We start from the raw sequence: 57168 nt of genomic DNA, 5'->3' as shown, positions 1-57168 counted from the left end.
GCAGTATCATCGGATCATCGCGGCCGAACTCGGGCTGCCGGCGAACGAGATGGTCGTGTGCGGCATGGCGCTGGGCTGGGCCGATCCGGCGCGGATCGAGAACACCCTGGAGACCGAGCGCGAACCCAGCCACGTGTTCGCCCGCTTCATGGAGTAAAGTAATAACCAACAATATCTCATTGATATCAAACGAAAGTTTGAATGCAGGGGAGGTGTTGGTTTTCGCGGATTATTTCCGCACGGAATGTTCTTTTCTCTTGCGATCGAGCGTCGTTCCGCTACACTTTCATCTGTATCTCATCGGTTTGGTCCAGGGGCGTTTCGATGTTTAAACTTGCTTTGGCTGCAGTTGCCGCCGCGTTGTTCGCTATTGCACCAATGCAGGCATCCGGTGCCGGGGCGGGCGCAGGGGCGGGCGCGACCGAACAAGCGCAGAAGTCCAAGCCTGCCAAGGCTGCCAAGAAAAAGCCCAAGCGCAAAGCGAAGGCGAAAAAGACCACCAGGAAGCGCAAGGAAGTCGCCAGCGCCGGCGACAACGGCCAGCGCATGGTGCGCCGGGTCCGCACCGTCAACGGCAAGCGCGTCGTCACCTACCACCCGGCCCGCGCCGCGGCGGGCGCCGTCGCCGTGGCGGCGGTGGCGACGGCCGGCGACAGGGCCGGCCTGAACAAGACCGACGATCCGCTGTCCCTGCGTTCCAGCGTCGCCTACGTGGTCGACCAGAACAGCGCCGAAGTGCTGTTCGAAAAGAACGCCAACGTCGCCCTGCCGATCGCCTCGATCACCAAGCTGATGACCGGCATGGTCGTCATGGAAGCCAAGCAAGACCTCGACGAAGTCCTGCGCGTCACCGACGCCGACGTCGACCGCCTGAAGTACAGCAGCTCGCGGCTGCCGGTCGGCGCGCGCATGACGCGGCGCGAACTGCTGCACATCACCCTCATGAGTTCCGAGAACCGCGCCGCCTCGGCGCTGGGCCGCAACTACCCGGGCGGCATCGAGGCCTTCGTCGCCGCGATGAACGCCAAGGCGCGCCAGCTCGGCATGATGGACACCCATTACGTCGATTCCAGCGGCCTGTCGAGCCGCAACGTCTCGAGCGCGCGCGACCTCGTCAAGCTGGTGATGGCGGCCCACGAAGACCCGCTGCTGCGCGAATTCTCCACCACGCCGAAATCGACCGTGAAGGCCAGCGGCCGCACCATGCATTACGCGAACACCAACTACCTGGTGTCGCTGCCCGACTGGAACATCGGCCTGCAAAAGACCGGCTTCATCAACGAAGCGGGACGCTGCCTGGTGATGCAGGCCATGATCCATGGCCGCAATGTGGTGATGGTGTTCCTGGATTCGAAAGGCAAGATGTCGCGCACGGCCGACGCCGGCCGCATCCGCCGCTGGATCGAGTCGCTGCCGGACCGCATGGACGTCGATGCGGTGCGCACGCCGACCATCACGGCCAGCGCGCCGGCATTGCATTAATCCTCGATCACACCGGCGCGATCGGCCGGTAACCCAGCGTCGACGAAATCCGCGACGCCGTCTGCACCAGGTCTTCGAGCCAGTCTTCCTGCAAGCGGTCGGCCGGCGCCGAGATCGACAATCCCGCCACCAGCTTGCCGCTGTCGTCATGGATGCCGGCCGCCATGCAGCGCACGCCCAGTTCCAGTTCCTCGTTGTCGCGCGCATAGCCGCGCGCCCGCACCAGGCTCAGTTCGCGTTCCAGCCGCGCCAGTTCGGTGATCGAATTGCGCGTGTGGCCGGCCAGCCCCGTGCGGGTGGCATAGGCGCGGATCGCCTTGACGTCGTCCACGGATAAAAACAGCTTGCCGGTCGAGGTCAGGTGCAGCGGGCCGCGCCCGCCGATGGCGCGCACCACCTGCATGCCGGAGCGCTCCGAGAAGGCGCGGTCGATGTAGACGATCTCGTCGCCCTGGCGCACCGACAGGTTGACCGTCTGCTGGGTCTTGCGGTGCAGGGCGCGCATGGCGTCGAGCGCCGCTTCGCGCACCGACAGCCGGCTCTTGACCACATTGCCCAGTTCCAGCAGGCGCATGCCGAGACGGTAGGTGCCCGGCTCGACCCGGTCGACGAAGCGCGTGACGACCATGTCGTTGAGGATGCGGTGCGCGGTCGAGGGATGCAATCCAGACACCCGCGCCAATTCCTTGAGGCTGACCGGATCGGTATAGCTCGCCAACGCATCGAGCAGCGCCATCATGCGTTCGATGACCTGGATCGACGTCTTGGCTGGAGTAGGGGTTTCCATTTTCATGATGTGGTTGGTGCAGTGCAGTATCGTTCTCTTTATACCATGATGTGAAAAGACCATGCAAACCGGCGGCTTGCGTCGCGGGCCAACTTGCCACATGCTTGTGCGCGGACGGGGCATAATGTCGTTCCTGCATGTTGGAATGCCAAGAACGATGGAAAACCCGATCAGCGAATTCAAGACCTTGCGCGGCCTGGAGCGCATCGGCGCCGCCTGCCGCAACACCTGGGACGGCCTGCGCTGGGCCTGGCGCAGCGAAGCGGCGTTCCGGCAAGAGGTCGTGGTGATCGTCATCGCCAGCGTGGTGGCGCTGCTGTTGCCGGTGTCCGGCTTCCAGAAGCTGGCCCTGGTCGGCGTGCTGGTCGTGGTGCTGGTGGTCGAGCTGATCAATTCGGCGATCGAAGCGGTGGTCGACCGCATCTCGCTGGAGCGTCATCCGCTGTCCAAGGCGGCCAAGGACCTGGGCAGCGCCGCGGTGGCGCTGACCCTGCTGCTGGCGGGCGCCACCTGGGCCGTCGTGCTGTACAACCGCTTTATGTAGGCTTTGCGTTGCGTCGTCCGCGGACGGCGCTGTATGAATCAACCATGGAGAAGACTATGACCTTACGCCTCGGCGACACCGCTCCCGATTTCGAGCAGGATTCCAGCATCGGCAAGATCCGCTTCCACGAGTGGGCGGGCGATTCCTGGGTGGTGCTGTTCTCGCACCCGGCCGACTTCACGCCGGTGTGCACGACCGAACTGGGCCTGACCGCCAAGCTCAAGCCGGAGTTCGACAAGCGCAACGTCAAGGCGATCGCGCTGTCGGTCGACCCGGCCGACAAGCACGTCGACTGGATCAAGGACATCGAGGAAACCCAGCAAACCGTGGTCGGTTTCCCGATCGTGGCCGACGCCGACAAGACCGTGTCCGGGCTGTACGACATGATCCACCCGAACGCCTCGGCCACCGCCACCGTGCGCTCGCTGTTCGTGATCGACCCGGCCAAGAAAGTGCGCCTGATCATCACCTACCCGATGAGCACCGGCCGCAACTTCGACGAAGTGCTGCGCGTGATCGACGCCCTGCAGCTGACCGACGGCTACACCGTCGCCACGCCGGGCAACTGGAAGGATGGCGACCCGGTCATTATCCCGCTGACCGTCACCGATCCCGACGTCATCAAGCAGAAGTACCCGAAAGGCTTCGAGGCGCCGCGTCCTTACCTGCGCCTGACGCCGCAGCCGAACAAGTAATCGGCAGCGCAGGGGCGAGGCTTGCCCCATGCCATGTCTACCGCAAGACGGCGAACCTGGGTTCGCCGTTTTTTTTCGTGGTATCCAGGCAACAAACTCGCGATGATCATCGTCGTGGGACGAATATCTCTGCATAAGCAAATGAGAAAGCTGTCGTTTGGAAAACGGCAGCCCGAGCCTTACCCTGTGCTCCACAGGAGAGCTCGGCATGTCGATGACGTATGTGATGGCAGGATTCGCGGTAGGTTTGTTGGTCGGCATGACCGGCGTCGGTGGCGGCTCGCTGATGACGCCCTTGCTGACCCTGCTGTTCGGCGTCTCGCCATCGGTCGCGGTCGGCACTGACCTCGCCTTCGCCGCGATCACCAAGAGCGCCGGCACCATCACCCACCGCTTCACCCGCACCGTGCAATGGCAGATCGTCGGCCGCCTGTGCCTGGGGGCGCTGCCGGCGGCCGTGCTGGCGGCGATCGCGCTCAACCATTTCGGCGCGCTCAGCGAACAGCTGGGGCAGGTGATCCGCTACACGATCGCCGTCTCGGTGATGCTGACCGTGGTGGCGCTGCTGCTGCGCAGCCGCCTGCTGGCCTGGATCCATGCCCACCCGGAACGCCAGCTGCAGGGCCGCGGCCTGGCGGCGGCCACCATCATCTCGGGCGCCGTGCTGGGCGTGCTGGTGACGGTGTCCTCGATCGGCGCCGGCGCCATCGGCGCGACCTTGCTGGTGTTCCTGTATCCAAAGCTGAGCCCGGCCGAAGTGGCCGGCACCGACATCGCCTACGCGGTCCCGCTGACCGCCATCGCCGCGCTCGGCCATTGGTGGCTCGGCTCGATCGACTGGATGCTGCTGCTGACCCTGCTCGTCGGTTCGCTGCCCGGCATTACCCTCGGCGCCATGGCGGCGCGCGCCGTGCCGGAGCGCTTCCTGCGCGCCTTGCTGGCCACCACCCTGACGGCGGTGGCGGCGAAGCTCGTCTTGTAAATTGCGCCCTACCAAATAGCAATTACTGTCTATGCAAATAAGTATTCTTTCGTTTGCTTTATGAACATCGCGTGAGAATATTCGAGTCCGATAGAAGAATTTGTAATAAGGACTCGCATGACTTCGCTTGCATTGCCGGGCAACGCGGCAGCAACCAAGCCCAAGCGGCCAGGCCGGGTCATTCCCGGCTTCGGCATTTCGCTGGGCTTCACGCTGTTCTACCTGGCGCTGATCGTCCTCATCCCGCTGTCGGCGGTATTCCTCAAGACCTCCAGCATGAGCTGGGCCGATTTCTGGGCGACCGTCACGTCCGAGCGCGTGGTGGCGTCCTACCGCCTGAGTTTCGGCGCGTCCCTGATCGCGGCCGCCATCAACGTCGTCTTCGGCGGCATCGTGGCCTGGGTGCTGGTGCGCTACCAGTTCCCCGGCAAGCGCCTGATCGACGCCCTGGTCGACCTGCCGTTCGCGCTGCCGACCGCGGTGGCCGGCATCACGCTCACTGCGCTGTACGCCCATAACGGCTGGATCGGCCAGTACCTGGCGGCGCTGGGCATCAAGGTGGCCTTCTCGCCGTTGGGCGTGGTGGTGGCGCTGACCTTCATCGGCCTGCCGTTCGTCGTGCGCACGGTGCAGCCGGTGCTCGAGGAAGCCGAGCGCGAACTCGAGGAAGCCGCCGCCAGCCTGGGCGCGCCGCCGCTGCAGACCTTCATCCGCGTGGTGCTGCCGACCATCGTGCCGGCGCTCCTGACCGGCTTCGCGCTGGCCTTCGCGCGCGCCACCGGCGAATACGGTTCCGTCATCTTCATCGCCGGCAACCTGCCGATGGTGTCCGAGATCACGCCACTCCTGATCATCTCCAAGCTGGAACAGTACGACTATACCGGCGCGACCGCGATCGCGGTGGTGATGCTGGTGTTCTCCTTCATCCTGCTGCTGGCGATTAACCTTCTTCAGGCGTGGACGCGCAAACGGGCGGGCAAGGCATGAGCGCGGTCCTCGACAAGGTGGCGCCGCCGGCCAAGCGCGCCGCCAACAACAAGCGCCTCGACACCAGCGTGCTCGAGCCGCGCTGGGTGCGCGTGGCCCTGATCGCCATCGCGCTGATCTTCCTGACGCTGTTCCTGTTCATCCCGCTGGCGGCGGTGTTCACCGAGGCGCTGGAAAAAGGGTGGGAGCTGTACGTCGAATCGATCCTGGACCCGGATGCGGTGTCGGCGATTAAGCTGACCCTGATCGCGGCCGTGATCTCGGTGCCGCTGAACCTGGTGTTCGGCGTGGCGGCGGCGTGGGCCATCGCCAAGTTCGAATTCCGCGGCAAGAGCATCCTCCTGACCCTGATCGACCTGCCGTTCTCGATCTCGCCGGTGATCGCGGGCCTGATGTACGTGCTGCTGTTCGGCGCCTCGGGCTGGTTCGGCCCATGGCTGGCGGAGCACGACATCAAGATCCTGTTCGCGGTGCCGGGCATCGTGCTGGCCACCGTGTTCATCACCTTCCCGTTCGTCGCGCGCGAGCTGATTCCGCTGATGCAGCAGCAGGGCACCGAAGAAGAAGAGGCCGCGCTGGTGCTGGGCGCCTCGGGCTGGTCGACCTTCTGGCGCGTGACGATGCCGAACATCAAATGGGGCCTGCTGTATGGCGTGATCCTGTGTAATGCCCGTGCGATGGGCGAGTTCGGCGCGGTGTCGGTGGTGTCGGGCCACATCCGCGGCGAGACCAACACCATGCCGCTGCACGTCGAGATCCTCTACAACGAATACAACTTCACGGCCGCCTTCGCCGTCGCATCGCTGCTGGCGCTGCTCGCCCTGGTGACCCTGGCCGTCAAGTCCTTTATCGAATGGCGCCTGCACGAAGCCCGTAAGGCTTCGACGGACGCCCCTCACTGAAACAACGCCGGAGCCACGCATGACGATCGAAGTACAACATATCCGCAAGCAGTTCGGCCAGTTCACGGCGCTCGACGACGTTTCGCTGCAGTTCCCCGACGGCGAGCTGACCGCCTTGCTGGGGCCTTCGGGCTGCGGCAAGACCACGCTGCTGCGCATCATCGCCGGCCTCGAATATCCGGACTCCGGTTCCGTGCTGCTCGACGGCCAGGATTCCTCGCACCGCCACGTGCGCGAGCGCCAGGTCGGCTTCGTGTTCCAGCACTATGCGCTGTTCAAGCACATGACCGTGTTCGAGAACGTCGCCTTCGGCCTGCGCGTCAAGCCGCGCAAGGAGCGCCCGAGCGAAGCCCAGATCCGCGAGAAGGTCAAGAAGCTGCTCGAACTGGTGCAGCTCGACTGGATCGCCGACCGCTATCCGCCGCAGCTCTCGGGCGGCCAGCGCCAGCGCATCGCCCTGGCGCGCGCGCTCGCGGTCGAACCGCGTGTGCTGCTGCTGGACGAACCGTTCGGCGCGCTCGACGCCAAGGTGCGCAAGGAGCTGCGGCGCTGGCTGCGCCGCCTGCACGACGACCTGCACGTGACCTCGATCTTCGTCACCCACGACCAGGAAGAGGCGCTCGAAGTGGCCGACCAGGTGGTCCTGATGAACAAGGGCCGCGTGGAGCAGCTGGGCAGCCCGGACCAGGTGTACAACAACCCGGCCTCGCCCTTCGTGTACGGCTTCCTGGGCAACGTCAACCTGTTCCACGGCCGCGTCAACGACGGCGTGCTGGCCAGCGGCGACGTGCGTTTCCAGGCGCCGCAGCACGCCGGCGTGGTGGATGGCGCCGGCATCGGCTACGTGCGTCCGCACGACCTGGACGTCGAGCGCTACACGCCCGGCGCCGCAGGCGTGGTGGCCAAGCTGCGCCGCGCGCATGCGATCGGCCCGCTGGCCCAGCTCGACCTCGAGCGCGCCGACAACCAGCAGCTGATCGAGGCGGTGATGCCGAACGAGCGCTTCGCCAGCCTGGGACTGAAAGAGGGCGAGACGCTGGTCGTGCGTCCGCGCCGCATCGAAGTGTTCGTCGACGAAGGAAACGCGATATGAACTTCCAGCAGCTGCGCTCGGTCCGCGAAGCGGCCCGGCGCGACTTCAACCTGACCGAAGTCGCCAACGCCCTGTTCACCTCGCAGCCGGGCGTGTCGCGCCAGATCCGCGAGCTCGAGGAAGAGCTGGGCGTGGTCATCTTCGAGCGCAACGGCAAGCGCCTGACGGGCCTCACGCCGCCGGGCAAGGGCATCCTGCGCATCGTCGAAAAGCTGCTGGTCGAAGCCGAGAACCTGCAGCAGGCCAGCCGCGAATACGCCGCGCAGGACAGCGGCACGCTCACCGTCGCCGTCACCCACACCCAGGCGCGCTACGCGTTGCCGCAGGTGGTGCAGTCATTCCGCGCCGCCTTCCCCAACGTGCGCATCGCCCTGCAGCAAAGCGCGCCCGAGCACATCGCCGAATGGGTGGCCTCGGGCAAGGCCGACATCGGGATCGCGACCGAGGGCCTGTCGGCCTTCCCCGACCTGGTGTCCTTCCCGTGCTACCGCTGGAGCCACCTGGTGGTGGCGCCCGAGGGGCACCCGATCTTCTCGAGCGGCTCGCCGCTGCGCCTGGAAGATTTGGCCGAGCATCCCCTGATCACCTATGACGTCGGCTTCACCGGCCGCAGCCACATCGACGCCGCTTTCGTCGAAGCCGGGCTGGCGCCGGACATCGTGCTCACCGCGATGGATTCGGACGTCATCAAGCAGTACGTGTCGCTGGGGCTGGGCGTGGGCATCGTGGCCTCGATGGCCTTCGACCACGGCCGCGACAAGGGGCTGCGCGCGATCGAGGCCTCGCACCTGTTCGCGCAGAACGTGACGCGCCTGGCGGTGCGGCGCGGCTCGTATCTGCGGGCGTATGCATTCCACTTCATTGAGCGTTTCGCGCAAGGGTATACGCGGGCGGATATCGAAAAAGCGATCGCGACGGCGGAGTGACGGGCCTAGGTTCCGCTCGCAGCGGGATCGAATATGTCCGTCCGCTTTGCCGCCAGTTCGGCAAGCGCCTCGACCGCGACCCTGACCCGGGGCTGCAGGTGCCACGTTTTTTGCCACAATATGTGGATCGGCATCACCGCCCCGGACAAGGGGCGCAGCACCTGCACCAGAGCGCCGCAGCGCAGCGCCTCGCCGGCCAGCCAGGTCGGCAGCTGCGCCAGTCCGCAGCCTGCGAGACAAGCGTCCAGTAGCGCGTCCCCGTCGGTGAGCTCATGTCGTGCCCGCACCTCGCGGCGCTCGAAGGCCCCGTGTTCGTTCTTCAACAGCCAGCTGGGCCTGGCCCCGCGTCCCCATCCGGTCAGGCAATCGTGATGCGCCAGGTCGGCCGGCGTCGTCGGCTCACCCCTGCGCGCGAGATAGCCTGGTGCGGCGCAGATCACCAATTGCTGGGCGCCGAGGCGGCGCGCCACCAGGTCGGGATGGTCCCCCAACGCGCCGATCCGCACCGCCATGTCGATCCCTTCCGCCACCATGTCAACCGCGCGGTCGCGCAAGCTCACCGACAGGTCCAGCTGCGGATGGCGCACGCCCAGCGCCAGCAGGGCGGGGACGATGTGGCGCCGGCCGAAGGTGGTCGGCAGGTCGATGCGCAGGCGCCCGCGCGGCTCGCGGCTGCCCGTTGCCAGCCAGGATTCGGCCTGGTCCAACTCTTCCATGATGCTGCGGCAGCTGGCCAGGTAGGCTTCCCCGGCGTGGGTGAGGTCGATGCGCCGCGTCGTGCGGTGCAGGAGCTGGACGCCGAGTCGCGCCTCCAGCCTGGAGATGCTCTTGCCGACCGCCGAACCGGTCACGCCGAGTTGCGTCGCTGCGGCGGTGAAGCTTCCCTTGTCGACCGCCAGCACGAATTCGCGGATACCTGCAAAACGGTCTTCCATGGCTGATTGTGGAATCCGGGGATGGAAAGTCCGGAATTTTAGCTACTAACTCAATCAATGGGAAGAAATTAGACTGTTCATCCCGGGTGACCTCAGGCCCGATTCAACGATGGAGAATATGATGAAAGCATGGCTGCTGAAGGATTTCGGCCTGGACAACCTGGTGCTGGACGACGTGCCGCTGCCGGTTCCGCAACGGGGTGAACTGCTGGTGCGGGTTGGCGCCGTGTCGCTCAACTTCCGCGACAAGGCGATCGTGGACGGCATCTATGAGCCGCACAAGGTCCCCAAGCCCCTGATCCCGGTATCCGACGCCGTGGGCGAGGTGGTCGCGCTCGGCGAGGGCGTGACGCGCTTCAAGCTCGGCGACCGCGTGAACTCGCATTTGTATTCGCGCTGGCTCGACGGCGCGCCTGCGCCGGACGAACCGGAATACTGCCTCGGCTCGCCGCTGCCGGGTGGCCTGGCCGAATACATGATCCTGCACGAGGACGGCGCCGTCCTGGCTCCACAAGGCATGAGCGATGAAGAAGCGTCGACCCTGCCGATCGCGGCGCTGACGGCCTGGTATGCGCTGATGGACGTCGGCAACCTGCAGCCGGGGCAGACGGTGCTGGTGCAGGGCACTGGCGGCGTGTCGATCTTCGCGGCCCAGATTGCATTGGCGCACGGCGCGCGGGTGATCGCGACCTCGAGCAGCGACGCGAACCTGGCCAGGGTGAGGGAGTTCGGCGTCGGCGACGGCATCAACTACCGTACCCATCCCGACTGGGAGCAGGAGGTTCTCCGGTTGACAGGCGGAAAGGGCGTGGACGTGACGATCGATGTCGCTGGCGGGGATGGCCTGAACAAGTCGGTGCTGGCGACCAGGACGGCCGGCGTGATCGCGCAGGTCGGTTTCCTGACCGGCCAGACGGCGGCGCTGCAACTGATGCCGCTGATCTTCCGCCAGACGACAATTCGCGGCATCGCCGTGGCGCCGCGCGCATCGTTCGACCGCATGAACCCCTTCCTCGACCGGCATGGCATCAAGCCGGTGATCGATCGCGTGTATGCCTTCGACGAAGCCGTGCAGGCCTACGAGCACCTGGCGCGCGGGCCATTCGGCAAGGTCGTGATCAAGGTCGGGGATTGATCCTTACTGGCCGGGGTTCGTGATTCGCCCGTGGATCTCGTCGATGCGCCGCACCACTTCGTCGCTCAGCGTGATCTGCGCCGCATCGATGTTTTCTTCGAGCTGCGCCAGCGTGGTCGCCCCGACGATGGTCGATCCCACGAACCAGCGTGAATAGCACCAGGCCAGCGCCATCTGCGCCGGCGTCAAGCCGTGCTCGCGCGCCAGCGCCGCATATGCGCGGGTGGCCTCGAACACCGCCGGCCGCAGGTAGCGCGGGCTCCAGGTCGGCGGATAGATCGTCAGGCGGCCGCGCGCCTGCGGGTCGTCGACGTACTTGGCGCTCAGCTGGCCGAAGGCGAGGGGACTGTAGGCCAGCAGGCTGACGTCTTCGCGGTAGCAGACTTCGTCCAGCAAGGTGGTCTCGAACGCGCGCGCGGTCAGGTTGTATAGATTCTGGATGGTGGCGATGCGCGGCAGGCCGCGGAGTTCGGCCTGCTTGACGAATTCGCACACGCCCCACGGGCTTTCGTTCGACACGCCGATGTGGCGGATCTTGCCCTCTTTGACCAGGTCGGCCAGGGTACGCAAGGTATCCTCGATCGCCACGCCGTCGCGTTCCTTGCGCGGATCGAACTGATTGGCGCCGAAGATCGGCACGTTGCGGCTCGGCCAGTGCAGCTGGTAGAGGTCGATGTAGTCGGTCTGCAGGCGCCGCAGGCTGGCGTCGACGGCGGCGCGCAGGTTGGCGGCGTCGAGATTGTGTTTTGAACCGCGGATCCAGGCCTGGTTGCCGTTCGGGCCGGCGATCTTGGTCGCCAGCACCAGCTTGTCGCGCCCGCCGCGCGCCTTGAGCCAGGAGCCGATGAAGCGCTCGGTCGAACCCTGGGTGGCCGCGCTCGGCGGCACCGGATACAGCTCGGCGGTGTCGATGAAGTTGATGCCGCGCCCGATTGCATAGTCCAGCTGGGCGTGCGCTTCCTGCTCGGTATTCTGCTCGCCGAAGGTCATCGTGCCGAGGCAGACGGTGCTCACCTCGAGGTCGGTGCGGCCCAGTGTCTTGCGCCGCATGCTCATTGCTTTTTCTTCTTCGCGCCGTTGTCGCGCAGCGCGTCGGCGCATTCGCGCACCAGGGCCGGGCCGGCGTAGATCAGGCCACTGTACAGCTGCACCAGCTTGGCGCCGGACGCGATCTTGGCCTTCGCGTCCTGGCCGCGCATGATGCCGCCCACGCCGACGATCGGGATGTCGTCGCGCAGCTCCTTCTTGAGCGCGCGGATCACGATGTTCGACTGCTCGAACACCGGGGCGCCGGAGAGGCCGCCGGCCTGCTGTGCGTGCTTCATGCCTTCGACGTCGCGCCGGTTGAGCGTGGTGTTGGTGGCGATCACGCCGTCGATCTTGTGGCGCAGCAGGGCGCCGGCGATGTCGCGGATCTGGTCGCCGTCGACGTCGGGCGCGATCTTGAGCGTGATCGGCACGTAGTGGCCGTGGTGGTCGGCCAGCTTGGTCTGCTCGGCCTTCAGCTGGGACAGCAGGCCGTCCAGTTCGGACGCGCCCTGCAGCTGGCGCAGGTTCTTGGTGTTGGGCGACGAGATGTTGACCGTCACGTAGCTCGCATACGGATAGACCTTGCGCAGGCAGTGCAGGTAATCCTCGGCGGCTTGCTCGATCGGCGTGTCGGCGTTCTTGCCGATGTTCAGGCCCAGCACGCCCTGGCGTTCCTGGTAGAAGCGCGAGGCTTGCACGTTGGCCACGAAGGCGTCGACGCCGCCGTTGTTGAAGCCCATGCGGTTGATGATGCCGCGCGCGCGCGGCAGGCGGAACATGCGCGGCTTGGGGTTGCCGGCCTGGCCGCGCGGGGTCACGGTGCCGATCTCGATCGAGCCGAAGCCGAGCGCGGCCAGGCCGTCGATGTAGGCCCCATCCTTGTCCAGGCCGGCGGCCAGGCCGACCGGGTTGGGGAAGGTGATGCCCATGACGGTGCGCGGGTCGGGCAGCGGTTTCCTGAACGCGCCCGTCAGGCCGAGCGCGGCTGCCCGACACAGCATGGGCAGCGTGAAGTTGTGGGCCGTCTCGGGATCGAGCGAGAACAGTGCGGGGCGGACGAGGGTGTACAGGAATTTGTCGGGCATGGGGAACTCAAAAAGGATCTCCCCATCATTCTAACGTGATGCGCTGCGGCATACGTAGTTGAGTGTCAACGACTTTGTTAGCACTTGTATCACACGGCGACAACCCGGCCTAGCGCTGCAGCACGCCCCATTCGCCGTCGATGCGCGCTTCGAGCGGCCGGAAGTTGATCTTGTAGGCCATCTTGGGACTCTGTTCGATCCAGTACCCGAGATACACGTAGGACAGTCCGAGCTCGTGCGCCTGGTTCACCTGCCACAGGATGTTGTAGGTGCCGTAGGAGGCATTCTCGATGTCGGGATCGAAGAAGGTGTACACCGATGACAGGCCGTCGGACAGCACGTCGATGATCGACACCATGCGCAGGGTGCCGTCCGGCTCGCGGAATTCGACCAGGCGCGTGTTGACGCGGCTTTGCAGCAGGAACTGGGCGTACTGGTCGCGGCTGTCCTGGTCCATGCCGCCGCCCACGTGGCGCGTGGTCTGGTAGCGCAGGTAGAGTGCGTAGTGCTCGTCGGAAAAGGCCAGGTTGGCCACCATCGCGACCAGGTTGCCATGGCGCTTCCAGGCGCGGCGCTGGGTGCGGTTGGGCGTGAAGTCCTCGCACTTGACGCGCACCGGGATGCAGGCCTGGCAGCCGTCGCAGTAGGGGCGGTAGGTGAAGATGCCGCTGCGCCGGAAGCCGTTCTTGACCAGCTCGGAATACACGTCGGCATTGATCAGGTGCGATGGCGTGGCGACCTGTGAACGCGCCTGGCGCGCATCGAGATAGCTGCAGGGATAGGGCGCCGTCGTGTAGAACTGCAGCGTCGCGAAGGGCAGGTCGTGTAGGTGCGTCATGCAAAAAACTCTCGAGACGACGTGTGATGAACCTATTCTAGCGAAAACCCGCCCGCGATACCGTTAGCCATCCAACGGTATCGCGGGCGAATTGCCGGATTTGTCGGCCGCTGCAGCGGACCCTGCGGACGCTGCGGATGCGGCCGGCGCGCCGGCGCCCGGCGCCGCCAGCGGCGCACCGACCGTCCAGTCGCGGATGGGCGGCTCGGCGATGGCGGCGCGCAGGTGCTCCAGGAAGCGGCTGCGCGGGATCGGCGCCGCGCCGAGCGAGGCCAGGTGGCCGGTCTCCTGCTGGCAGTCGATCATCCGCACGCCGTGGCCGCGCAGGAAGGCCACCAGGTAGGCCAGCGCGACCTTGGAAGCGTCGGACACGCGCGCGAACATCGATTCGCCATAGAACATGCGGCCTATGCAGACGCCATAGGCGCCGCCCACCAGTTCGCCGTCGAGCCAGACTTCGGACGAGTGGGCATAGCCCAGCGCATGCAGGCCGCTGTAGCCGTCGATGATCTCGCTGGAGATCCAGGTGCCGGGGCCGTCGCGGCGCGGCGCGGCACAGGCGCGCATGACGTCGCTGAAGGCCGAGTCGAAGCGCACGTCCCAACGGCCTCCCTCGTGGCGGCTGCGCTCGACCTTGCGCAGCGTCTTGGCCAGGCTGTCGCTCACCTTGAAGTCGCTTGTGTACAGCACCATGCGCGGGTCGGTGCTCCACCACAGGATGGGCTGGCCTTCGGAAAACCAGGGAAAGATGCCGTTGCGGTAAGCCTGCAGCAGGCGCGGCGGCGACAGGTCGGCGCCGGCCGCGAGCAGGCCCGGCGCTTCGACCGTCAGTGCCTTGGATACGTCGGGAAACGGCGTATCGGTCTCGAGCCAGGGAATCATCTCAATCCGGTTCGCGTGGGGCGATCATCGGGCGATGGATGTCGCGGCTGTGAAAGCCATAGCTGCCGCCCTCGCGCACTTTGATCCGGTCGGCGAAGAACAGTTCCAGCGTGGTGCGGATGGTGGGGAAGGCCAGGTCGTCCCAGGGGATCTCGTCTTCGGTAAACAGCTGCACGTCGAGGCTTTCGATGCCGGCCGCGAAGTCGAGGTCGAGCAGGCGCGCCCGGTAGAACAGGTGGACCTGGTGCACGTGGGCCACGTTGAGCAGGGTGAACAAGGGCCCGAGCTCGATGTTGGCGCCGGCTTCTTCTTCGGTCTCGCGCACCGCCGCCTGCCCGGTGGTCTCCTCGTTTTCCATGAAGCCGGCCGGCAGGGTCCAGTAGCCGTAGCGCGGCTCGATCGCGCGCTTGCACAGCAAGACCTGGAGCCGGCCGTCGGCCTCCCAGACGGGAATCGAGCCGATGACGAGTTTCGGATTCTGATAGTGGATCGTGTGGCAATGGGTGCAGACGTAGCGCGGCCGGTTGTCGCCTTCGGGGATGGTCAGCAGGACGGGGTGGGCGCACTCGGAGCAGAATTTCATGGTCGTGTGACGAATTGGCATTGCCCTTACTTTACACTGAATGCGGGGGCGATAGGGCAGCGCCCGACGGGTGGGGTCGACCTGTTTTCAGCGCAGACCATGCGTTATATCGTGTTGCAATCGCACATGGCCGCAGTATTGCATTTGCCTAATAAGGGGAATGGGCGTATAATTCATTTCATCAGACGCGGGGTGGAGCAGTCTGGCAGCTCGTCGGGCTCATAACCCGAAGGTCACAGGTTCAAATCCTGTCCCCGCAACCAGATTCGAAGCCGCTGATTCGCAAGAGTCAGCGGCTTTTCCGTTTTTCAAGCCGGCGTTGTTCAAGCAGGCACATCTTTTCTCGGTCTTAACGGCCTCGACGCAGGTCAAACCCGCTCGCCTCTGCTGCAATGCACACGGGCCCGGCCTGTCCAACCCTGCGAACCGCCGCGCGCATGCGCCATGGCGACATTCAGGGGCGATGACCATGATCGATGTAGACGACATCAACGAGGCCTGGGGCTGGGTCGGCATGAGCGCCGTCGAAGTTCTCGGGGCTAATGCCTTCGGCAACCTCATCATCCGCGACGAGGACGACCATTTCTGGTGCCTGCGTCCGCAAGAACTGGTCTGCGAGCCGCTGGCGCGCAGCCGCGCCGCGCTCGACGCGCTGGCCTACAACCAGGATTTCCTCAACGACTGGTACATGCCAGAGGCGGTGCGCCTGGCCGAAGCCGCGCTGGGGCCGCTGACCGAGGGGCGCAAATACTGCCTCAAGATTCCCAGCGCGCTGGGCGGCCACTATGGCTGCGACAACCTGGCCACCGTGCCGCTGGCCGAACTCATCCGGTTCTCGGGGGAGGGCGCGCAGCAGTTCGACGGTTTGCCGCGCTGGAACTGATGCCGCAGTCGGCCGCGCCGAGGCCCTCTCGGCGCCAGCCGCTCATTCCTTGCGCGGGGCGGCCTGGGTGCGCAGGCGACCGGCAACGATCTGCCAGCCCACCGCCGGCACATACAATGGCAGTTTAGGGTCCATGGCCAGGTGCTTCCGCAGCAGCGGGCCGTTGATGGGTTTGCGGTGCGTCAGCCGGTGGACGATGTCCTTGACCATGGTGTGGCGCAGGAAGCGCAGCTTGGCGCGGTTGCGTCCCTGTTGTTCGGCGTTGAGCTTGAACAGGCGCGGCAGTGCGAGTTCCAGCTTGGTTTCGTAGTGCAGGCGGTCCATCGATTTCTCAGTGCCCCAGCCCGAGCCGGCGTAGATATTCACGCCGCGACCATAGGTCACTTCCGGCGTGGTGCCGAAAACATACGCCTTCGTCAGTGTGCTCAGTGTCAGCCAGAACAGGAAGTCCTCGCCGGCATAGACGAATTCTTCGCGAAAACGCAGATTGGCGAACTTGCGGAAGCGGTACACGACGGTTGACGTGCCGATGACATTGGCGCCGAGGATCTGTTCCGTCATGTCGCCTTGGTACTGCGCAACCGGGTAGCCACCCGGCAGCACCGGGTGCGCGTCCTTCTTGAACACTGCGCTCTGTTCGAACACGGTTGTCGAATGGCCAAGGCGGAAAAAATCCGAAAAATAAAAGTCGTTGCCCTGCGCTAGGGCGGCGCTCGCGTGCAGCAGGTGCGTATCGTGCCACTCGTCATCGGAATCCAGGAAAGCCACGTAGTCGCATTGCGGCGACACGCTGTCGAGCCCCTTGTTGCGCGCCCCGGCGGGTCCGCCGTTCGGCTGTTCGATCACGCGTACGTTCAGGTTCGGCCAGCGCGCCCTCACTGCCTGCACCTCGCCCCGTGCCGGCACCGGCGAGCTGTCGTCGACCACGATGACTTCGGCGGGGTACAGCTGCTGGCCGGCAATCGATGCCAGCGCCTTCTGCAGGACGCCTTCCTGGCGCTGGAAATAAGGAATCACGACGGCGATCGGTGCACTCGCCGGCGTCGCTGCAGCATGGTCCGCGCTGCTGGAAGTAGTGAAAATCGGGGTGCTCATGTTGCTGAATATATCACACGCTCGTGGTGTAACGCCCCTTGTCTTTCCAATTGAAAACAGTGCACGGCTTCGCCGTCTGCTATTCGGCGAGACTGGCCCACAGGTAGGCGGCCGCCATCGTGCGGTGCGGCGCATAGCGCGCCAGCAGGCGCTGGGCTTCGGCCAGGGTCGGCCGCTGGGCGCTGCCGGTCAGATTGTGCAGGGCGGTGCGCACGGCGACGTCGCCTTCGAGCGAGCAATCCGTGTAGCCATAGCCACGCAGCAACACATAATTGACGGTCCAGGGGCCGATGCCCTTGATCGCCAGCAGTTCCTGGCTCACCTGGGCGGCGTCGCGCCGGCGCTCGAGCGCCAGGCTGCCGTCGACCGCCATGCGCGCCACGCGCAGCACGGTCTCGGCCTTGGCGGTCGAGAACCTGCGGCTGGTCAGGTCTTCCAGCGTCAGGCGGGCGACGTCGGTCGCTTCCGGATAGCACCACAAGCCACGCGAATGCGGGCGGCCGGCCAGCTGGATCAGCGTGCGGCGCAGGGCGATCGCAAAGGTCAGGTTGATCTGCTGGCCGATGATGGCCCAGGTCAGGGCCTCGAACACGGTGGCCGATTGCACGATGCGCAGGCCCGGCTGGCGCGCGAGCACGGGGCCGAGCACGGGATCGTCGTGCGCGAAGGCGGCGAAGGCGGCCGGGTCGATGCGCAGGCCCAGCACGTTCAGCAGCGCGTCCTCGGCCAGCGCTGCGAGCGCGGGCGTGACGGGCGCGTCGAAGGCAAGGCGGCAGCGGGCCGCATTGCCGTCGAAGCGGATGTCGAGCAGGGTCGGCACGCCGTCCAGCAGCACGCCCTTGCGCAAGCCGTCCGGGCCGACCTGCTCGGCCAGGCCTTCGGCGTCGCGGCCATGAAAGGCGATGACGTCGGCCACGCGGTAGCCTGGCGGCAGGGCAATCTCCTGCGTCGTCTCCATCACTTGCCGCCCGCCGGCGCGGCTGCGCGTCCAAAGCGCGGCCGGAAGCCCGTCACCAGCGCAGTCCCGAGCAGCACGATGGCCGAGCCGGCGATCGTGTGCCAGCCGATGGCTTCGTGCAGGAACAGCGCGCCCCACAGGATGCCGAACAGGGGATTGAGGAAGGTGACGGTGAGCGCCGAGGTGGTGCCGACTTCCTCGATCAGCTTGAAGTAGAGGATGTAGGCGATGCCGCTGCAGACCACGCCCAGCGCCAGCACGGCGGCCATGACGCCCGGCGTCGGCTCGCCCGGCGCCGGGAAGAAGGCGACCAGCGGCAGCACCAGGATGGCGGCCGCCCACATCGAGCCGTGGGCGTTGGCGAACGGCGCCACCGCCGGAGCTGATTTGGCGTACTGGCTGGCGATGCTGTAGCTGAACGCCGCGACCAGGGCCGCGCCGACGGCGATGCCAGCGCCGGGCCGTTCGGCCACGTGGTCGAAGCCGACCAGCAGGGCCACGCCGCAGGTGCCGAGCAGCAGGCCGAGCGCGCTGTTCCTGGACACCTTCTGGCGCGCCCACACGGCGCCGACCAGCGCGCCCCACATCGGCGCGGTGGCGTTCAGCACCGACAGCACCGAGGCCGACAGGGTGCGCGCGGCGAAGGCGAACAGCAGGAAGGGCAGGGCCGAATTGAACAGGCCGAGGATCAGGTAGTGCTTCCAGTGGCGGCGCACGCCGAGCGGGGAGCCCTTGCCGCGCAGGTGGAACACCCAGGCCACCAGCGCCAGGAACAGGGCGGCGAAGCCGACCCGGTACTCGATCAGCACCGCCGGGCCGAGCACGGGCGCGGCGATGCGCATGAAGAGGAAGGAGCCGCCCCAGATGGCGGCCAGCGCCACCAGGCGCAGCATGTTCGCGGTGTTCATTGATAAAAAGATGGCCCGTCTGATAACGGGCCATTGTGGCAGGACCGGCGCTTTCCTGCCAGCCGATCCTTGCTTCTGAATTGACGCTACCGACTCAGGCCGCGCTGGCCAGCGTCAGCGCCGCGGCGTGCGGCACCAGCATCTGCTGCGGCACCGCGTTCTTCACGGCCGTCATCTCGGCCATGATCGAGATCGCGATCTCGGCCGGCGTCTTGCTGCCGATGTAGATGCCGATCGGGCCATGCAGGCGCGCCAGTTCGGCCTCGGTGAGGTCGAACAGCTTGAGGCGCTCGCGCCGCTTGGCGTTGTTGGCGCGCGAGCCGATGGCGCCGACATAGAAAGCGTCGGACTTGAGCGCTTCCATCAGCGCCAGGTCGTCCAGCTTGGGATCGTGGGTCAGGGCCACCACGGCGCTGCGCGCATCGAGCCTGGCCTCGATCACGAGGTCGTCGGGCATGGCGTGCACCAGGCTCACGCCGGGGATGGAAAAGCCGCTGCGGTATTCCTCGCGCGGATCGCACACGGTGACGCGGTAATCCATGCCGGCCGCGATCGTGGCCAGGAAGCGCGACAGCGGGCCGGCGCCGATGATGTACAGGCGCCAGCGCGGGCCGTGCAGGGTGTGCAGCACGCCATCCTCGATGCGCTGGATGGCGCTGGCCTGGGCTTTGCCGAGGCTGACCGCGCCGCTGGCCAGGTGCACGCGGCGCTCGACCAGCTCGCCGCCATCCAGACGCGCCAGCAGTTCGGGAATGCGGCTCTCGATCGACAGCGGCTCGATGGCCAGCTCGATGGTGCCGCCGCAGGGCAGGCCGAAGCGGTGCGCCTCGTCGGCGCTGATGCCGTAGCTGATGATTTCGGGGAGGGTGATCTCGATGCCGTTGTCGCGCACGCGGGCGATCAGGTCGTCCTCGATGCAGCCGCCGGAGACCGAGCCGACCACCTGGCCGTCCTCGCAGATGGCGAGCGTGGCGCCGACCGGGCGCGGGCTAGAGCCCCAGGTCTTGATCACCGTGACCAGCTGGCAGCGCTGGCCGCCGGCAAGCCAGGCGGCGCAGGTTTTCAGTACGTCGAGGTCGATGCTGTCCATGGTGTGGTCGCCGCCGTATGCGGGATAGATACAAGATGGACAATCATACAAAAAAAGCGCGGAGGGCGCTGGCGCCGGCGTGCGCGGCATGGGAGCGCCGCGCACGCCGGCATGGCCGGGCTTTCAGGGCACCAGCGGTTTCTTGCCGCTCTGCTTGGCCTTCACCTCGGCCACCGTCTTGTCGATCGCCGCGATCCGCTGCGTGGTCGACGGGTGGTTGGCCGTGTAGCCGTTGAGGATACGGGCCGGGTAGGTGGCCGCCAGGCGCTTCCAGAAGGCGGACGCGCCGTCGATGCGGTAGCCGGCGCGCGCCACCAGGTAGATGGCCAGGCGGTCGGCCGCCACGTCGTCGGCCACCGGCATGGCCTTGATGCCGCCGCTGCCGATCAGCATCGAGGTGTCGGGCGTGATCGCGGTGAGGTTGTCGATGATGCTGCCGATGGTGGCGGCGTTGCGCTGCGTGGCCGCGTGGCCCAGCATATTGTGCGCCATCGTGCGCGCCACGACGTAGGCCAGCTCGTCGTCGTTCTGGGCGAAGCCCAGCATGCCGCGGGTGACCATCACGCGCGAGCCGTCGGCGTAGGCGTTGATGTTGTCGGCGTTGCCCAGCTCGATCGCGAAGGCGCAGGCGCGGGTGACCGGGATGGTCAGGTCGCGCTGGTTGCCGTTGCGCTCGATCGACAGCGGCAGGCTGGCCTGCTTCGACATGATCGGGCCGAACACTGCGCCGGCCTGGGACAGGGCGTTCGGGCCTTCGGGCAGCGGCGTGCCGCCGGCCGCCACCAGGCGGTCGCCCTGGCGCAGGCCGGCGCGCGCCGCGCCGCTGCCGGCGAGGACGTTGGTGACCTGCAGGCGCTCGCCCATGCCCAGCACCACCCAGGCCGCCTCGTTGTACTGGCCCGGATAGGTGTAGCGGTTCTTGGCGGTGAAGCCGAGCAGGTTGCGCGCGTGCTTGGTGCACAGCTGGGCGTTGTCGATCAGGAGGGGGGCCGCGATCCGGTACAGGCGGTCGTGCTGGGTCGCCATGCGGGTGAGCGTGTCGGCTGCCGCCGCCATCTGCGGCGTCACTTCGGGCTTGCCCGACGCCTGGCTCGGGATCACGCCCGGCGTGCTCGACGATTGCATCTGGCCTGGCGTGCTGCAGGCGGCCAGCAAGGCCGCCGTGCCCGCGATCAGGGCCGCGGACTTGAAGCGTTGAAGACGGTGCATTGGGATCATGGTCCTCCTCACGTGTTGTTATTGTTTGCCGGTGCTGCCGAAGCCTCCGGCGCCACGGTCGCTCGATGCGAACTCCTCCACCACGTTGAAGCCGACCTGCAGCACCGGCACCACGATCAGCTGCGCCAGCCGGTCCATCGGCTGCAGCACGAAGGTGGCGGCGCTGCGGTTCCAGGTGGAGACCATCAGCTGGCCCTGGTAATCGGAGTCGATCAAGCCTACCAGATTGCCCAGAACGATGCCGCTCTTATGGCCGAGTCCACTGCGCGGCAGGATCATGGCGGCGTAGCCCGGATCGCCGATGTGGATGGCGAGACCCGTCGGCACCAGCACCGTCTGGCCAGGCTCGATGGTGAGCGGCGCATCGAGGCAGGCGCGCAGGTCGAGGCCCGCGCTGCCAGGGGTGCCGTAGGCCGGCAGCAGTTCTTTCATGCGCGGGTCGAGGATCTTGAGGTCGATATTCTTCATGTGATGCTTGTTATGTGTTTTAGGTGAGCAGGGAGCGCTGTTCGATGCGCTTGGCGATTTCGGACACCAGCTGGCGCGCCAGGGTGAGCTTGTCGGCCCGCTCGAGCACCGTGTGGCCGCTCTCGTCGAACAGGATCACGGTATTGTCATCCTGCCCGAAAGTCTGGTGGCCGATATTGCCCACCAACAGAGGGATGCCTTTCTTTTCGCGCTTGGCGGCGCCGTACTGTTCCAGCTGCTCGGATTCGGCCGCGAAGCCCACGCAGTAGGGCCAGCCCGACAACGACACCGTGCCCGCCACCGCGGCCAGGATGTCGGCGTTCTGTGCGAATTCCAGTTGCGGCGGCGCGCCGTCCGCCGTCTTCTTGATCTTCTGGTCGCTGGCATTGGCGACGCGCCAGTCGGCCACCGCCGCCACGCCGATGAACACGTGCTGGCCTTCCACGCCCGCCATCACGGCGTCGTGCATCTGCTGCGCGGTCAGCACGTCGATGCGGCGCACGCCATGCGGCGTGGGTAGCGACACCGGGCCCGAGACCAGAGTCACCTCGGCGCCCGCTTCGCGCGCCGCGCGCGCTAGCGCATAGCCCATCTTGCCCGAGGACAGATTGGTGATGCCGCGCACCGGATCGATCGGCTCGAAAGTCGGGCCGGCCGTGATCAGGACGCGCCGCCCGGCCAGCACCTTGTGCTGGAACGAGGCGATCAGCTCTTCGACCAGTTCCTCGGCTTCGAGCATGCGGCCCAGGCCCGTCTCGCCGCAGGCCTGCGAGCCGCAGCCGGGGCCGAACAGCTTGACGCCGTCTTCAAGCAGCTGGGCGACGTTGCGCTGGGTGGCCGGGTTTTCCCACATCTCGACGTTCATCGCCGGCGCCACGTGCAGCGGCACGTGACGCGGCCGCGCCACGCACAGCAGCGACAGCAGGTCGTCGGCCGCGCCGTGCGCGAGCTTGCGCATGAAGTCGGCCGAGCAGGGCGCGATCAGGATGGCGTCGGCGTTGCGGGTCAGGTCGATGTGGGCCATATTGTTGGCCATGCGCGCATCCCACTGGTCCAGGTAGACCGGCTGGCCAGAGAGGGCCTGCATGGTGACCGCGCCGATGAAATGGGTCGCCGCTTCGGTCATGACCACCTGCACGCTGGCGCCCTGCTTGCCCAGGGCGCGACACAGCTCGGCCGCCTTGTAGCAGGCCACGCCGCCGGTCAGGCCGAGGACGATGCGCTTGCCTTTCAGCTCCATGTTGAATCTCCTTGCGACTAGGACTTGTTCACCCGGCGCAGCTCGTCGAGGACGAACAGGACCGCGCCCACCGAGATGCCGATGTCGGCGATGTTAAAGGCCGGGAAGTGGCCGATGCCGGTCCAGTAGAAATCGAGGAAGTCGATCACGTGGCCATGCACCACGCGGTCGATGCCGTTGCCGATCGCGCCGGCCATGACCAGGGCCAGGGCAAAGCAGAACAGGCGCTGGCTCGCGTTCTTCGACATCATGTAGATGCAGAACACCACGGCGGCGATCGCGATCCCGAGGAACAGCCAGCGCTGCCAGCCGCTGGCGTCGCCCAGGAAGCTGAACGCCGCACCCGGGTTGTACACCTTGATCAGGTTGAAGAAGCCCGTGATCGGCAGCGTCTCGGCATAGGCGAAGGTGCGTTCGACGGTGATCTTGGTGACCTGGTCGAGCAGGACGATGATCAGGGACAGGCCGATCCAGGGGAACAGGCTGGCGCTGGTGCTGCGGGTGACAAGTTTGGGACCGGATGCGGATGCGGCTGGTTTCTTTTTGGTTGCCATGGTGTGTGGTGTCGGTGCGCGCCATGCCGCCCGGGACGGCGGCATGGCGGAAAACCCGCGGGTCGATCGACCCGCAGGAGCTTAGGCGTAGCGGCGCTTCTCGCCGGCGCCGAACAGGTTGCTGGTGCAGCGGCCGCACAAGGTCGGATGCGCGTGGTCGTGGCCGACGTCGCGGCGGTAGTGCCAGCAGCGCTCGCACTTTTCAAAGGTCGACGGCGCCACTTCCACGGCTTCGTCGGCTTCGGCCGCCACTTCGCTGACGCTCGCCTGCGAGGTGATGAAGACGAACTTCAGGTCGTCATCCAGGCTGGCCAGCGCGCGGTACTTCTCGCCCGCGGCCTTGATCGCCAGCTCGGCCTGCAGCGAGGAACCGATGGCGCCCGAGGCGCGCACTTCTTCGAGCTGCTTGGTGACGTCGGTGCGGACCTGGCGCAGCAGCGCATATTTCGCCAGCAGAGCCTCGGCATCCGGCAGTTCCGGGAAGGACCACAGCGTCTGGGTGAAGATGGTCTCGTCGCTGGCGGCGAACGCCTCGGCGCCTGCGAACTTTTCCCACGCTTCTTCGGCGGTGAACGACAGGATCGGCGCCATCACGCGCAGCAGCGAGTGGGCGATGTGCCACAGCGCGGTCTGGGCCGAGCGGCGCGCCTGCGACTCCACACCGGTGGTGTACAGGCGGTCCTTCAGGATGTCGAGGTAGAAGCCGCCCAGGTCTTCCGAGCAGTAGTTCTGCAGGCGCGACACGACCGGGTGGAATTCGTAGCGCTCGAAGTGGGCGGCGACGTCGTCCTGCAGCTGCGCCATCGAGGCGATCGCATAGCGGTCGATCTCGAGCAATTCAAGCATCGGCACTGCGTGCAGGGCAGGGTCGAAGTCCGAGGTGTTCGCCAGCAGGAAGCGCAGCGTGTTGCGGATGCGGCGGTACGACTCGGTCACGCGCTTGAGAATCTCTTCGCCGATCGACAATTCGCCCGTGTAGTCGGTCGAGGCCACCCACAGGCGCAGGATGTCGGCGCCGAGGGTGTCCGAGATCTTTTGCGGCGCCATCGTGTTGCCGAGCGACTTGGACATCTTCTTGCCGTTCTCGTCGACGGTGAAGCCATGGGTCAGCAGCGCCTTGTAGGGCGGGGTCCCGTTGAGCATCGACGAGGTCAGCAGCGACGAGTGGAACCAGCCGCGGTGCTGGTCCGAACCTTCCAGGTACAGGTCGGCCGGGAAACTCGACTGCGCCTTGTGCGAGCCGCGCAGCACGGTCTGGTGGGTGCTGCCCGAATCGAACCAGACGTCCAGCGTGTCCTTGTTCTTTTCATAGGTCGCGGCGTCCTCGCCCAGCAGGGTGGCCGGGTCGAGATTGTGCCAGGCGTCGATGCCGCCGGCTTCGATCAGCCTGGCCACCTGCTCCAGCAGTTCTGGGGTGCGCGGGTGCAGCGCGCCGGTTTCCTTATGCACGAAGAAGGCCATCGGCACGCCCCACTGGCGCTGGCGCGACAGGGTCCAGTCCGGACGGTTCTCGATCATGCCGTGCAGGCGCGCCTGGCCCCAGTCCGGGAAGAACTGCGTCTTCTCGATGCCGGCCAGCGCGGTCTCGCGCAGGGTCGGGCCGCCGTCCTTCGGCGTGATGTCCATGCCGGCGAACCACTGGTTGGTGGCGCGATAGACGATCGGGGTTTTATGGCGCCAGCAGTGCATGTAGCTGTGGTCGAACATCTTGAGTTCGAACAGGGCGCCGGCTTCGGTCAGCGCGCCGCAGATCGGCTTGCTGGCTTCCCAGATGGTCATGCCGCCGAACAGCGGCAGGCTCGAGGCGAAGCGGCCATCGCCCATCACGGGCTTGAGCATCTCGTCGTCCTTCATGCCGTGCGCCTTGCACGACTGGAAGTCTTCCAGGCCGTAGGACGGGGCCGAGTGGACCACGCCGGTGCCGCTGTCGACGGTCACGTAGTCGGCCAGGTAGACCGGCGACAGGCGGTCGTAGAACGGATCCTGGGCGTGCAGCGGGTGCTTGAAGCGGATGCCTTCGAGCTTGGCGCCGACCGTGGTGGCGATGACCGTGCCTTCCAGCTTGTAGCGGGCCAGCACCGACTCCACCAGTTCCGAACCCAGGATCAGCAGTTGCGGCTGACCGTCACGCTCGACCCGCACCAGCGAGTAGCCGACTTCCGGACCGACGTTCAGGGCCTGGTTCGACGGGATGGTCCACGGGGTGGTGGTCCAGATCACGATGAAGCCCTGATCGACCGGGAGTGTATCCAGGCCGAAGGCGGCGGCGATCTTGTCGTGTTCGTGGAAGGGGAAGCCGACGTCGATCGCCGGGTCGCGCTTGTCCTGGTATTCGACTTCGGCCTCGGCCAGCGCCGAACCGCAGTCGAAGCACCAGTTCACCGGCTTGAGGCCGCGGTACACATAACCTTTTTCCAGCAGGGTGCCGAGCGCGCGCAGCTCGTCGGCCTCGTTGCTGTAGGCCATGGTCATGTACGGATTGTCCCACTCGCCCAGCACGCCCAGGCGGATGAAGCCGGCGCGCTGGCGGTCGATCTGCTCGAGCGCATAGGCGCGCGCCTTTTGCAGCACTTCGGCGGTTGGCAGGTTCTTGCCGTACAGTTTTTCGATCTGGATCTCGATCGGCATGCCGTGGCAATCCCAGCCCGGCACATACGGCGCGTCGAAGCCGGCGATGGTGCGCGACTTGATGACCATGTCTTTCAGGATCTTGTTGACGGCGTGGCCCAGGTGGATGTCGCCGTTGGCGTACGGCGGACCGTCGTGCAGGATGAACGTCGGACGGCCGGCGGCGGCCTTGCGCACGCGCTCGTAGATTTTTTTATCTTGCCATTGCTTGACCCAGCCCGGCTCGCGCTTGGCGAGGTCGCCGCGCATCGGGAATGGGGTGTCGGTCATATTGACCGGGTATTTGCTTTCAGGCTTTTTCTGGCCCTTAGGTGCCTGGGACTGGCCGTTGTTTTGTTTGGTATCGGACATAAGCTTCTTCTGGTAAGTGTTCGGTGTGCACGGCGCAGCGCGCCGCGGCAGAGTCGGGTGAGGCGCTTCCGGCAAGCCATCGCGGCTCGGGAAGCGCGCTCAAATTCGGTCGGTCGCCGTCAGCGCGCTGTTGCGGTGGGCGAAGAAGGCGCGCGCCTGGGCCGCGTCGTTGTCGATCGCGGCAGTGAGCGTGGCCAGGTCGTCGTATTTCTCTTCGTCGCGCAGCTTGGCCAGGAACTCCACGCGCACCAGCTTGCCGTAGCATTGTTGGGCGTAGTCGAACACATGTACTTCAAGCAGCATACGGCCGGCATCCTCGACGGTCGGACGCACGCCCAGGCTGGCCACGGCCGGCAGCGGCGCGTCCGCCAGGCCGTGCACCTGCACGACGAAGATGCCCGAGAGAGCAGGGCGGTGCGCCACCCGCAGGTTCATGGTCGGAAAGCCCAGCGTGCGGCCCAGCTTCTGGCCATGGATCACGTGGCCCGACATCGCATATGGATGGCCGAGCAATTCCTTGGTACGGACGAAATCGCCTTCCAGCAGGGCGGCGCGCACGGCCGAGGACGAGATGCGCTGGTCGCCGTGCATGACGGCGTCGAGGGTGTGGACGTCGAAGCCGAATTCGCGGCCGGCCTCGACCAGCATCGCGATATCGCCCTGGCGCCTGGCGCCGAAGCGGAAATCGTCGCCGACCATCAGCCACTTGACGTGCAGGCCGTCGACCAGCACGCGCTCGATGAAGTCGCGCGGCGACATGGCGGCGAACTGTTCGTTGAAATGCTCGACGATGACGCGGTCGATGCCGGCCTGGTCGAGATCCTCGAGCTTGTCGCGCAGGTTGGCGATGCGGGCCGGGGCGCGCGACAGGTCGCCGGATTTGCGGGCGAAGTATTCGCGCGGATGGGGTTCGAACGTCATCACGGCCGCTTCCAGGCCGAGCCCCGCGGCGGCGCTGCGCACATGGGCCAGCAGGGCCTGGTGGCCGCGATGGACGCCGTCGAAATTGCCGATCGTGAGCGCGCAGGGCGCGCGCGCCCTGTCGTTGGGAAGTCCGCGAAATACCTTCATCAAATCTGGGTCCGGTTGCAAGCCGCGCGACAATGGAGCGGCGCCAAAACCCTGATTATACGGTAAAGCGATTGTTGCACCGAGGCGATGGCCATGGATCTGCCCATTCATGTTATCGAATGGCGCAATAAAAAACGCCGCCCGAAGGCGGCGTTTTCGCAGCTTGGATCCCCGCCTGCGCGGGGACAGGCTCGATCAGGACAGCGGATTGTTGATCGCCAGGATCCAGTAGCGGGCCAGTTCGGCGGTGCCGTCCTTGCCGCCCACGGTCTTGAGCGTGGCGATGGCTTGCTGCTTCTTGCCGGCAGCGGCGTAGGCTTCGCCCAGGCGCAGCTTGGCGTCTTCAGGGTTCTTCAGGCCGCCGGCCTTGATGGCCGCTTCCATCATCTTGAGGCCCTTGTCGGCCTGGCCAGCCTGCACCAGTGCGTAACCCAGGCCCACCAGCGAGTCCTGGTCCTTGACCGCGGTGTGCTCGGCTTCCAGCGCAGCGAAGTTCTTGTTCTGCTCTGCCAGGTTCTTCTCGGCCAGGTCCTTCAGGCGCTGGTGACGCGCGGCGTCGGTGCCGGTGCCCAGGGCGCCGGCCTTGTAGCCCTTGTCGATGATCTTGATCGCTTCGGCCGGGGCTTTCGCCTGCAGCACCAGCTGGGCCATTTCCATGTACTCGCTCGGCTTCTTGAGCAGGTTGTTGGCCAGCTTCAGGCGATAGACGTCGACGTTCAGGCGCTGCGAGTAGCCCGGCTGGCGCTGCACGCGGTTCAGCAGGTCGGTCCAGTACTGCGCCTTTGGATAGCTGGCGGCCAGCTTCTCGATGGTGCGCACGTAGCCGGCGGTATCGTTCTTCTTGAGCTGGATATTGGCCAGCATGCCGAGCTGGTCTTCGCTCAGGCGGCCGCTTTTCTCGATGGTGCGCAGTTCTTGCTCGAGGGCGGCGGTGTTGCCTTGCTTGTAATAGTTCTGCAGCAGGTAAGCGCGCAGCTTCGGATCATCCTTCTGCTTGAGCAAGTTCTGGATGGTGGCGTTGGCCTTGTTCAGGTCGCCTGCACGCATATAGATGCCCACCAGGCCTTCGGCGAATTGCGAACGCTCGTTGGCGCTCAGCTTGCCCGACGCGAGCAGGGCTTCGAAGGATTTGGCGGCGGTATCGTAATCGCCGGCCGACGAAGCAGCCCCGGCGCGCACGCGCTCGATCAGGTAGCTTTCATTGGCGGTCTTGTTGCCCACCTTGTCCAGTCCGCGCAGGGTAGCCAGTGCCTCCTTGTGCTTGCCCTGTTTCATCTGGGCCTGGGCTTGCTGCAGCGGTTTGCCAATCTCCGGGCGCATTGCTTCCTGCGCGACGGCGGAAGACAGGCCGATTACCGGGGTGAGCGCGGTAAAGCCCAGAGCGGCCATTGCAAGGCTGAGGTGAGCGAGACGGAACTTGATCATCTGAAAAATCCTTATTTCAAAATGGACACGGCAGGGATAGCCCTGCCGTGTTGGTTCAAACATGGAACGATTACTGGAACTGCTCGTTACCGACCATGCCGATTTTGGTGACGCCGATACGCTGGGCGGATGCCATGACACCGGCAACTACCTTGTACTCTACCAGCTTATTCGGACGCAGGTGCACTTCAGGCTGGTCGGCCATGGCTGCAACGGCGTTCATCTTGGCTTCGAGCGTCGCGCGATCCGGGATGACTTCGCCATCCCAGAGGATGGTACCGTCGAAGTCGACGTCGATCGTGATCACCACCGGTTTGATATCGCTTTGCGGCGGGTTACCAACTGGCATGTTCAGATTGACGGAGTGGTTTTGCTTCGGAATCGTGATAATCAGCATGATGATCAGAACGAGCAGGACGTCGATCAACGGCGTCATGTTCATTTCCATCATCGGTTCCGGATCGGCTGCTGCTGCGGAGCCGCCTCCACCTACGTTCATACTCATGGGTGTGTCCTTATCTAATGTTGGGGAGAAGGTTACGGCGCCCGGCTCGAAAGCCAGGCGCCGCATGCTGGGCTATCAGCCCGGTGGCTCGATAACGAAGCCAACCTTCTGCACACCAGCACGTTGTGCCGTGTAGATCACGCGGCCGATCGCTTCGTAGCGGGTTTCCTGGTCGCCACGAACTTTCACCGCCGGTTGCGGCACTTTCACCGACTGCTCCGCGAGGAACTTGAACAGCTCGTCCGTGTTCGCGAGGTGAGTCTGGTTGTAGTACATCTCGCCGTCTTTATTGACGGTGATATTCACATCTTCCGGCTTGGTCAGGGTGACCTGGTTCTCTTCTGAAGGAAGGGTCACTTTCTGCAGATTCAGCACCACCGGGCTCGTGATCAGGAAGATGATCAGAAGAACCAACATGATGTCAACGAGTGGCGTCGTGTTGATCTCTGAATTCAGTGCATCTTCGCCGGAATCGGAACCGACACTCATCGACATAGTTTATCCAATCTTTTTAGCTGCGGCAGCTGCGTTCGAGGTCGACATTGCGCCCGAGATCAGGACCGAGTGAACGTCAGCCGAGAACGAACGGATGTCTTCCAGGACGGTCTTGTTACGACGCACCAGCCAGTTGTAACCCAGAACGGCAGGAACTGCAACGAACAGACCGAAAGCGGTCATGATCAGTGCTTCACCGACTGGACCTGCGACCTTGTCGATCGATGCGTTACCCGACATGCCGATGGCGGTCAGTGCGTTGTAGATGCCCCAGACGGTACCGAACAGACCGATGAACGGCGAGGTCGAACCGACGGTTGCCAGGAACGACAGGCCGTCTTGCAGACGCGACTGGACGCGGTCCACTGCGCGCTGGATCTGCATGGTGACCCAGGTCGACAGGTCGATCTGCTCGAGCAGGGCGCCGTCGTGGTGCTGGGTTGCCTTGGTGCCGGTTTCAGCGATGAAGCGGAATGGCGAACCTTCTTTCAGCTGAGCCGAACCAGCAGCGATCGACGGTGCTTTCCAGAACTTGGCTTGCATGTCTTTCGACTGCTTCATGATCTTCTGCTGATCGATCAGCTTGGTGATGATGATGTACCACGAACCGATCGACATCAGCGACAGGATGATCAGGGTGCCCTTGTTGACGAAGTCGCCGTGTTCCCACATCGCTTGCAGGCCGTACGGGTTGTAGACTTCTTCGGTTTGCTCGCCACCTGGAGCAGCGGCTGGCGCGCCAGCGTCTGCAGGAGCGGCGGCAGCGTCTGCAGGAGCAGCAGCTGGGTCAACAGCTGGTGCAGCTGCGTCGGTCGCCGCTGGCGCAGCTGCGTCGGTTGCCGGGGTTTCTTGAGCGAAGGCCGGAGCGGACACCAGAGCCGATGCTGCGGTTACCGACAACAGGACAGCCGCCAGGAAAGCGGACAAACGGGTATTCTTAAACATGCTTCCTCCAAAGATATTAAATAGACAGTTCGCTGAACTTAACGACAACGACAATCAAAGTTTGAGACGGTGACCTGTCTCGGTTTTATTCCAGCGTCCAGACGTACTGCACCGCTGTCCACGCCTGTTCCGGCTTGCCATCGATCATGGCGGGCTTGAATCGGCATTTGCTCAGAGCCGATTGCGCGGCTCGGTCCAAGTCACGGAAGCCACTCGACTTCGCCAGCTTGGCTTCCATCACCCGACCATCGACACCGATCAGGAACTGCAGGGTCGTGGTACCGGTTTCTTCATTGCGCTGCGACGAACGTGGATATTCCGGACGTGCGCAAGTATTAAAGTCAGCCACTGCCTCGGTACGGCTAGGACCACGTGCCGGCGGTGCCGGCGGAGCCGGAGGAGCTGGCGGTGCCGGCGGAGCCAGCTGGGTGGTTGGCGGCGGCGTGTTGGTCGCGGTAGCGATCGTGTTTTGCGGTGGTGGCGGTTGCTGCACCTGCACTTCGACCGGCGGGATGAACGGCGGCGGCGGCGCTTTCATTTCTGGCGGCGGCGGCGGCGGCGGAGTTTCCGGCGGCGGCGGCGGCGCGGTCTCTTCAATCAGCTTGGTTTCCACAGCTTCGGTCACCGTGCTGACGATCCGGGTACCCAGGCCAGCGACGAGCGCCCATCCCACGATGATGTGAAGGATGACGACTACGATGAAGCCTGTGAAATTTTTCCCGGGTTGCTTCTCATTCGAAAAATTCATGCCATATTTCTCCAATACCAACTCTTTTTTGTTGCTACCAAACCCACTAAACACGACAAAAGCCTAGAGCCGCATCCGGGACATCGAAGAATTATACCTACGAATTCTTTTTTGCACATACATTTTTACAGCAGCGAAAGGTGCGCTAACTACCTGTAAATGCAGGCAAACAAGCTCATCTATACAAGCCCGGCGAGGTCGGTTTGAGGGGTCCGGAAGGCCGGAAAATGTGTAGTTTTATGTATCGATTCTCCTCATCGCGTGGAAGATCAGTGTAGATGTCATGTTTGCCAAATTTCTGATGCCAAATCAGTCGCTTGGCAAATTTAATATGACTCGACAATGGTCTTTCTGCAAACAATAGCCAATTCTTATTACCCTCCGGCCTCCTCGGATTTCCCTGGAAGCCGTCCCGCGCGTACATAGGTATAGATAAAAGTGATACGCCTTAGACTGCTTGCGATGGCTCAACCGTGCGCCATTTGATGCTTCGTCTCGACAGGAATGAAAGCTGCGCGCTCCCACACCTTCTGCGACAAACTATATTACTTAGTTAGTGCTAGGTCCTTCACCGTCAAATTACCATGACTTGGTTGTGACAGCGCTAACATGTGATGTCGGGAACATACCATGAAATCTGTATGTTGGCGATAGCAGATGAGCCTAATTGAACATGCATAGGCAAGGCAAGGTGCTGCGCCGCGCAGTGGGGCGTTAATGCGGAATAAAAGGCAGGGCAAAACCGCCGGCAGGAACGGTCAGCCGCGAAATCATGGGGAAGGCGGCTCAGCCGCCCACGTAGTCAACCAGGGCGTGAATCGCCGTGCGAGCGTGGATTGGGCGCGTGGACGGCGTAGCCGTCCACCCCACGGTCGCGGTGGTCAACAATGAGCCGGCCGCGCGCGCCGCTCAGCGCCCGCGCTTCTCGCGCCGGCACTCGAGGAAGCTGACCACGTGCCCGGCCGGGTCAGCCGTTTCGAGCCGCACGTCGAAGCCCCATAGCCGGGCCACGTGCTTGAGCACCTCTTGCGCCTGTCCGTTGAGCGGGCGGCGGTTGTATTGCGTGTGGCGCAGGGTCAGGGCGCGGTCGTCGCGCGTATTGACTTGCCAGACCTGGATGTTCGGCTCGCGGCTGCCCAGGTTGTACTGCTCGGCCAGCTTGTGGCGCACGTAGCGGTAGCCGGCCTCGTCATGGATGGCCGAGATGGTCAGCTTGTCGCTGCGGTCGTCGTCCAGCACGGCGAAGAAATGGAAGTCGCGAATCAGCTTGGGCGACAGGTATTGGGCGATGAAGCTCTCGTCCTTGAAGTTGCGCATCGCGAAGTCGAGCGTCTTGAGCCAGTCGCTGCCGGCGATGTCGGGGAACCAGGTTTTGTCTTCATCGGTCGGGTTTTCGCAGATGCGCCGGATATCGGTCATCATCGCGAAACCGAGGGCATAGGGATTGATCCCGCTGTAATACGGGCTGTTGGCCGGCGGTTGATAAACCACGTTCGTATGGCTTTGCAGGAACTCGAGCATGAAGCCGTCGCCGACGATCCCCTCTTTATACAGGTCTTGCAGGATCGTGTAGTGCCAGAAAGTGGCCCAGCCCTCGTTCATCACCTGGGTCTGGCGCTGCGGATAGAAATACTGCGAAATCTTGCGCGTGATCCGCACCAGCTCACGTTGCCAGGGTTCGAGCAGCGGCGCATATTTCTCGATGAAATACAGCAGGTTTTCCTCGGGCTCGGGTGGGAAGCGGTGGGTCGGCGCATCCGCCGCCACCTGTTCTTCGCGCTGGGGCAGGGTGCGCCAGATCGAATTGACCTGGGATTGGGCGTATTCCTCGCGCTCCTTGGTGCGCGCCGCCTCTTGCGCCACCGACAGCTTGGCCGGCCGCTTGTAGCGGTCGACGCCATAGTTTTGCAGCGCATGGCAGGAATCGAGCAACTCCTCGACCGCATCGATCCCATAGCGCTGCTCGCATTCGGCGATATAGTTCTTGGCAAACACCATATAGTCGACGATGGCGTCGGCATCGGTCCAGCTGCGGAACAGGTAATTTCCTTTGAAGAAAGAATTGTGGCCGTAGGCGGCGTGGGCGATCACCAGCGCCTGCATCGTCAGGCTGTTTTCTTCCATCAGGTAGGCGATGCAGGGATTCGAGTTGATGACGATCTCGTAGGCCAGGCCCATCTGGCCACGGCGGTAGCTTTTCTCGGTACTCAGGAAATGCTTGCCGAACGACCAGTGGTTATAGGAGACCGGCATGCCTACCGACGTGTAGGCATCCATCATTTGCTCGGCGGTAATGATCTCGAGCTGGTTCGGATAGGTGTCCAGGCCGTAACGCTTGGCCACCCGCTTGATTTCTTCGTGCGCCTGCTCGATCAGGTCGAAGGTCCACTCCGACTGTTCGGGCAGGGCGCGCGGATTGCTTGGATCTCTTGGCATGGGGCGCCTCGCTGTTGACTGCAGGTATGTCTTTTGACCCGTCCGCAGGCTATTTGGCCTGCTTTTTGAACAGTTCCCGGAATACCGGATAGATGTCGGCCGGGGTCACGATCTTTTGCATCGCGAAATTGCGGTGCTGGGCGGCGACGTCGCAATATTGCTCCCACAGGTTTTGCGGCGGGCCATCGGTGATCTCGACATAGGTGTAATACTGCACGCGCGGCATGATCGCGCTGGTGAGAATCTGTTTGCACAGCACCGAATCGTTATCCCAGTTGTCGCCGTCCGACGCTTGCGCCACGTAGGCGTTCCAGTCGGCGCTGCCGTAGCGCTCGGTGATGACTTTTTGCAGCAGGTGCAGGGCCGAGGAGACGACGGTGCCGCCCGACTCGCGCGAATGGAAGAACTCGTTCTCGTCGACCTCGGCCGCCGCCGTGTGGTGGCGGATGAAGACGACGTCGATCTTTTCATAGACCCGCTTGAGGAAGAGATACAGCAGGATGAAGAAGCGCTTGGCCGTATCCTTGCGCGTCTCGTCCATCGAGCCCGACACGTCCATGATGCAGAACATCACGGCCTGGGTGCTGGGCTTGGGGACCTTGATCCGGTTTGCGTAACGCAGGTCGAACGGATCGATGAACGGAATGGCGTTCAGACGAATGTGCAGGTGATGGATGCGGTCCTTCAGCGCGACCACCTGTTCATCGTCGGACGGCGCTCCCTGGTCGAGCAGCGCCTGCAGCGCTTCTTCGGCATCCGCCAGTTCGCGCCGCGCGGGGCCGCCGATGGCAATGCGGCGCCCCAATGCGCCGCGCAGCGAGCGCAGCACGTGGATGTTCGAGGGCGTGCCGGACACGTTGTAGCCGGCGCGCTGGTTCTTGTATTCGATGGTCTGGGTCAGCTGCGTCTTGACCATGTTCGGCAGCTCGAGATCCTCGAAGAAGTAATTCATGAATTCTTCGCGCGACAGCTCGAAGATGAAATCGTCTTCGACGGTCTGTTCGCTGTTGCCGGCGCGGCCGCGCCCGGCGCCGCCACCGCCGCCGCGGGGCCGGTTGAACTGGTCGCCCTTTTGATACTCGGTATTGCCGGGGTTGACGGTTTCATACACGCCGCCATGGGCGTGGCCGAAATGCGGTTCGTTCACGTCCTTGACGGGAATGGTGACTTTTTCACCGTTCTCGATGTCGGTGATCGAGCGGCCCTTGATGGCGCGGCCGACAGCATCCTTGATCTGCGCCTTGTAGCGGCGCAGGAAACGTTCGCGGTTGACCGCAGACTTGTTCTTGCCCTGCAAGCGACGGTCGATGAGGTAAGTCAAAACAGGCCTCCTGCTTAGTATAAGCGCGGAACTGTCGGCACAAGATCTACCGCTCGCGCTCTGGCGCCGTCGCATGCGACGGCACCCCTATCTTAATACGCTGCGCGAACGAGCGTGCGGCGCACGCGCAGCGTCGCGTCTTGCCGGTGGCGGCCTGCAGCCATTCGGCAACACGCCTTGTCACGACGACTTGCGCACACGCAGATACCATTCGCACAACAGACGCACCTGCTTTGGTGTATAGCCTTTCTCTACCATACGGGCGACGAAGTCGGCGTGCTTGTTCGCATCCTCGGCGCTCGCTTTTGCATTGAAGGAAATCACCGGCAAAAGTTCCTCGGTATTCGAGAACATCTTCTTCTCGATCACGCTGCGGAACTTTTCATAGCTGGTCCAGGCCGGATTCTTGCCGGCATTGGTGGCGCGCGCCCTGAGGCTGAAGTTGACGATCTCGTTGCGGAAATCCTTCGGATTCGAAATCCCTGCCGGCTTTTCGATCTTTTCCAGCTCGGCATTCAGCGATTCGCGGTCGAAGCTTTCACCGGTATCCGGATCGCGGAATTCCTGGTCCTGGATCCAGAAGTCGGCAAAGGTCACATAGCGGTCGAAGATGTTCTGGCCATACTCGGAATAGCTTTCCAGGTAGGCGGTTTGAATTTCCTTGCCGATGAAATCGACGTAGCGCTGCGCCAGGTGTTCCTTGATATACGAGAGATAGCGCTGCTCGGTCTCGGGCGGGAATTGCTCGCGCTCGATCTGCTGTTCGAGCACGTACAGCAGGTGCACCGGATTGGCCGCCACTTCGGTATTGTCGAAGTTGAAGACCTTGGACAGGATCTTGAACGCGAAGCGGGTCGACAGGCCGTTCATGCCTTCGTCCACGCCGGCATAGTCGACGTATTCGTGCAGCGACTTGGCCTTGGGGTCGGTGTCCTTCAGGTTTTCGCCATCGTAGACCAGCATCTTGGAGAAGATGCTCGAATTCTCCGGATCCTTCAGGCGCGACAGCACGGCGAACTGCGACATCATGCGCAGGGTGCCGGGCGCGCATGGCGCCTTGTCGAGCGAGGAATTACGCAGCAGCTTGTCGTAGATCTGGATTTCATCGGACACGCGCAGGCAATACGGCACCTTCACGATGTAGATACGGTCGAGGAACGCCTCATTGTTGCGGTTGTTGCGGAAGGTCTTCCATTCGGATTCGTTCGAGTGCGCCAGCACGATGCCGTCGAAGGGAATCGCGCCGAAGCCTTCGGTGCCCTTGTAATTGCCCTCCTGCGTGGCGGTCAGGAGCGGGTGCAGCACCTTGATCGGGGCCTTGAACATCTCGACGAATTCCATCAGGCCCTGGTTCGCCAGGCACAAGCCGCCGGAATAGCTGTAGGCGTCCGGATCGTCCTGCGGGAAATCCTCGAGCTTGCGGATATCGACCTTGCCGACCAGCGAAGAGATATCCTGGTTGTTTTCGTCGCCCGGTTCGGTCTTGGAAATCGCGATCTGTTTCAGGATCGACGGATAGCGCTTCACCACGCGGAACTTGTTGATGTCGCCGCCGTATTCGTGCAGGCGCTTGACCGCCCACGGGCTCGGAATGGCGCGCAGGTAGCGGCGCGGAATGCCGTAGTCTTCTTCGAGGATGGTGCCGTCTTCTTCTTCGCTGAACAGGCCCAGCGGCGATTCATTCACCGGCGAGCCCTTGATCGCATAAAAGGGCACGAGTTCCATCAGGCTTTTGAGTTTTTCGGCGATCGACGATTTGCCGCCGCCGACCGGACCGAGCAAATACAGGATCTGCTTGCGCTCTTCGAGTCCCTGCGCCGCATGGCGGAAATAGGACACCACCTGCTCGATCACTTCTTCCATGCCGTAGAACTCGCGGAAGGCCGGATAGATCTTGATCACCTTGTTGGCGAAGATGCGCGACAGGCGCGGATCGAGGCGGGTATCGACCAGGGTGGGCTCGCCGATCGCGGCCAGCATGCGTTCCGGCGCGCTGGCATAGGTCAGCGGGTCTTTCTTGCACAGTTGGAGATATTCCGCCAGGGAGTATTCCTCTTCCCGGGTACGCTCATAGCGGGCCGCGTAGTTTTCAAAGATGCTCATTGAAGTTCCTTTAATGTGCCAACAACGAATCACTGTCACAGCAGCCACTGTCGAAGCTGCCCGGGGCCCCGGTATCGCGGTCTCCTTGTTCGGTCGTCACGTGCCGCGCCGGGATGGCCGGCGCCGTTAAAGGAATTCACGTGCGATTGCGTCTTGTCGATTCGGCGGATAGCCAAATCCTTGCGTGGTGGAGAACGCCTTTTTTGCGTTTATGAAATTTATTATGTGCCTATTAGTTTCCGAAGTCAAAGCAGTGTCGTGCGAGCTGTTGAAGCGGTACCAAGTGCTTGATTCAACTATTGAAAGTCGGTTTTTGCAGGCGTCGCGGCGGCCCTGGGAAGGTGAGGCCGGAACACGGCGTCGAGGCCGGTTTGAACGAAAGATCGGCATGCCAGCGGCATCTCCATTTTCTTCCGTTGTGCGCCGATAGTGCACGAACTGCTCAACACGCGGCGCACGCGAATCGTGCATGTCATAAAGCCGAACGCAGCCATTTTCGCCTTGGCGCAGGCGGAAAGCCGGCATGCGTTACACTTGTCGGTCGGTCCCGGTCGGAAGGACCACCTGGCCCGCACCATTGAATATTTACTGATGTACTTGTTGGAGAAAACCATGCTCGACGAACGCCTGCGCAACCTGCTGCAGAACATGCCCAAGGCAGAACTGCACATCCACATCGAGGGCTCGCTCGAACCGGAACTGATTTTTGAGCTTGCGCAAAGAAACGGCGTTGACCTCGCTTATAGCTCGGTCGAAGCGTTGCGCGAGGCCTACGCTTTCACCGATCTCCAGTCTTTCCTCGACATTTATTATGCCGGCGCCAGCGTACTGCTGAAGGAACAAGACTTCTACGACATGACCGCGGCTTATCTGGCGCGCGCCCATGCCGACAACGTCCGCCACGCCGAGATCTTCTTCGATCCGCAAACCCATACCGCGCGCGGCGTGCCGTTCGAGACCGTCATCAACGGCATCTGGCGCGCCTGCCAGGATGCGCCGCTCAGCGCCAGCCTGATCATGTGCTTCCTGCGCCACCTGTCCGAAGACGAAGCCATCGCCACGCTCGAGCAGTCGCTCCCTTACCGCGACAAGTTCATCGGCGTCGGCCTCGATTCGTCCGAGGTCGGCCACCCTCCCGAGAAATTCGCGCGCGTGTTCGAGCGCGCCCGTTCGCTCGGCCTGCGCCTGGTCGCGCATGCGGGCGAGGAGGGCCCGCCGGCGTATATCGAAAGCGCGCTCGACGTGCTGAAGGTCGAACGCATCGACCACGGCGTGCGCAGCCTGGAAAGCCCGGCCCTGGTCGAGCGCCTGGCGCGCGAGCAGATGGCATTGACCGTGTGCCCGCTGTCGAACATCAAGCTGCGCGTGTTCGACGTGATGGGTTCGCACAATCTGCGCACCCTGCTCGACGCCAATCTCGCGGTGACCGTCAACTCGGACGATCCGGCCTATTTCGGCGGCTACGTCAACGAGAACTACTTCGCCGCCTTCGAGGCGCTGCCGCTGGACGAAAGTCATGCGCGCCAGCTGGCGCGCAACAGCTTCCAGGCCGCCTTCGTCGACCCGGAGCGCAAGCGCGCCTTCCTGGCCGAAGTCGACGGCTTCTTCGCCAACGCCTGACCTTCAAGAACGGAGCGGATCCATGTTCGTCCAGGCTCTTCGCATGACGGCGCGCGACTGGCGCGCCGGTGAGCTGCGCTTCCTGCTGGTGGCGCTGATCGTCGCGGTCGCGGCATTGAGTTCGGTCGGCTTCTTCATCGACCGCATGCGCTCCGGCATGGACCGCGACGCCCACCAGCTGCTCGGCGCCGACCTGCTGGTCAATACCGACGACCCGGTGCGCCAGGAGTGGCGCGCCGAAGCGTTGAAGCGTGGCCTGCTGCTGGCCGACACTGTCACCTTCCCGAGCATGGCGCAAGCCGGCGAGGGCGACGACTCGCTGGCCCAGCTGTCGTCGATCAAGGCGGTGTCAAAAGGCTATCCGCTGCGCGGCCAGATGAGCATCACGACGGACCCTGTCGCCGCCAGCGGCGCGCAGGGCACGCCCACGCGCGAGGTGCCGGCGCGCGGCACGGTCTGGGTCGATCCCGGCCTGCTGCCGCAGCTGCGCACCGAGGTCGGCGCCATGCTCACCCTGGGCAACAGCCAGTTCCGCATCGCCCAGCTGATCGCCACCGAACCGGACAAGGGCGCTTCGTTCGCCAACTTCGCGCCGCGCGTGATGCTGGCGCTGGAAGACCTGCAAGCCACCGGCCTGGTCGACGACTTCGCGCGCGTGAGCTTCCGCCTGATGGTCGCCTCGAAGGACGTGAACGACATGGCCGCGGTGCGCGACTACGAACAGTGGATACGCGCCCAGATCCGCGACAACAATATCAAGGGCGTGCGCATCGAGACGCTGGAAAACGGCCGCCCCGAGATGCGCGCGACGCTCGATCGCGCGGGATTGTTCCTGTCGCTGGTGGGCCTGTTGTCGGCGATGCTGGCGGCGGTCGCGGTGGCGATGGCGGCGCGCCGCTTCATGGGCCGCCACCTGGACGCCTGCGCCATGCTGCGCTGCCTGGGCCTGACCCAGAACCAGGTCACCGTGCTGTACCTGCTCGAATTCGGATTCATCGGCCTGCTTGGCAGCGTGATCGGGGTGCTGGTCGGCTTCGGCGCCCACTTCGTGCTGCTCGAGATGATCGCCTCGCTGATCAAGACCGAGCTGCCGCCGGTGTCGATGCTGCCCGCGCTGCAGGGCGTGGCGACCGGCTTGATGCTGCTGGTCGGCTTTGCGCTGCCGCCGATTCTCCAGTTGCGCAACGTGCCGCACAACCGCGTGATCCGGCGCGAGCAGGGCGCGCCGCAGCCGGCCGCGCTGGCGACCTATGGGCTGGGCATCGGCGTGTTCTTCCTGCTGCTCCTGTGGCAGGCGGGCGACCCGACCCTGGCCCTGATCACCGCCGGCGGTTTCCTGGGCGGCTTCGCCTTCTTCGCCCTGGTGGCCTGGCTCGGCCTGCAGGGGCTGCGCCGGATGCGCGGCGCGTTCAAGAGCCAGGGCTGGCGCTTCGCCGTCACCTCGCTGCAGCGCCGGCCCGGCGCCACCGTGGTGCAGGTGGTGTCGCTGGCGCTGGGCCTGATGGCGCTGCTCCTGCTGACCGTGGTGCGCGGCGACCTGATGGCGGCCTGGCAGCTGGCCACGCCCGCCGACGCGCCGAACCGCTTCGTGATCAACATCCTGCCCGAGCAGAAGCAGGCGGTCGAAGGCCAGCTGCTGGCGGCCGGCGTCAAGGAACCCGTGCTGTACCCGATGATCCGTGGCCGCCTGACGGCCATCAATGGCAACGCGATCACGCGCGACACCTTCCAGGACGGCGAGGCGCGGCGCCTGGCCAACCGCGAATTCAACCTGTCGACGACCAATGTGCTGCCGCAGGCGAACGAGGTGGTGCAGGGCGAATGGTTCAGGGACGCGCCGGGCGTGGCCGAGGCCTCGGTCGAGCAGAGCATCATGGAGCGCCTGGGGCTGAAGCTGGGCGACACCATGCGCTTCGACATGGCGGGCTTGCTCGTCGACGCGAAGATCACCAGCGTGCGCAAGCTCGAATGGGGCTCGATGCGCGCCAACTTCTTCGTCATCATCAATCCGGCGGCGATGGCCGATGCGCCGACCACCTACATGACCGCCTTCCATGTGCCGCCCGAGGGAGCGAACCTGGGCAATGCGCTGACCCGCAACCATCCGAACCTGACGGTGATCGATGTCTCGGGCATCATCCGCCAGCTGCAGGACGTGCTGGACCAGGTGGTGACGGCGGTCGAATTTTTGTTCCTGTTCACGCTCGCTTCCGGCGTGCTGGTGCTGTATGCGGCGCTGATGGGATCGCAATCCGAGCGCACGCGCGAAGCGGGCCTGCTGCGCGCACTGGGCGCCACGCGCCAGCAACTCGCGCAGGCGCAGCGCATCGAGTTCGTGCTGGTGGGCGGCCTGGCGGGCCTGCTGGCGGCGAGCGGCGCGGCGGCGCTGGGTTGGGCGCTGGCCACCTACCAGTTCAAGTTCCCGTGGGTGTTCGAGCCGGGCGTATGGATCGCGGGCCTGTTCGTCGGCGCGCTGTGCGCGATCGTCGGCGGCTGGCTGGGCCTGCGCGGGGTGTTGCGGCAGCCGCCGTTGCAAACGCTGCGCGAAGCGTAAGCGCGATAATGCAGGCGCCGAGGACACGGTCCGCGGCGCCTGCGCTATCATGGCGGGATGTCCGAACATCACACCGAAACCCCCGCCGAATCCCAGACCCTGTACGAGATGATGGGCGGCGGCGAGCGCCTGCGGGCGCTGGTCGACCGCTTCTATGACCTGATGCAGCTGGAGCCCGATTTCGCCGGCATCCACGCCATGCACCCGGTGCCCAACGACAGCTCGCGCGAAAAGACCTTCATGTTCCTGTCCGGCTGGATGGGCGGCCCCGACCTGTACATCGAACGCTACGGCCACCCGCGCCTGCGCGCGCGCCACCTGCCGTTCGCGATCGGCAGCGCGGAGCGCGACCAGTGGCTGCGCTGCATGGCCTGGGCCATGGAAGACCTGGGCTACGACGACACGCTGCGTGTGCGCATGATGAATTCCTTCTTCCAGACCGCGGACTGGATGCGCAACAAACCTGATTGAGCGCCACCATGACCGTCGCCGAAATCCTCATCCTGGTCGGCCTGGTCGTCGTGGCCGGCCTGCTGGTTGTCGTCCTGCTGCGCATGCGCGGCAATGGCGACGGCGCCCACGTCGAACGCCTGGAACGCGAGCTGCGCCAGGAGCTGCAATCGAGCGCCCAGGCGACGCGCCAGGAACTGGCCGCTCACCTCGCTCAATATCACAATGCCACGGTCCAGCAACTGGACAGCATGCGCCAGCAGATGCAGCTGCACTCCAGTAGCGGGCGCGAGGAACAGGCGCGCGCGCTGAAGCGCTTCGCCGACACCCTGCAGCAGACGCTGGGCAATCTGACCGAATCGAACGCCCAGCGCATGCTCGAGGTGCGCAACACGCTCGAAACCAAGATCCGCGATCTCCAGACCGATAACGCCAGGCGCCTCGAAGAGATGCGCCAGACGGTCGACGAAAAACTGCATGCGACGCTGGAGACGCGCCTGTCCGAATCGTTCCGCCAGGTGTCGGAGCGGCTGGAAAAAGTGCACCAGGGCCTGGGCGAGATGCAGCAGCTGGCGATCGGCGTGGGTGACCTGAAGCGGGTGCTCACCAACGTCAAGACCCGCGGCACATGGGGCGAGGTGCAACTGGAGATGCTGCTGGGGCAGGTGCTCACCGTCGACCAGTACGCCAAGAACGTCGAGACGGTGGCCGGTTCGAACGCGCGGGTCGAGTTCGCGATCAAGCTGCCCGGCGTGGTCGAAGGCGGCGCGCCGCTGTGGCTGCCGATCGACGCCAAGTTCCCCAAGGAGCAGTACGAACGCCTGCTGCTGGCCAGCGATGAAGCCGATGCCGATGGCGTGGCGCGCGCCGGCGCCGAGCTGGAACGGGCGGTGCGGGGCGAAGCGCGCACCATTTGCGATAAATACGTGTCGCCGCCGCAGACGACCGACTTCGCCATCCTGTTCCTGCCGACCGAGGGCCTGTACGCCGAGGTGATGCGCCGTCCCGGCCTGGCCGACGAGCTGCAGCGCACCCTGCGGGTGACGATCGCGGGGCCGTCGACGCTGGCGGCGCTGCTCAACAGCCTGCAGATGGGTTTCCGCACCCTGGCGCTGGAAAAACGCTCGTCCGAGGTGTGGCAGGTGCTGGGGGCGGTCAAGACCGAGTTCACCAAGTTCGGCGACGTGCTGGCCACCACCAAGTTGACCCTGGAAAAGGCCGCCAAGAACATCGAAAGCGCCGAGGTGCGCAGCCGCCAGATGGCGCGCAAATTGAAATCGGTGGAGGCGTTGCCGAGCGAGGCGGCGCAGTTGATGCTTGGGCCGGATGGCCTGGAGCGGGACGATTGATTGTTGAATGATGTGAAGCATGTGGCATGGGCGGCTCCGCCGCCCATGCCACGAGTTCAGTGCCTATCAAGCTGTCAGAACAACCCCTCGAACGGCAAGATATCCACCATCTCCCCCGCCGCGACACTGCCCTGCCCATCATGCAGCACGACCATGCAATTCGCCTCCGACATCGAGCGCAGGATGCCCGAGCCCTGCGACCCGGTGATGCGCACCTCCGGCTCGCCATCCGCCCCGCGCGCGACGATGCCGCGCTGGTATTCGGTGCGCCCCGGCTTCTTGCGGATCGCCTCGATCGAGCGCGCACGCAGCAGCGGCAGCGGCGCCTCGGCGCCCATCATGCGCAGCAGCGCCTCGCGCGCGAAGAAGTAAAACGACACCATCACCGCCACCGGATTGCCCGGCAGGCCGAATAAAAATGCGCTGCGGCCGTTGGACGACACCCGGCCGAAGGCCAGCGGCCGGCCCGGACGCATGCCGATCTTCCAGAACGTCACGTCGCCCAGTTCGGCCATCACCTGCTTCGTGTAGTCGGCCGCGCCGACCGAGACGCCGCCCGAAGTAATAATGGCGTCGGCGTTCTCGCAGGCGGTGCGCAGCGCCTCTTCCAAAGCCTCGGGGCTGTCGCGCACCACGCCCATGTCGATGATCTCGCAGCCCAGGCGGGCCAGCATGCCGTAGATCGTGTAGCGGTTGCTGTCATACACACAACCCTCGTCGAGCGTTTCGCCGATCGAGCGCAGCTCGTCGCCGGTCGAGAAGAAGGCCACGCGCAGGCGGCGCTGCACGGGAATCTCGGCGAAGCCGAGCGAGGCGCACAGCCCCAGGTCGGCCGGGCGGATGACGCGGCCGGCCTTCAGGGCGGCGCTGCCGGCCTTCAGGTCTTCGCCGGCCAGGCGGCGGTTGTCCCCTGGACGGATCGCGCCGGCGCGCAGGGTGACGGTATCAATGGTCGTGCTCTCGGCGAATTCCTGCGGCAGCACGCTGTCGCAGCCGGCCGGCATCACGCCGCCGGTCATGATGCGCACGCATTCGCCAGGTCCTGGCGTGATGTCGAGCGGCTTGCCGGCGTAGGCGACGCCGACCACCTTCAGCGTGACCGTGCCTTCGGCCGGCAGGTCGCCGCCGCGCAGCGCGTAGCCGTCCATGGCCGAGTTGTCGTGCGCCGGCACATTGATCGGCGAGACCAGGTCGCGCGCCAGCACGCGGCCGAGGGATGAACGCAAAGCCACCATTTCCACCGCGCGCACGGGTTGCACGAAGTCGCGGATGATGCGCTGGGCGTCCTGCACGCGCAGCGCGTCCGGATCGTAGCCGTTGATGCAGCTCGCCACCTGGGCCAGGCTGGCAGGGAAGGGCGGGGAAGGGTCGTCCAGCCCGCGCAGCTCGTCCAGGGTATTGATGTTGCGGAAGGCGTCGGCGTCGTCGAAGACCACCTCGACCGCCTTCAGGTCGCGGTGCCAGCCGTCGACGCGGCGCCCGCCCTCGAGCAAATAGGCCGACAACTGCGGCAGCCGCTCGGCGCGCACCAGGCAGAACACGGGATGCGGCTGCGCGCGCTTGCCGGCTTCCTGCGTCGCGGCGTAGGCGACGTCGGCATCGGCTTCCTGCAGCGCGGCGAACAGGCGAGATGCCAGGTCGGTCGGCAGGAAGGGCGAGTCGCAGGGGACGGCCAGCAGGTAGGGCGTGGCGCAATGGCGCAGGCCGGCTTCCAGGCCGGCGAGCGGCCCGGGATAGGGTTCCACTCCGTCCGCGACTTCGTCGGGCAGCACCATCGCGTCGAAAGCGCGGTAGGCATCCAGGTTGCGGTTGGCGCTGATCGCCACCGGCCCGACCTGCGGCCGCAGGCGCGCCAGCACGTGCTCGACCATGGTGCTCGAGCGGAAGGGCTGCAAGCCCTTGTCGACATTGCCCATGCGCGAGCCGCGGCCGCCCGCCAATACCAGTCCGCTGATCATCCCTTGTTCCATTATCCGCCTATATAGGACATTTCAACCTTGCGCGCGCCGTCGCGCTGCCCGATGCCGGTCTCCGCCGTGCGCGTCTCGGAATAACGGTCGGCCCGTCCGCGCCACAGCTGGGCGATGGCTCCAGACAGCTCGAGGTCGCTGCGATCCGCGCGCAGCAGCGCGCGCAGGTCGTGGCCGCGGGTGGCGAACAGGCAGGTATACAGCTTGCCCTCGGTCGACAGGCGCAGGCGCGAACAGTCGCCGCAGAAGGCCTGGGTGACGCTCGAGATGACGCCGATCTCGCCGCCGCCATCCACGTAGCGCCAGCGCGAGGCGGTCTCGCCGCTGTAGTTGGCCGCGACCGGTTCGAGCGGCAGCTCGGCCGAGATGCGCCGCACCACTTCTTGCGACGGCACGACCTCGCGCATATTCCAGCCGTTCGAGGCGCCGACGTCCATGAATTCGATGAAGCGCAGGATGGTCGGCGAGCCCTTGAAGTGGCGCGCCATGGGCAGGATCTGGTCGTCGTTGGTGCCGCCCTTGACCACCATATTGACCTTGACCGGCCCCAGGCCGGCCGCGTGGGCGGCGTCGATGCCGTGCAGCACGTCCGCGACGGCGAAGTCGACGTCGTTCATGCTGCGGAACACCTTGTCGTCCATCGCGTCGAGCGAGACCGTGACGCGGTCCAGGCCGGCGTCTTTCAGCGCCTGGGCCTTGCGCGCCAGGATCGAGCCGTTGGTGGTGAGCGTGAGATCGAGCGGACGACCGCTCGGCGTCGGCAGCGCGCGCAGCATCGCGACCAGGCGCTCGAGGTTCTTGCGCAGCAGCGGCTCGCCGCCGGTCAGGCGCAGCTTTTCGACGCCGTGCGCGATGAACAACCGCGCCACGCGCGTGATTTCCTCGAACGACAGCAGGTCGCCGTGCGGCAGGTACTGGTAATCCTTGTCGAAGACTTCCTTCGGCATGCAGTACACGCAACGGAAGTTGCAGCGGTCGGTGACCGAGATGCGCAGGTCGTGCAGGGGCCGGCCCAGCGCGTCACTGAGCAGGCCAGTCGGTGCTTCGGGCACGGCCGGGACCTGCAGCGCGGAAGAGCGCAGGTCATTGATCAGAATGATTTTTTCAGCCATTTCAGTACGATAGCACGGGGCTGATGAAGCTGCCCGTACCAGATCCAGATGGAAATGCTACTGCTTGCTGCTCCAATAAAAAACGTCGTTCCTGCAAGCGCAGGAACGACGTGATGGCGCAGCCGATGATTGCTTACTGGCGCGTATCGACCTGCACCAGCGGCTCGTCTACCGGTGCGACCACTGGCTTGCGGGCGCGGCCCAGGCGGACCGGCGGCGCCACTGCCGCTTCCTGGGCGGCGCGCAGTTTTTCAGGGTCGGTCGATGCCAGTTGCAGGCCGGCCTGGGCCAGCACTTCGTCCAGCTTGGCCGGGGCTTCGACCGGCGCGGCAGCCAGGGCGGCGCCCGGCGCAGGTGCGCTGGCCACAGGCGCGGCGGCTGGCGTCGGGGCGACGCTGACCGCCGGTGCGGCTGAAGGCGCCGGCTCGACCGCCGAAGCGGCGACCGGTTCGGCTGCCGGCGCGGTGTCGACGACGGGCGCCGGCGCCGGAGCAGCCGCAGGTGCATCAGCCTGAGCGGCCTCGGCGCGTGCTTCGGCAACCGACGCCGCGGTCGGGAACGGGTTCTGCTGCGCGGCAACCGAGGCTGCGGTCGGGAACGGGTTCTGTTGAGCGGCAACCGAAGCTGCGGTCGGGAACGGGATCTGCTCGGCAGCAACCGGCGCCGGTGCGACAGGTGCAGGAGCAGGAGCAGGAGCAGGAGCAGGAGCAGGAGCAGGAGCAGGAGCAGGCGCAGGCGCAGGCGCAGGAGCAGGAGCGGCAGCCTGCTCGGCCTGGGCCTTCGCAGCCGCCACCGACGCCGCGGTCGGGAACGGCCATGCATCTTGCGTGGCGGCGCGTGCCGGCTTGGCCTTCGCGGCCTTGGCGGCGGCGGCGACCTTGGCCGCTTCTTCATCGGCTACCGGGGCGAATGCCGGCGCTTCGTCCGCACCTTCCAGCGCCTCGCCCTCGACCTGGTCACGGTCGCGGCGATTGCGGTTACGGCCGCCACGGCGACGACGGCGGCGCGGCTCGTCGCCTTCGCCCTCGATCTCCTCGCCATCCGGGCCGATCGTCGTCACCGACTTCACGACCTGCTGCACGACTTCCTGGGTGCCTTCCGGGCCGCTGGTGCTGACTGCAACAGTGGCGCTCGACACGACCTGGCTCACGCTGACTTCGTCGAGCTTGGCTTCGATGGCCTGGGTGGTGCGCTCGACACGTTCGGTACGCTCGCGCGGCTGGCGTGGCTGGCGCTCCTTGCGCTCGCCGCCGCGTTCCGCACGCTCGGGACGCTCGGCGCCCTCGGCGCGCACCGCGCCCTCGACCTGCTCGCGCGGTTCACGCGGCTCGCGTGGCTTGCGCTCGCGCGGCTGGCGCGGCTGGCGGCCTTCGCGGGCCTCTTCACCTGGTGCGCCCTTGGCGATTTCCTCGCCCGGCGCGCCCTTGGCGACCGTGGCCACCGCGTCGCGCTCTTCGCGCTCACGGCCCGGCTTGGCGCCGCGTTCGCCACGCTCACCATTGCGGCCACCGTTGCGGCCATTCTTGTTACGGTTGTTGCGCTCGCCACGCTCGGCCGGCGCAGGCGCGGCCGGCTTCTCGGCCACCACTGGCGCCGGGGCCGGTTCTTCCGGCTTGCCGAAGAAGAAGTCGCGCAGGCGGGCGAAGAAACCTTTCTCGGCCGGGGCCGGGGCAGGGGCAGGGGCCGGAGCGGCGGCGGCCTTCGCCGGCTTGGCCGCTTCGCTGCGGTCGACCACCGGGGCCGGCTGGGCCGGGGTGATGGTCTTGACGACGGCTTCCTGGCGCGGCTTCGCTTCTTCCTTCTGACGCTTGGCGTAAGCCATGTCGGTGTCGGCGGTCTCGGCCATCGCATAGCTGGCGTGCGCGTCTTCCAGGCGCGGATCGTCGTGCTTGATGCGCTCGAGCTTGTAGTGCGGGGTGTCCAGATGCTTGTTCGGGATCAGGATTACGGTGATGCGGTGGCGGTTCTCGATCTTGAGCACTTCGCCGCGCTTTTCGTTCAGCAGGAACGCGGCGACGTCGACCGGCACCTGCACGTGGATCGCGGCCGAATTCTCTTTCATGGCCTCTTCCTGGATGATACGCAGGACTTGCAGGGCCGACGATTCGGTATCACGGATGTGGCCGGTGCCCGAGCAGCGCGGGCAGGTCACGTGCGAGCCTTCCGACAGCGAAGGACGCAGGCGCTGGCGCGACAGCTCCATCAGGCCGAAGCGCGAGATCTTGCCCATCTGGACGCGGGCGCGGTCGTGATGCAGGGCGTCCTTGAGGCGCTGTTCGACTTCGCGCTGGTTCTTGGCCACTTCCATGTCGATGAAGTCGATCACGATCAGGCCGCCCAGGTCGCGCAGGCGCAGCTGGCGGGCGACTTCGTCGGCCGCTTCGCAGTTGGTGTTGAAGGCGGTGGTTTCGATGTCCGAGCCGCGGGTGGCCCGCGCCGAGTTGACGTCGATGGAAACCAGGGCTTCGGTGTGGTCGATCACGATCGCGCCGCCCGATGGCAGCGGCACGGTGCGCGCGTAGGCGGTCTCGATCTGGTGTTCGATCTGGAAACGCGAGAACAGCGGCACGTCGTCGCTGTAGCGCTTCACGCGGTGCGCCATGTCGGGCATCACGTGGCTCATGAACTGCTGGGCCTGTTCGTAGATCTCGTCGGTGTCGATCAGGACTTCGCCGATGTCGGGCTGGAAGTAATCGCGGATGGCGCGGATGACCAGCGACGACTCCTGATAGATCAGGAAGGCGCCCGGGGCCGACTTGCCGGCGCCTTCGATCGCGCGCCACAGCTGCATCAGGTAGTTCAAGTCCCACTGCAGCTCTTCGACGGTGCGGCCGATGCCGGCGGTGCGGGCGATCACCGACATGCCTTGCGGCAGGTCGAGCTTGTCCATGGTTTCGCGCAGTTCCTGGCGCTCTTCGCCTTCGACGCGGCGCGACACGCCGCCGCCGCGCGGGTTGTTCGGCATCAGGACCAGGTAGCGGCCGGCCAGCGAGATGAACGAGGTCAGGGCGGCGCCCTTGTTACCGCGTTCTTCCTTCTCGACCTGGACCATGATTTCCTGGCCTTCCTTCAGCGCTTCCTTGATGGTGCAGTTGCGCACGTCGACGCCCTCGCGGAAATACGAGCGGGCGACTTCTTTGAAGGGGAGGAATCCGTGGCGGTCTTCGCCGTAGGATACGAAGCAGGCTTCGAGGGAGGGTTCGATGCGGGTGATGACACCCTTGTAGATGTTGGACTTGCGTTGCTCGCGACCGGCGGTCTCGATATCGATGTCGATCAGTTTTTGACCGTCGACAATCGCTACGCGCAGCTCCTCTTGCTGCGTAGCGTTAAACAACATACGTTTCATTTTTATAAACTCCGCGACCCGGGGGCCGTGTGATGGCCGCCCTCGCGGGCGGCGCAGCTACAGGGATGTATGCGGGGATGGGAGTCCAGGAGGGGAAATGCCCGTGGCGTGCGATACAGCGGAAAACAGTGACCACCGCGAAAAACTGCGAGTGAACACCGCGTCGCTGCCGCAACAGGGCGCTGTGGGGCCGAACGTCATTGTCCACGCACGCCGCGACCTGCGCTGGCCGCCTGCCACCACGTTGGGGTGGCACAGCGGAGCGAGGGGGTGTGCTAAAACCAGCCCGGCTCGAAGCCGACGACCGTCCAGGACCTGGAGGCGAAAAGACAGCCTAACTCACAAGTCTCGAGGACGGCCTTGCATCGGGCCCGGCGAAAACGACAAGCGTTATCGACACCATCACCCGACAAGCAAGATTTGCTTGCCGGTACTTATCCTTAAGAATCCTGACAATCCAATCCTGCATCTTTGCGCGCAACCCGATTACAACTGCAGGTGCAACCCTGATCGGCGCAAGGATGTGCGTACACGTTACTTTCCATCGAATTTGCAATGAGCGGGGCCGATGGAGCGCGCCCCTGTGTAAAATATCGTTTTAATTCTTACACCAGCAGAGGTTTGACCGCCGCCTGTCGATTATATATTCAAAATGAAGGACTTAGAGAGAATTTCTGGGAAGACAGAGCGAATGGCGACCCAAAACGATGTTGTTCCCCCTTCATCACAACAGGCTCTGCAGGCGCAATTTGTCACGATCGGCGAAGAAGACGCCGGACAGCGTATCGATAACTACCTGTTGCGTGTCTGCAAAGGTGTACCGAAGAGTCATATCTACCGCATCCTCCGTTCGGGTGAAGTGCGTGTCAACAAGGGCAGGATCGACCAGTTGTACCGCCTGGTCGAGGGCGATATGGTGCGCATCCCGCCGATCCGCATCGCCGAAAAAGCCAGCAACGACACCGTGCCGGGGACCGAATTCCCGGTGGTGTTTGAAGACGCGCACTTGCTCGTCATTAACAAGCCTGCCGGCGTGGCCGTGCATGGCGGTTCCGGCGTGTCCTACGGCGTGATCGAGCAATTGCGCGCGGCGCGGCCACAAGCCAAGTTCCTGGAACTGGTGCACCGGCTCGACCGCGAAACCTCGGGCCTGCTCCTGATCGGCAAGAAGCGCAGCGCACTGACCCACCTGCACGACCAGATGCGCGACGGGACCACCGACAAGCGTTATTTTGCGGCGGTGAAGGGCAACTGGCAGAACAAGCGCCAGCACGTCAAATTGCCGCTGCATAAATACACGACGGCGGATGGCGAGAAGCGGGTCGTGGTCCAGGCCGGCGGCCAGGAAGCGCACACCATTTTCAATCTCTTGAAAAAATGGCATGATTTCGCCCTGCTCGAAGCCGAACTCAAGACGGGCCGCACGCACCAGATCCGGGTGCATCTCGCCTCGAGCGGGTTCCCGATCCTGGGTGACGAAAAGTATGGCGACTTCGCTTTCAACAAACAGTTGCACAAGGCGGGCGGGGGACGCGGGGCGCTCAAGCGCATGTTCCTGCACGCGCACCAGATCACGTTCACCCACCCGGACAGCGGCGAACGGATGACCTTGCGCGCGCCGATGCCCGAAGAATGCGAACGGTTCTTGGTAAGCTTGGGAGAGCCAAGTGCGTGATATGACACCTGCGCACGATCGAACAACTAAGGAGACAGGCGCCCTGGGCCGCCGCTAAATAATGGCAAGAAAACAATTTGACCTGATCGTGTTCGACTGGGACGGCACGCTGATGGACAGCACGGCGGCCATCGTCAAGTGCATCCAGGCGGCGGCGCGCGACCTCGGCCTGCCGGTCCCGAGCGACGCCTCGGCCGCCCACGTCATCGGTCTCGGCCTGGCCGAGGCGATGCAGGCGGTGATGCCCGACATCCAGCCGGCCATGTACCCGCGCATGGTCGAGCGCTACCGCTATCACTTCCTCACCAAGGACCATGAACTGGTGCTGTTCAAGGGCGTTCGGGAGATGTTGGCCGATCTTGATAACGAGGGCTACTTTTTGGCGGTGGCCACCGGCAAGAGCCGGGTAGGCCTCAACCGGGCCCTGAACGCCACCGGCCTGTTGTCGATCTTCGACGCGACCCGTTGTGCGGATGAGACATTCTCGAAGCCCCATCCCGCCATGCTGCAAGAACTGACCCGTGAACTGGGCCAGGACCTGCGCCGCACCGTGATGATCGGCGACACCACCCACGATCTCATGATGGCGAACAATGCCGGCGCGTCCGGCATCGCCGTCGAGTTCGGCGCACACCCGGTGGCCCAGCTGCAAGCCTGCCACCCGCTGTTCTCGGCGCGCTCGATTCCCGAGCTGCATGCCTGGCTGATCGAGCATGCCTGAATCCGCGAGCGCGCAGATGGTGGACGATGAGCGCCTGTTCGTGTGCGATGCCGAGGGTTTATTGGACGGCGGCCGCGGCGTCCGCTTCGCGCTGCTGGCCTGGGGACAGCCGGCCACCGGTTTCGTGATCCGCCACCGCGGCCAGGTGCATGGCTACCTGAACCGCTGCGCCCATGTGCCGATCGAGCTCGATTGGCGGGAAGGGGAGTTCTTCGAGTCCGGCGGCCAGTACCTGATGTGCGCCACCCACGGCGCGGTCTACGAGCCCGACAGCGGCAAATGCGCCGGCGGTCCGTGCCGCGGCGGGCGCCTGCATCCGATCGCCGTACACGAAGGCGCGGGCAAGATATACTGGCTGCCCGACGAGCGGTTCCGCGCGCCTGCGCAGGGATAGCGCTCGCCTTCGACCCCATCCGACTTTATGAGTGACCAAACGAACCACCCCGGCGACAGCCGGCTCGCATCGAATCCGACGATCGGCAACTGGGAGCGCGAAACGCTCGAGAAACTGGTGTTCGCCACCGTCCAGGAGCGGCGCCGCGCCCGGCGCTGGAGCATTTTCTTCAAACTGAGCTTCCTCACTGTCGCCCTGCTGGCGCTGTGGGCATATTACGACTTCAATTTCGGCAGCGGCGACGTCGAAAACCTGGGCCGCCACACGGCCCTGATCGAAATCAACGGCGAGATCGAAGCCGAGGGCAGCGGCGCGGCCGATACCGTGATCCCCTCGCTGAACAAAGCGTTTTCCGACCCCGGCTCGGCGGCGGTGGTGCTGCGCATCGACAGCCCCGGCGGCAGCCCGGTCCAGGCCGGCATCATCGTGGACGAGATCCAGCGCCTCAAGCGCGGCTACCCCGACAAGCCCCTGTACGTGGTGGTGGACGAGATCTGCGCCTCGGGCGGCTACTACATTGCCTCGGCGGCCGACCGCATCTACGTCAACAAGGCCTCGATCGTCGGCTCGGTCGGCGTGCTGATGGACAGCTTCGGCTTCACCGGCACCATGGACAAGCTCGGCATCGAGCGGCGCCTGCTGACGGCCGGCGAAAACAAGGGTTTCCTCGATCCGTTCAGTCCGCAATCCGAAAAACACCGCGAACACGCCCAGGAGATGCTCAACGAGATCCACCAGCAATTCATCGCGGTGGTGCGGGCAGGCCGCGGCAAGCGCCTGAAGGAAACCCCGGAAACCTTCTCCGGTCTGTACTGGACCGGCGCCAGGGCGGTGGACATGGGCCTGGCCGACGCCTTCGGCACCGTCGACACGGTGGCGCGCGACATCGTCAAGGCCGAGGACATCGTCGACTACACGGCGCACGAAGGCTTGCCAGAACGGGTGCTCAAGAAATTTGGCGCCGCGGTCGGCGAAAGCGCGGTCAAGGCGGCCTACCACGGAGCCGTGCCGAAATTGCGCTGAACATTTTGTCCTTGAATACCGACGGCTAACGGCTATAGTGGAACGGTAGCGCGAGCAGCAAGGGTAGAGGGGCAAACGCTTCGACCGGCCCGGACGGCGACACGCTATCCACCGCACGCGATGCGGTTTTCGAGAGAATTCAATTCCTCACGGTAGTACGTCCCTGGGAGGCTTGCCGCATGGCGTGCCTGCCGCAGGAACGGAAACGACGGCCTTGGCCGTCGTTTCCATTTATACCTCATCGGTTTGTACCTCATCGGTACGGCTACTGCGCTCCTCCAGTTTTTCCGTCGCCCTGTTTTCCGGTCTCATCGAGGTGCCTCCGGCGTCCTGCCGGAAGGCATGCCGGTTCAGGTACAAGTGCCGCACTGACGGGCATCGCCATCGCGATCCGAACGGCAGGGGGGCTGCGAATTCTGCTGCGTAGGGTATTGGCTGTTTTGTCGGGAGACCTGCAATCCACCTTGTGACAAGCCGACCTGTGGTGGATGCCACATCGACGGCTTTCGGAAAGGTATCTGCTCTTCATGCTGGGCAAAGCCGCCACGGTCGAGCCAAGCCTGGTGGTCGCGCACGGTGCGGGCATACCAGGCGGCGCGCAGCGGTGGGTGGCCGCCGTGCAGGTGGGGAAGTCCGCCGCCGCGCCAGCGCGCCATGGCGAGTCGGGTCGGGAAAAGCGCCGCATGGTCCTTGGCGAGCCGTTGGCGCGCACAATGGGCCTCATGAGCGGAAAGCTTTCCATTTGCTGTGTCGAGATCGTCGTTCACGTTCATTCCTATCCTTTGGCTATGGCCGCCCCCTTTCAAGGACGTCGTAGGTGCCGTTAGGCGGATTCCTAACGTGTTGAAGTCTATCAATGCGAATTTCGAAAGGCTTGACGCTGCTCAAATGAACGGGTGCATGCAAAATGGGTCGGAGGTAACGGTAACAGATTGACCCGATAACGCTAACAGTCTTGCCTGGCAATGCTTTCCCAAGGGGCGTGCGCATCTGGTAAAGTCTCGGCCCATGAGTAAATTGTCCCTAGACCGTATTCTGCAATCGCAGGGATTCGGCACCCGCAAATATTGCCGCGCGCTGATCGAGGACGGCGACGTCGCCGTCAACGGCGAGACCGTCGACAGCTATAAAGCCACGTTCGACACCGATGGCCTGGTCCTGACCGTGTTCGACGAAGAATGGCCGTATCGCGAGCACGTCTATATCGCGCTGTACAAGCCGGCCAACTTCGAATGCTCGCGTAAACCAAGCCACCATCCGGGTGTGCTGACCCTGCTGCCGGAACAGTTTACCTGGCGCGAGGTGCAGCCGGTCGGCCGCCTCGACCACGACACCACGGGCATGCTCCTGATGTCGGACGACGGTCCGTTCATCCACGCCCAGTCCTCGCCCAAGCGCCACGTGCCCAAGGTTTACCAGGCCACGACCGCCGAGCCGGTCACCGCCGAACTGGTCGCCCACATGCTGGCCGGCGTGCAGCTGAACGACGAGCCGGCGCCCCTGAAGGCGGTGTCCTGTGTCCAGCGCGGCGAGCACACCCTCGAGATCGTCCTGGAGCAGGGCAAATACCACCAGGTCAAGCGGATGCTGGCCGCCGCCGGCAACCATTGCAGCGCGCTGCACCGCTCGCAGATCGGCGGCCTGACGCTGGAATCGCTCGGTCTCGAAGAGGGCGAATGGTGCTTCCTCGACCAGGCCCAGCTCGACTTGCTGGTGCCTGCCTGATCGATCCCGCAAACAGGCGGGCTTAACTGCATGCCTGGATGCAATACGTGCGACACCCAGAAGAAATATCCGCGACACTTACGCGCGATGGCAACTGAATACCAGTTGCTGCGCGAACGTTTTGATATAAAACAATAAATATGCACGCCTATCGCCCGAGAATTTCTCATACCATCGCCCTGGTTCCTCTCTTGCTGGCACTGCCGGCATTGGCCCAGACCGCACCGCACACCCTGGCCGAATGCGCCGCCATCGCCGACGGCAGCCAGCGCCTGGCCTGCTTCGACGGCGTTGCCGCCAGCCAGGCGGCCGCCGCTGCCGGCGCCGGTCCGGCCACCGCCGCCGTCGCCACGCCTGCCACCCCGGCCGCCGTGCCGCCGGTGCCGACCACGGCGCCAGTGGCCGAGGGCGCTTTCGATGCTCCGCGCACCAGCGCGGTGGACCGCACCGCCTCGGTCGATCCGGTAGTGCAGGCCGCGTCCCAGTACACCTTGAGCAGCCACTGGGAGCTCGACCCGCGCGACAAGCGTGGCGTGTTCAAGTTCCGTCCGCACCGCCCGAGCTACCTGATGGCGACCCGCACCCACCGCCCGAACGAAGAGCCGTACCGCGACTTCCTGGCCGCCGATCCGGATGCCGAGGGCCTGTCGAAGGCCGAGCTGGAGTTCCAGCTCAGCTTCAAGATGAAGATGGCCGAGACGCTGTTCGAACTGCCGGTCGACGTCTGGTTCGGCTATACCCAGAACAGCTTCTGGCAGGCGGCCAACCATGAGGCGTCCAGCCCGTTCCGCGAGACCAATTACCAGCCCGAGGTCATGTTCGTCACGCCGCTCGACTACGCGCTGGCGGGCGTCAACGTGCGCTTCCTGAACCTGGGCTTCGTGCACCAGTCGAATGGCCAGTCGTCGACGCTGTCGCGCAGCTGGAACCGGTTCTATGCCCAGGTCGGCCTGGAGCGCGGCCCGCTGACCATGACGGCCAAGGTCTGGAAGCGCGTCAACGAATCGTTCGACGACGACAACAATCCGGACATCATCGACTACATGGGCCGCTTCGAACTCGAAGGCAATTACCGCTTGAATGGTGGCCACGAGCTGTCGGCCATGGTGCGCCGTAACTTCAGCACCGACAAGGGTGCGGTCCAGGTCGGATGGGCCTTCCCGCTGGCGGGTCCGGTCAAGGGCTATGTCAATGCCTTCGCCGGTTATGGCCAGAGCATGATCGACTATAACTACTTCCAGCGTGCGCTCGGCGCCGGCATCATCGTCAAGTACTGAGCCCGAAGTACTGAGCCGTACCGTAGAATGGCGGCCTCGCACCAGGAGGCTTCCATGAAACTCGCCACGCTCGACGACGGCACCCGCGACGGCCAGCTGGCCGTGGTGTCGCGTGACCTGAAAACCGCCCACGTCGCCGACGGCGTCGCGCCCAGCCTGCGCGCCGCCCTCGACGACTGGGCCTTCATCGCACCCCAGCTCGACGTTCTTTATCGTCAACTGAACGAGGGCAAGGCGCGCCGTCCCTTCGACTTCGACCCCGCCCGCTGCATGGCCCCGCTGCCGCGCGCGAGCGGGCGCGTGTGCGGCGCCGCCTACCTGCATCACCACGAACTGGAACGCCGCGCCGCTGGCGCCGAATTGCCGGCGGCCTGGCGCGACGAGCCGCAACTGGCGCGGGCGGCCGGCGACGGCTTCCTCGGGCCGCGGCAAGACCTGGTGCTGGCGCGCGAGGAGTGGGGCATCGATTTCGGCGCCGAACTGGCGGTCGTGAGCGGCGACCTGGCGCAGGGCGCCACGCCGGACGCGGCGCATGGACAGATCCGCCTGCTGTTGCTGGCCAATGACGTCACCTTGCAGAACCTGGTGGCGGATGAGCGCGCCACTGGCCTGGGCCTGCTGC

At 64.8% G+C, this 57168-nt stretch carries 51 protein-coding genes and 1 tRNA gene (2 of these 52 cut by a window edge); 23 read left to right on the top strand and 29 right to left on the bottom strand.

The window, feature by feature from the left end; all coding sequences use genetic code 11:
* Together ABIB42_RS03860 and pbpG are read left to right on the top strand one after the other, a co-directional pair.
* Positions 1–157 carry the 3' end of a nitroreductase gene (locus ABIB42_RS03860; RefSeq protein WP_312489114.1) on the top strand. It extends 542 nt beyond the left edge of the window, so only the last 157 of its 699 coding nucleotides appear in the window; its start codon lies off the left edge, out of view; its stop codon occupies positions 155–157.
* 167 nt (positions 158–324) lie between these two features.
* Positions 325–1482 (top strand): D-alanyl-D-alanine endopeptidase, encoded by a 1158-nt coding sequence (gene pbpG, locus ABIB42_RS03855; RefSeq protein ID WP_370659800.1) that lies wholly within the window; start codon positions 325–327, stop codon positions 1480–1482.
* A gap of 7 nt (positions 1483–1489) precedes the next feature.
* Here pbpG and ABIB42_RS03850 read toward each other — a convergent pair whose 3' ends face one another.
* Positions 1490–2275, bottom strand: a complete 786-nt coding sequence (locus tag ABIB42_RS03850; protein WP_184239129.1) for an IclR family transcriptional regulator — start codon at positions 2273–2275, stop codon at positions 1490–1492.
* A gap of 151 nt (positions 2276–2426) precedes the next feature.
* On the opposite strand from ABIB42_RS03850, the gene ABIB42_RS03845 reads away from it, so the two are divergent.
* The 7 genes from ABIB42_RS03845 to ABIB42_RS03815 all read left to right on the top strand — a co-directional run bounded on the left by ABIB42_RS03845 (position 2427) and on the right by ABIB42_RS03815 (position 8398).
* Positions 2427–2813, top strand: coding sequence for a diacylglycerol kinase (locus ABIB42_RS03845; RefSeq protein WP_040775263.1), 387 nt, complete (start codon positions 2427–2429; stop codon positions 2811–2813).
* 56 nt (positions 2814–2869) lie between these two features.
* A complete protein-coding gene (locus ABIB42_RS03840; protein ID WP_005665756.1) occupies positions 2870–3508 on the top strand; it encodes a peroxiredoxin in 639 nt (212 codons plus the stop codon).
* A gap of 208 nt (positions 3509–3716) precedes the next feature.
* Positions 3717–4490: a sulfite exporter TauE/SafE family protein gene (locus ABIB42_RS03835; RefSeq protein ID WP_005665757.1), complete on the top strand. Its 774-nt coding sequence runs from the start codon at positions 3717–3719 to the stop codon at positions 4488–4490.
* Between the two features lie 117 nt (positions 4491–4607).
* Positions 4608–5477, top strand: a complete 870-nt coding sequence (cysT, locus tag ABIB42_RS03830) for a sulfate ABC transporter permease subunit CysT (RefSeq protein WP_005665758.1) — start codon at positions 4608–4610, stop codon at positions 5475–5477.
* Positions 5474–6379 carry a sulfate ABC transporter permease subunit CysW gene (gene cysW, locus ABIB42_RS03825; RefSeq protein WP_219865021.1) on the top strand — a complete coding sequence of 302 codons (906 nt, stop codon included), beginning with the start codon at positions 5474–5476 and terminating at the stop codon, positions 6377–6379. Before cysT ends, cysW begins: the two co-directional genes overlap by 4 nt.
* A 19-nt stretch (positions 6380–6398) precedes the next feature.
* The gene (locus tag ABIB42_RS03820) at positions 6399–7472 is read left to right on the top strand and encodes a sulfate/molybdate ABC transporter ATP-binding protein (protein WP_005665761.1); all 1074 of its coding nucleotides are present in this window, start codon (positions 6399–6401) and stop codon (positions 7470–7472) included.
* The gene (locus tag ABIB42_RS03815; RefSeq protein ID WP_005665763.1) at positions 7469–8398 is read left to right on the top strand and encodes a CysB family HTH-type transcriptional regulator; all 930 of its coding nucleotides are present in this window, start codon (positions 7469–7471) and stop codon (positions 8396–8398) included. The genes ABIB42_RS03820 and ABIB42_RS03815 overlap by 4 nt, the downstream gene beginning before the upstream one ends.
* A gap of 5 nt (positions 8399–8403) precedes the next feature.
* Here ABIB42_RS03815 and ABIB42_RS03810 read toward each other — a convergent pair whose 3' ends face one another.
* Positions 8404–9333, bottom strand: a complete 930-nt coding sequence (locus tag ABIB42_RS03810) for a LysR family transcriptional regulator (protein ID WP_429247922.1) — start codon at positions 9331–9333, stop codon at positions 8404–8406.
* Between the two features lie 118 nt (positions 9334–9451).
* Between ABIB42_RS03810 and ABIB42_RS03805 the strand changes: the two genes are divergently transcribed.
* Positions 9452–10468: a zinc-dependent alcohol dehydrogenase family protein gene (locus ABIB42_RS03805; protein WP_429247921.1), complete on the top strand. Its 1017-nt coding sequence runs from the start codon at positions 9452–9454 to the stop codon at positions 10466–10468.
* Positions 10469–10471: 3 nt separating this feature from the next.
* On the opposite strand, the gene ABIB42_RS03800 is transcribed toward ABIB42_RS03805, so the two are convergent.
* The 5 genes from ABIB42_RS03800 to ABIB42_RS03780 form a co-directional block, all read right to left on the bottom strand.
* Entirely contained in the window at positions 10472–11518 is a 1047-nt protein-coding gene (locus tag ABIB42_RS03800; RefSeq protein WP_273162282.1) for an aldo/keto reductase, read from the bottom strand.
* Positions 11519–11520: 2 nt separating this feature from the next.
* A complete protein-coding gene (locus tag ABIB42_RS03795; RefSeq protein ID WP_005665765.1) occupies positions 11521–12582 on the bottom strand; it encodes a quinone-dependent dihydroorotate dehydrogenase in 1062 nt (353 codons plus the stop codon).
* Between the two features lie 109 nt (positions 12583–12691).
* Entirely contained in the window at positions 12692–13420 is a 729-nt protein-coding gene (locus tag ABIB42_RS03790) for an arginyltransferase (protein ID WP_005665766.1), read from the bottom strand.
* Positions 13421–13483: 63 nt separating this feature from the next.
* A complete protein-coding gene (aat, locus tag ABIB42_RS03785; protein WP_005665767.1) occupies positions 13484–14302 on the bottom strand; it encodes a leucyl/phenylalanyl-tRNA--protein transferase in 819 nt (272 codons plus the stop codon).
* A gap of 1 nt (position 14303) precedes the next feature.
* On the bottom strand, positions 14304–14885 hold the full coding sequence (locus tag ABIB42_RS03780; protein WP_005665769.1) for an NUDIX hydrolase: 582 nt from the start codon (positions 14883–14885) through the stop codon (positions 14304–14306).
* Positions 14886–15071: 186 nt separating this feature from the next.
* Between ABIB42_RS03780 and ABIB42_RS03775 the strand changes: the two genes are divergently transcribed.
* A tRNA-Met gene (locus tag ABIB42_RS03775) sits at positions 15072–15148 on the top strand.
* 206 nt (positions 15149–15354) lie between these two features.
* On the top strand, positions 15355–15768 hold the full coding sequence (locus tag ABIB42_RS03770; protein WP_005665771.1) for a T6SS immunity protein Tdi1 domain-containing protein: 414 nt from the start codon (positions 15355–15357) through the stop codon (positions 15766–15768).
* Positions 15769–15810: 42 nt separating this feature from the next.
* Here ABIB42_RS03770 and ABIB42_RS03765 read toward each other — a convergent pair whose 3' ends face one another.
* The 18 genes from ABIB42_RS03765 to ABIB42_RS03680 form a co-directional block, all read right to left on the bottom strand.
* A complete protein-coding gene (locus ABIB42_RS03765) occupies positions 15811–16863 on the bottom strand; it encodes a glycosyltransferase family 2 protein (RefSeq protein WP_429247920.1) in 1053 nt (350 codons plus the stop codon).
* 79 nt (positions 16864–16942) lie between these two features.
* Positions 16943–17821 (bottom strand): DNA-3-methyladenine glycosylase family protein, encoded by an 879-nt coding sequence (locus ABIB42_RS03760; protein ID WP_429247919.1) that lies wholly within the window; start codon positions 17819–17821, stop codon positions 16943–16945.
* Positions 17821–18729 carry a DMT family transporter gene (locus ABIB42_RS03755; protein WP_040775270.1) on the bottom strand — a complete coding sequence of 303 codons (909 nt, stop codon included), beginning with the start codon at positions 18727–18729 and terminating at the stop codon, positions 17821–17823. Before ABIB42_RS03755 ends, ABIB42_RS03760 begins: the two co-directional genes overlap by 1 nt.
* Positions 18730–18823: 94 nt before the next feature.
* Positions 18824–19819, bottom strand: a complete 996-nt coding sequence (locus ABIB42_RS03750; RefSeq protein WP_184239116.1) for an XdhC family protein — start codon at positions 19817–19819, stop codon at positions 18824–18826.
* Between the two features lie 123 nt (positions 19820–19942).
* Positions 19943–21037 carry a M48 family metallopeptidase gene (locus tag ABIB42_RS03745; protein ID WP_005665779.1) on the bottom strand — a complete coding sequence of 365 codons (1095 nt, stop codon included), beginning with the start codon at positions 21035–21037 and terminating at the stop codon, positions 19943–19945.
* Positions 21038–21055: 18 nt separating this feature from the next.
* Complete coding sequence (gene dut, locus ABIB42_RS03740) at positions 21056–21505, bottom strand: dUTP diphosphatase (protein WP_005665781.1); 450 nt, start codon at positions 21503–21505, stop codon at positions 21056–21058.
* Positions 21506–21524: 19 nt separating this feature from the next.
* Positions 21525–22745 carry a bifunctional phosphopantothenoylcysteine decarboxylase/phosphopantothenate--cysteine ligase CoaBC gene (gene coaBC / locus ABIB42_RS03735; RefSeq protein ID WP_184239115.1) on the bottom strand — a complete coding sequence of 407 codons (1221 nt, stop codon included), beginning with the start codon at positions 22743–22745 and terminating at the stop codon, positions 21525–21527.
* A 17-nt stretch (positions 22746–22762) separates the two neighbouring features.
* Entirely contained in the window at positions 22763–23299 is a 537-nt protein-coding gene (gene lspA, locus ABIB42_RS03730; protein ID WP_005665784.1) for a signal peptidase II, read from the bottom strand.
* A gap of 81 nt (positions 23300–23380) precedes the next feature.
* Complete coding sequence (gene ileS / locus ABIB42_RS03725; RefSeq protein ID WP_429247918.1) at positions 23381–26278, bottom strand: isoleucine--tRNA ligase; 2898 nt, start codon at positions 26276–26278, stop codon at positions 23381–23383.
* Between the two features lie 99 nt (positions 26279–26377).
* Positions 26378–27349 carry a bifunctional riboflavin kinase/FAD synthetase gene (locus ABIB42_RS03720; protein ID WP_005665787.1) on the bottom strand — a complete coding sequence of 324 codons (972 nt, stop codon included), beginning with the start codon at positions 27347–27349 and terminating at the stop codon, positions 26378–26380.
* A 195-nt stretch (positions 27350–27544) separates the two neighbouring features.
* Positions 27545–28774 (bottom strand): tetratricopeptide repeat protein, encoded by a 1230-nt coding sequence (locus ABIB42_RS03715; RefSeq protein ID WP_005665788.1) that lies wholly within the window; start codon positions 28772–28774, stop codon positions 27545–27547.
* A 70-nt stretch (positions 28775–28844) separates the two neighbouring features.
* A complete protein-coding gene (locus ABIB42_RS03710) occupies positions 28845–29279 on the bottom strand; it encodes an ExbD/TolR family protein (protein ID WP_005665790.1) in 435 nt (144 codons plus the stop codon).
* 75 nt (positions 29280–29354) lie between these two features.
* Positions 29355–29774 (bottom strand): ExbD/TolR family protein, encoded by a 420-nt coding sequence (locus tag ABIB42_RS03705; protein WP_005665791.1) that lies wholly within the window; start codon positions 29772–29774, stop codon positions 29355–29357.
* Positions 29775–29777: 3 nt separating this feature from the next.
* On the bottom strand, positions 29778–30719 hold the full coding sequence (locus tag ABIB42_RS03700) for a MotA/TolQ/ExbB proton channel family protein (protein ID WP_205289006.1): 942 nt from the start codon (positions 30717–30719) through the stop codon (positions 29778–29780).
* Between the two features lie 85 nt (positions 30720–30804).
* The gene (locus ABIB42_RS03695; protein WP_005665793.1) at positions 30805–31467 is read right to left on the bottom strand and encodes an energy transducer TonB; all 663 of its coding nucleotides are present in this window, start codon (positions 31465–31467) and stop codon (positions 30805–30807) included.
* 909 nt (positions 31468–32376) lie between these two features.
* The gene (locus ABIB42_RS03690) at positions 32377–33903 is read right to left on the bottom strand and encodes a SpoVR family protein (RefSeq protein ID WP_005665794.1); all 1527 of its coding nucleotides are present in this window, start codon (positions 33901–33903) and stop codon (positions 32377–32379) included.
* A 49-nt stretch (positions 33904–33952) separates the two neighbouring features.
* Positions 33953–35224, bottom strand: coding sequence for a YeaH/YhbH family protein (locus ABIB42_RS03685; protein ID WP_005665795.1), 1272 nt, complete (start codon positions 35222–35224; stop codon positions 33953–33955).
* Between the two features lie 180 nt (positions 35225–35404).
* Positions 35405–37327 carry a PrkA family serine protein kinase gene (locus ABIB42_RS03680; protein WP_005665796.1) on the bottom strand — a complete coding sequence of 641 codons (1923 nt, stop codon included), beginning with the start codon at positions 37325–37327 and terminating at the stop codon, positions 35405–35407.
* A 612-nt stretch (positions 37328–37939) separates the two neighbouring features.
* Between ABIB42_RS03680 and ABIB42_RS03675 the strand changes: the two genes are divergently transcribed.
* From ABIB42_RS03675 to rmuC, 4 genes are read left to right on the top strand one after another with little or no spacing between them, the layout of a single operon-like run.
* On the top strand, positions 37940–38947 hold the full coding sequence (locus ABIB42_RS03675) for an adenosine deaminase (RefSeq protein ID WP_005665798.1): 1008 nt from the start codon (positions 37940–37942) through the stop codon (positions 38945–38947).
* 22 nt (positions 38948–38969) lie between these two features.
* Entirely contained in the window at positions 38970–41501 is a 2532-nt protein-coding gene (locus ABIB42_RS03670; RefSeq protein ID WP_184239113.1) for an ABC transporter permease, read from the top strand.
* Positions 41502–41558: 57 nt separating this feature from the next.
* Positions 41559–41972 (top strand): group II truncated hemoglobin, encoded by a 414-nt coding sequence (locus tag ABIB42_RS03665; protein WP_005665800.1) that lies wholly within the window; start codon positions 41559–41561, stop codon positions 41970–41972.
* Between the two features lie 8 nt (positions 41973–41980).
* Positions 41981–43300: a DNA recombination protein RmuC gene (rmuC, locus tag ABIB42_RS03660; protein WP_429247917.1), complete on the top strand. Its 1320-nt coding sequence runs from the start codon at positions 41981–41983 to the stop codon at positions 43298–43300.
* Between the two features lie 74 nt (positions 43301–43374).
* On the opposite strand, the gene moeA is transcribed toward rmuC, so the two are convergent.
* The 3 genes from moeA to ABIB42_RS03645 form a co-directional block, all read right to left on the bottom strand.
* The gene (moeA, locus tag ABIB42_RS03655) at positions 43375–45258 is read right to left on the bottom strand and encodes a molybdopterin molybdotransferase MoeA (protein ID WP_429247916.1); all 1884 of its coding nucleotides are present in this window, start codon (positions 45256–45258) and stop codon (positions 43375–43377) included.
* Between the two features lie 11 nt (positions 45259–45269).
* On the bottom strand, positions 45270–46382 hold the full coding sequence (gene moaA, locus ABIB42_RS03650) for a GTP 3',8-cyclase MoaA (protein WP_292030346.1): 1113 nt from the start codon (positions 46380–46382) through the stop codon (positions 45270–45272).
* A gap of 133 nt (positions 46383–46515) precedes the next feature.
* Complete coding sequence (locus ABIB42_RS03645) at positions 46516–49731, bottom strand: Rne/Rng family ribonuclease (protein ID WP_429247915.1); 3216 nt, start codon at positions 49729–49731, stop codon at positions 46516–46518.
* Between the two features lie 691 nt (positions 49732–50422).
* On the opposite strand from ABIB42_RS03645, the gene ABIB42_RS03640 reads away from it, so the two are divergent.
* From ABIB42_RS03640 to ABIB42_RS03625, 4 genes are all read left to right on the top strand, one after another.
* The gene (locus ABIB42_RS03640; RefSeq protein ID WP_177185595.1) at positions 50423–51406 is read left to right on the top strand and encodes an RluA family pseudouridine synthase; all 984 of its coding nucleotides are present in this window, start codon (positions 50423–50425) and stop codon (positions 51404–51406) included.
* Positions 51407–51467: 61 nt separating this feature from the next.
* Positions 51468–52127 carry an HAD-IIIA family hydrolase gene (locus tag ABIB42_RS03635; protein ID WP_005665807.1) on the top strand — a complete coding sequence of 220 codons (660 nt, stop codon included), beginning with the start codon at positions 51468–51470 and terminating at the stop codon, positions 52125–52127.
* Between the two features lie 16 nt (positions 52128–52143).
* Positions 52144–52521 carry a Rieske (2Fe-2S) protein gene (locus ABIB42_RS03630; RefSeq protein ID WP_005665808.1) on the top strand — a complete coding sequence of 126 codons (378 nt, stop codon included), beginning with the start codon at positions 52144–52146 and terminating at the stop codon, positions 52519–52521.
* Between the two features lie 27 nt (positions 52522–52548).
* A complete protein-coding gene (locus ABIB42_RS03625; RefSeq protein WP_005665809.1) occupies positions 52549–53544 on the top strand; it encodes a S49 family peptidase in 996 nt (331 codons plus the stop codon).
* Between the two features lie 350 nt (positions 53545–53894).
* On the opposite strand, the gene ABIB42_RS03620 is transcribed toward ABIB42_RS03625, so the two are convergent.
* A complete protein-coding gene (locus ABIB42_RS03620) occupies positions 53895–54317 on the bottom strand; it encodes a hypothetical protein (RefSeq protein WP_157225465.1) in 423 nt (140 codons plus the stop codon).
* 235 nt (positions 54318–54552) lie between these two features.
* On the opposite strand from ABIB42_RS03620, the gene ABIB42_RS03615 reads away from it, so the two are divergent.
* From ABIB42_RS03615 to ABIB42_RS03605, 3 genes are all read left to right on the top strand, one after another.
* A complete protein-coding gene (locus tag ABIB42_RS03615) occupies positions 54553–55269 on the top strand; it encodes a pseudouridine synthase (RefSeq protein WP_005665810.1) in 717 nt (238 codons plus the stop codon).
* Between the two features lie 191 nt (positions 55270–55460).
* The gene (locus ABIB42_RS03610) at positions 55461–56546 is read left to right on the top strand and encodes a phospholipase A (RefSeq protein WP_312165028.1); all 1086 of its coding nucleotides are present in this window, start codon (positions 55461–55463) and stop codon (positions 56544–56546) included.
* Positions 56547–56600: 54 nt separating this feature from the next.
* A protein-coding gene (locus ABIB42_RS03605; RefSeq protein ID WP_429247914.1) for a fumarylacetoacetate hydrolase family protein crosses the window boundary here: on the top strand, positions 56601–57168 show its 5' portion. 425 nt of this gene lie beyond the right edge of the window; 568 of the gene's 993 nt are visible here — the first part of the coding sequence; its start codon is at positions 56601–56603; its stop codon lies beyond the right edge, outside the window.

It is taken from the genome of Massilia sp. UYP32 (assembly GCF_050434365.1).
GTDB lineage: Bacteria > Pseudomonadota > Gammaproteobacteria > Burkholderiales > Burkholderiaceae_D > Telluria > Telluria timonae.
This window is presented reverse-complemented; position numbering and strand designations above follow the sequence as displayed.

Coding starts and splice junctions, on each gene's coding strand:
- pbpG (WP_370659800.1), top strand. CDS start 325: ATGTTTAAACTTGCTTTGGCTGCAGTTGCCGCCGCGTTGTTCGCTATT.
- ABIB42_RS03850 (WP_184239129.1), bottom strand. CDS start 2,275: ATGAAAATGGAAACCCCTACTCCAGCCAAGACGTCGATCCAGGTCATC.
- ABIB42_RS03845 (WP_040775263.1), top strand. CDS start 2,427: ATGGAAAACCCGATCAGCGAATTCAAGACCTTGCGCGGCCTGGAGCGC.
- ABIB42_RS03840 (WP_005665756.1), top strand. CDS start 2,870: ATGACCTTACGCCTCGGCGACACCGCTCCCGATTTCGAGCAGGATTCC.
- ABIB42_RS03835 (WP_005665757.1), top strand. CDS start 3,717: ATGTCGATGACGTATGTGATGGCAGGATTCGCGGTAGGTTTGTTGGTC.
- cysT (WP_005665758.1), top strand. CDS start 4,608: ATGACTTCGCTTGCATTGCCGGGCAACGCGGCAGCAACCAAGCCCAAG.
- cysW (WP_219865021.1), top strand. CDS start 5,474: ATGAGCGCGGTCCTCGACAAGGTGGCGCCGCCGGCCAAGCGCGCCGCC.
- ABIB42_RS03820 (WP_005665761.1), top strand. CDS start 6,399: ATGACGATCGAAGTACAACATATCCGCAAGCAGTTCGGCCAGTTCACG.
- ABIB42_RS03815 (WP_005665763.1), top strand. CDS start 7,469: ATGAACTTCCAGCAGCTGCGCTCGGTCCGCGAAGCGGCCCGGCGCGAC.
- ABIB42_RS03810 (WP_429247922.1), bottom strand. CDS start 9,333: ATGGAAGACCGTTTTGCAGGTATCCGCGAATTCGTGCTGGCGGTCGAC.
- ABIB42_RS03805 (WP_429247921.1), top strand. CDS start 9,452: ATGATGAAAGCATGGCTGCTGAAGGATTTCGGCCTGGACAACCTGGTG.
- ABIB42_RS03800 (WP_273162282.1), bottom strand. CDS start 11,518: ATGCGGCGCAAGACACTGGGCCGCACCGACCTCGAGGTGAGCACCGTC.
- ABIB42_RS03795 (WP_005665765.1), bottom strand. CDS start 12,582: ATGCCCGACAAATTCCTGTACACCCTCGTCCGCCCCGCACTGTTCTCG.
- ABIB42_RS03790 (WP_005665766.1), bottom strand. CDS start 13,420: ATGACGCACCTACACGACCTGCCCTTCGCGACGCTGCAGTTCTACACG.
- aat (WP_005665767.1), bottom strand. CDS start 14,302: ATGATTCCCTGGCTCGAGACCGATACGCCGTTTCCCGACGTATCCAAG.
- ABIB42_RS03780 (WP_005665769.1), bottom strand. CDS start 14,885: ATGAAATTCTGCTCCGAGTGCGCCCACCCCGTCCTGCTGACCATCCCC.
- ABIB42_RS03770 (WP_005665771.1), top strand. CDS start 15,355: ATGATCGATGTAGACGACATCAACGAGGCCTGGGGCTGGGTCGGCATG.
- ABIB42_RS03765 (WP_429247920.1), bottom strand. CDS start 16,863: ATGAGCACCCCGATTTTCACTACTTCCAGCAGCGCGGACCATGCTGCA.
- ABIB42_RS03760 (WP_429247919.1), bottom strand. CDS start 17,821: ATGGAGACGACGCAGGAGATTGCCCTGCCGCCAGGCTACCGCGTGGCC.
- ABIB42_RS03755 (WP_040775270.1), bottom strand. CDS start 18,729: ATGAACACCGCGAACATGCTGCGCCTGGTGGCGCTGGCCGCCATCTGG.
- ABIB42_RS03750 (WP_184239116.1), bottom strand. CDS start 19,819: ATGGACAGCATCGACCTCGACGTACTGAAAACCTGCGCCGCCTGGCTT.
- ABIB42_RS03745 (WP_005665779.1), bottom strand. CDS start 21,037: ATGATCCCAATGCACCGTCTTCAACGCTTCAAGTCCGCGGCCCTGATC.
- dut (WP_005665781.1), bottom strand. CDS start 21,505: ATGAAGAATATCGACCTCAAGATCCTCGACCCGCGCATGAAAGAACTG.
- coaBC (WP_184239115.1), bottom strand. CDS start 22,745: ATGGAGCTGAAAGGCAAGCGCATCGTCCTCGGCCTGACCGGCGGCGTG.
- lspA (WP_005665784.1), bottom strand. CDS start 23,299: ATGGCAACCAAAAAGAAACCAGCCGCATCCGCATCCGGTCCCAAACTT.
- ileS (WP_429247918.1), bottom strand. CDS start 26,278: ATGTCCGATACCAAACAAAACAACGGCCAGTCCCAGGCACCTAAGGGC.
- ABIB42_RS03720 (WP_005665787.1), bottom strand. CDS start 27,349: ATGAAGGTATTTCGCGGACTTCCCAACGACAGGGCGCGCGCGCCCTGC.
- ABIB42_RS03715 (WP_005665788.1), bottom strand. CDS start 28,774: ATGATCAAGTTCCGTCTCGCTCACCTCAGCCTTGCAATGGCCGCTCTG.
- ABIB42_RS03710 (WP_005665790.1), bottom strand. CDS start 29,279: ATGAGTATGAACGTAGGTGGAGGCGGCTCCGCAGCAGCAGCCGATCCG.
- ABIB42_RS03705 (WP_005665791.1), bottom strand. CDS start 29,774: ATGTCGATGAGTGTCGGTTCCGATTCCGGCGAAGATGCACTGAATTCA.
- ABIB42_RS03700 (WP_205289006.1), bottom strand. CDS start 30,719: ATGTTTAAGAATACCCGTTTGTCCGCTTTCCTGGCGGCTGTCCTGTTG.
- ABIB42_RS03695 (WP_005665793.1), bottom strand. CDS start 31,467: ATGAATTTTTCGAATGAGAAGCAACCCGGGAAAAATTTCACAGGCTTC.
- ABIB42_RS03690 (WP_005665794.1), bottom strand. CDS start 33,903: ATGCCAAGAGATCCAAGCAATCCGCGCGCCCTGCCCGAACAGTCGGAG.
- ABIB42_RS03680 (WP_005665796.1), bottom strand. CDS start 37,327: ATGAGCATCTTTGAAAACTACGCGGCCCGCTATGAGCGTACCCGGGAA.
- ABIB42_RS03675 (WP_005665798.1), top strand. CDS start 37,940: ATGCTCGACGAACGCCTGCGCAACCTGCTGCAGAACATGCCCAAGGCA.
- ABIB42_RS03670 (WP_184239113.1), top strand. CDS start 38,970: ATGTTCGTCCAGGCTCTTCGCATGACGGCGCGCGACTGGCGCGCCGGT.
- ABIB42_RS03665 (WP_005665800.1), top strand. CDS start 41,559: ATGTCCGAACATCACACCGAAACCCCCGCCGAATCCCAGACCCTGTAC.
- rmuC (WP_429247917.1), top strand. CDS start 41,981: ATGACCGTCGCCGAAATCCTCATCCTGGTCGGCCTGGTCGTCGTGGCC.
- moeA (WP_429247916.1), bottom strand. CDS start 45,258: ATGATCAGCGGACTGGTATTGGCGGGCGGCCGCGGCTCGCGCATGGGC.
- moaA (WP_292030346.1), bottom strand. CDS start 46,382: ATGGCTGAAAAAATCATTCTGATCAATGACCTGCGCTCTTCCGCGCTG.
- ABIB42_RS03645 (WP_429247915.1), bottom strand. CDS start 49,731: ATGAAACGTATGTTGTTTAACGCTACGCAGCAAGAGGAGCTGCGCGTA.
- ABIB42_RS03640 (WP_177185595.1), top strand. CDS start 50,423: ATGGCGACCCAAAACGATGTTGTTCCCCCTTCATCACAACAGGCTCTG.
- ABIB42_RS03635 (WP_005665807.1), top strand. CDS start 51,468: ATGGCAAGAAAACAATTTGACCTGATCGTGTTCGACTGGGACGGCACG.
- ABIB42_RS03630 (WP_005665808.1), top strand. CDS start 52,144: ATGGTGGACGATGAGCGCCTGTTCGTGTGCGATGCCGAGGGTTTATTG.
- ABIB42_RS03625 (WP_005665809.1), top strand. CDS start 52,549: ATGAGTGACCAAACGAACCACCCCGGCGACAGCCGGCTCGCATCGAAT.
- ABIB42_RS03620 (WP_157225465.1), bottom strand. CDS start 54,317: ATGAACGTGAACGACGATCTCGACACAGCAAATGGAAAGCTTTCCGCT.
- ABIB42_RS03615 (WP_005665810.1), top strand. CDS start 54,553: ATGAGTAAATTGTCCCTAGACCGTATTCTGCAATCGCAGGGATTCGGC.